A 57,316-nucleotide genomic window follows, 5' to 3' on the forward strand; every position below is an offset into this window, starting at 1 on the left:
AGGGCAGTGCCTGGCGCTTCGGACTGGTCGCGGCGGGCGGCTTCGCGCTCAACAATGGCCTGTTGGCACTGCTGATGCAGGGGCTGGACCTTTCGGGCTTCGTCGCCATTGCGATCGCCACGCTCTCGGTGCCTATCGTGACCTATCTGGCCTCACGGCTGTGGGCCTTCAAGGAAGACCATGCATGAATGACAGCGTCACCGCAGGGCCGCGCTCGATGCTGGGGGAGCGCCTCAAGACATTGGCGGCCGAGACGCCGCCCCCTGCCGAGGCACTTGCGCGGGCGCAGGCCGTGCACATTCCCTGGGGGCATATCCTGCTGGCATTGCTGGTGACACGCGCCGTCTGGATCGCCATCGCGCTGTGGGGCGATCACGGCTATCTGCACGCCATGGCGCAGTTCGACGGCAGCTGGTTCAAGGGCATCATGACGCGCGGCTACGATGTCGAGGCGCGCGGCATGAGTGATGGCGACGCCGCCAACTGGGCCTTCTTCCCGCTCTATCCGGCACTGCTGTGGCTGGTGACGCTGGGCGGTCAGCTCGACCCCGAACTGATGGGCGTACTGCTGAGCAATGCCTTGCTGGCCGTGGCGCTGGGGCTGGGCTGTCGTTATCTGGCCATCACGCGTCCCGGCGCGCCGTTGCTGCTGTTCGTGTGGCTGGCGGCCAGCATGCCGTACAGCTTCTATTTCAGCGCGCTCTATTCCGAGTCACTGTTCTGGCTGCTGTGTCTGGCGTCATTGATCGACTGGCGCTGCCAGCGCACCGGCCGCGTGATGCTCTGGACGCTGCTGTTGTCGATGACCCGTGCCACCGGGGTGTTCTGGGTCATCGCGATGGGAATCGAGCTTGTGGCGCGCCTGCGCCTGCGGGCCTTCGCCGAGCTGTGGCGGCGGCCCGATTGGCTGCTGATCGGCATGGTGGGGCCCCTGGGGTTGTTTCTGTTCATGGCGCTGCTCTATCTCCGGATGGGTGACGCGCTGGCCTTCAGCCATGTGCAGATTTCCTGGGGCCGTGAGATGGGCAACCCTCTGACCAACCTCATTGAAGGGCTGAGCTACTGGCAGAGCGCGCCGGAGACGCTGCGCCCGGCGTGGCAGGCGAGCATGGCACTGGTCGGTGTCGGCCTGATCGGCTGGCTGGGCCTGCAGCGGCGCTGGCTGGAGATGGGGCTGGCGGGCTTCACGCTGTTCATACCGCTGGCGACCGGGCTGGACGCCATTCCGCGCTACATGATCGGCATGCCGGTGTTCGTGCTGGCCCTCCATGACCTGCTCGTGCGGCTGCCACGCACGCTGGCCTGGGGTCTTGTCATGCTGGGTGCGCTCGCTAATCTCTGGCTGGTGGAGAACTGGTATGACGCCGTCTTCTGGCTCGTCTGATGCGCTGTATGGCGCGCCACGGCCGCGTCGCAGCCAGCGGGTCTGGTGGCTGCTGGCCACCGTGGTGGTGCTGGCCTTCGAACTCGCCATTCTGTGGCTGGCGCGCACGCCCAGGGTCGATGATCACTATCGGCGCTACTTCATCGAGCATGCCACCACCTGTTACCGGCCGATGGGCGAGGTGCCGGTACTGACGCTTGGTGAGCGCTACTCCGTCCGCAAGGGCGAGCCGCTGGGCAATTGCGGTGTGCTGTGGGCCGGTTTCTACTCGCCTCAGCCAGACGTGCCGGTCAGTGCGCGGCTGGCGGAGGTCACCTTGCGTCTGCGGGTGGCGCCCGAGGTCTCGCCGGCAGGTTCACAGGCGGTGGTCGTGGCGCTTGAGCTGTCACGCTTCCCGGATTCGGCCACCGCGCTGCCGGTGGAAGTCATGATCAAAGAGCAGACCGTCACGCGCTGGCCGGTGGGCGGTGATTATGAGCGCTTCGAGGTCGAGGTGCCCGCCGCGCTGATCGCGAGCGATGGCAGCTTCAGCCTGACCCTCAAGGGGCCGCCGCCCATTGCGCCGCGCGATGTGGGGTTGGATGCCAACAAGTTTCCCGTGGGCCTGCGTCTGGACGCGCTGACGCTGCGCTCACCGCTGGGACTGACACCCGCTCGGGCACAGCCCTGAATGGATGAATGGCCTGTCAGGGCACGCTGCTTCAGCTGCAAGAGCACTGACGTGACGCCGATAGTCAGGTAAATTGTGCGCGCGTGAATACCCAATGATCCGTTCGGCCGAGTGTCGGTGCGTCCCCGGCGCGCGCCTCGTGCCCTATAACGATAAAGCACCCGGTGGTCTGCTGACTGCCACGCAAGGGATGCTCAAGGAGTTGTCGTGGAATTTTTGAATGCCATTCCCATGGATACCAGTCAGCTGTTCGAGATGGGGCTGCAATGGGGCGGAACCCTGCTGTCGGCGCTGGCCGTGCTGGTCTTCGGCATGTGGGTCGCCAAGCGTCTGACCCGGTGGGCGACCTCGCTGCTGCACCGCAAGAGCATGGACGAGGCGGCGGCCGGTTTCGTCGGGCAGATCGCCTACGCCATCCTGGTGGTCATGGTGCTGCTGACCGCTCTGGATCAGCTCGGTGTCGATACCACCTCCATGATCGCCGCGCTGGGTGCGGCGGGTCTGGCGATCGGTCTGGCGCTGCAGAGCTCGCTGTCCAATCTGGCCTCCGGCTTCCTGCTGGTCACGCTGCGGCCGTTCAAGAAGGGCGATTACGTCGAAGCCGCCGGCACCTCCGGTAGCGTCGATCAGATCACCATGCTGCAGACCCGCCTCGTGACGCCGGACAACCGCAAGGTCACCGTGCCGAATTCCAGCGTCATGTCCAACACCATCACCAACTATTCGGCGCTGCCGACGCGTCGTCTGGACCTGGTGGTCGGTGTCAGCTATGACGATGACATCCGTCAGGTCAAGGCGGTGCTCGAGGAGCTGGTCGCCGGTGACGAGCGCATCATGAAGGAGCCGTCCCACCTGATCGCCGTGTCAGAGCTGGCCGACAGCTCGGTCAACTTCAACTTCCGCATGTGGTGCAGTGCGGCCGACTACTGGGCGCTGAAGTGGGACATGACCGAACGCATCAAGCTGACTTTCGATGAGCGCGGCATCAGCATTCCCTATCCGCAGCGCGATGTGCACTTCCATCAGGCCAGTACGCCGGCCGAGTAACTTGCGCATCACCCATGCAGGTCGACAACGCCACCCTCGGGTGGCGTTTTTCATGGGCTTTCGTCGGGGCATTCCATCGCGCCCCGAGTCAGGTACTCTCGAGGTCATCCGTCCTGGGTGTCGTTCTGATCGGGAGTCCAGTGCATGACAAGGTCGCAGTCGTTGTCCCAAGCGTATGATGCCGCTGATGCCCGGCGGCGTCAGGCGTGGCGCATTCTGCTTGCCAGCCTCGTGGTGATCGGCCTCGGGCTTGTGCCATTGATTGCCACGCGCGAGCTGTATCTGGATGACATGAGCCGCGCGCTGGATGGCTATTACGGCTGGATGCTCAATGCGCGCCCGGCCGCCGAGGGCATCATGCGTCTGCTGGGCTTCGGCGATGTGCTGGTCAATGTCGCGCCCTTGCCACAACTGGCGGCCTGGGGGCTGGCGTCGGGCATGGCGCTGGCCTGGTGGCGATGGCTGCCGGGGCTCTCGCTGACGGGCTGCGTCGTGGGCAATGCGCTGATCTGGTTGACGCCCTTCATCCTGCAGAATTTCAGTTACGCCTTCGATAGCCTGCCGATGAGCGTGGCGCTGGCCAGTGCAGTACTGGCCAGTCTGTTGCTGCGCCCTGGAGGGAAAAGCGGGGGAGAGGGAGAGCAAGCCGGAGGGGGAGGCGAAGGGCGGGGCCTGTGGCAGGCCTGGCAGCCACCGCTGAGTGCCTTGCTGCTGTTGTTGCTGGCGCTGTGCTGCTATCAACCGGCTTTGAATGCCTTTCTGGTGCTGAGCCTGCTCGAAGCCCTGTTCGCGGGCGCTGCCAGCACGTCACTGTGGTCGCGCTGGCGGATGCTGTTGCAGCGTGGGGCGTTGGCCGCCGTGGCCTTGCTGCTCTATCTGCCCATCACGCGGCTGCTGGTGGCGGGCGAGTACAGTCAGCAGCATGGCCAGATGCTGCCCTTCGCCGACCCGCAGGCCTTGCTGGCGGGGCTCGAGCACAACCTGAGCGTGGCGCTGGGTGAACTGCGTGAGGGGCTGGGGCAGGTCACGTTGTTGCTCAGTCTGGCGCTGCTGGCCGGGGCGGCGCTGTTGCGACTCCTGCCTCGCGGCGCGCCTGTGCGACATGAAACCGCTGGCGCGCCCGAGCTCAGGTCTCGCTCGGCGCGCCAGCTATCGCTGCAGCGCATGAGCTGGGCCCTGTGGGCGCTGCTGCTGGTTCCTGCTCTATGGGGGCCGATGCTGTTGCTGGCCGAGCCGGTATTGCATTCGCGCACTCTGATCGCCTGGGGGCCGCTGCTGGGTGGCGCCCTGATGCTGGCTCAGAGTACGAGTGAGAGTGTGAGAGCGAGCACGGAAGCAAGCGCAACGCCGAGCATGACGGAAGCGGCCACCACGCAGCGCAAGTCACCTGGCTGGCGGCGGCTGATGCAGTGCCCTTTGAAGCAGTGCCTGTTGATCGTCGCCTGCCTGTTGCTGGTGCGCCATGTGGTGATCTTCGCCGCCTGGAGCAATGCGCTGGCCGCCCAGCAGGCTCATGAAACGCAGCTGGCTCGCACGCTGGTGGCTCAGGCGCGGGAGCAGGGCCTGCCGCTGGACTCGCCCCGCGACGCCGAGCGCTACCAACCGCGCGATGCCTTGCCGGTACTGGTGCTGGGCGAGGCGCCAGTGGCGCCGCTGGCGCGGGTCGCTCGCCAGCAGGTGGCGGCCGTGGGCCAGAATCTGGTTGCCGCCTTCACGCCCGACAACTACTGGGCCGTGGTGCGGCTGCGCCTGGCGGGCGCCAGCGCGGTGACCTTGCTGCGCGATGAGGCGCTCAAGGCACGCCTGCAAGCGCATTCGTCCTGTGCGCCTGGCGATGCTGCCAGTCAGTCCTCTGATCAGCCCACCAGTCAGACCTCAGCCCCTTCATCCGCTCAATCTCAACTTCTGTCGCACGTGCAGTCTCGAGTGCAATCGCCAGCGCTGTCACTGCAGGAGGGCGTCTGGGTGATCGATTTTCGCAAGCCTCGTCAATGTGATTAGGCCATGCGAGTCAGTCATGTAACCAGGACATGCAAGGGGCTCACAAGAGGGATCCATGAAAGCGAGAGTCAGTCATGACAAGTGGCCATGAACGACAACGCCGCCCCGAGGGGCGGCGTTGTCGTGTTGCCGATGTGAACGGCAATACAGGCTTCGACAGTGTCCTGTCACACCTCGATCAGGCGTGGTTCTCGACCTTGTCGAATTCCGTGGTGATCTCATCAGCCGGTGCTGCGCTCATGATGCTGACCACGTAGATGGCGATGTAGGCGAAGATGACGCCCGGCACGATCTCGTAGAGATCGAAGATGCCACCGGAAAGCTGCTTCCAGACCACCACGGTCACGCCACCGACGATGATGCCGGCCAGCGCGCCGAAGCGGTTCATGCGACGCCAGTACAGCGACATGATCAGAGCCGGACCGAAGGCGGCACCGAAGCCGGCCCAGGCGTAGGACACCAGACCCAGCACGCTGGAGTTCGGATCCAGCGCCAGGATCCAGGCGATGATGGCGATACCGACCACCGCGAAGCGACCGACCCACACCAGCTCGGACTGGGTCGCATCCTTCTTGAACAGCGCCTTGTAGAAGTCATCGGCCAGGGCAGAGGACGACACCAGCAGCTGGGAGTCAGCGGTGGACATCACGGCAGCCAGGATGGCGGCCAGCAGCACGCCGGCAACCGCCGGGTGGAAGATGAAGTTCACCATGACCATGAAGATCTTCTCGCTGTCGGCCAGGTCCTTCGGCACGTAGACGAGACCCAGCAGGCCGATGCAGATGGCCGCGAACAGACCCAGCGCAGACCAGACCACGGCGATGGTACGTGCCGCGCCGATGTCCTTCTCGCTGCGGATGGCCGCGAAACGCGCCAGGATATGCGGCTGACCGAAGTAGCCCAGGCCCCACGCCAGTGAGGAGACGATGCCGACCAGCGTCAGCGCTTCGCCGGTGGAGGCGTCACGGAACCATTCCAGCAGCAGCGGGTTCTCGGCGGTGATGCGCGAGGTCGCTTCTGCCACGCCACCCATGTCGGTGAGTGCCACGATGGGCACCACGATCAGGGCGGCGGCCATCATCAGACCCTGGATCAGGTCAGTCCACGACACGGCGAGGAAGCCGCCGAAGAAGGTGTAGGACACGATGGCGATGGTACCGACGGTCACGGCGATGGTGTAGTCGAGGCCGAAGACGGTCTCGAACAGCTTGCCACCTGCCACCAGACCGGAGCTGGTGTAGAAGAGGAAGAACAGCAGGATGAAGACGGCCGAGATGACGCGCAACATCTTGGAGTTGTCACGGAAGCGCTTCTCGAAGTAATCCGGCAGGGTCAGCGAGTCGCTGGCGATGAAGCTGTAGATACGCAGGCGCTTGGCGACGATCAGCCAGTTGAGCCAGGTACCGGCCAGCAGACCGATGCCGATCCAGGCAGCGGACAGGCCGCTGAGGTAGGCAGCACCGGGCAGGCCCAGCAGCAGCCAGCCGGACATGTCAGACGCACCGGCGGAAATGGCGGACGTCCAGGGGCCCAATGAGCGGCCACCCAGGATGTAATCCGACATGTTGGAGGTGCGCTTGTAGGCCAGCAGGCCAATGCCGAGCATCACCGCCAGATAGATAGCGAACGTGATGAGTATGGTGGGGCTGTTATCGACCATCGTGGAGTAAATCCTTTGCATTTATTGTTGTCGGACGGCGAGCGTCGTGATGATTCACTGCCAGTGACGGTTCCTGTCAGACCGTCGCCGGGAGTCCTGCGTCATGCATCGAACGTCCTTCGAGGGCCATGTCGCGGCGGCTCTCGCAAGTTCCTGCCAATCTTGTACGTTCAGACTAGCGCATAAACGAATCTTCTGACGATCGTCCGTCCCCGCATATTGCCGTCGAGTCAAAAGGGAAAACGGCAACGGACACCGCAGGGCACGAACATGAGGGGCCAGTCGCTGGCGATTCATGTCCGTGGGCGTCCCTGTCGGTGTCCGGGGCAGATGACGGCCTGGCGTGCTCGCCGTCATCCACTGGGCATCGTCCTGATGCCCTGTCACCTGGCTACCTCATGCACGTCCAGCATGCAGTCTTCCGCCAGGCGTGACCTCTGCTGCTGCCGCGAGAGCAGGCAGCGTCGGTCATTCGTCGCCCATGGCGAGAAGAGACGCGTTGCCGCCGAGAGCCGTGGTGTTGACGGTACGGGTCTTCTCGGTAGCGAAGCGGTGCAGGTAGTGCGGGCCGCCGGCTTTCGGGCCAGTACCAGAGAAGCCCTGACCACCAAACGGCTGTACACCTACCACGGCACCGATGATATTCCTGTTGACGTAGACATTACCAACACGAATTTTCTGTGCAACGGCATTAGCAAAACTTTCGTTTCGCGAATGCACACCGAAGGTCAGGCCGTAACCGAGACCATTGATGGTGTCGATGACCTTGTCCACTTCGCCGCCTTTCCAGGTCGCGATGTGCAGAACCGGGCCGAACTGCTCGCTTTCCAGGCTATCGATGCCGTCGATGCGCAGGGCGACCGGCGCGACGAAGGTGCCGTGCTCGGTGGTGGCCTTGTCGACGGCGGCTTCGGCGATCACACGGCCCTGGCTGCGATATTCCTCGATGTGCTTGAGCAGACCGGCACGCGCTTCCTCGTCGATGACCGGGCCGACGTCGGTGCCCAGGTCACGCGGATCGCCGATCTTCAGCTCGTCCATCGCGCCCTTGAGCAGGCTGATGACGCGCTCGGCGACGTCTTCCTGCACGTAGAGCACACGCAGGGCGGAACAGCGCTGACCGGCACTCTGGAAGGCGGACTGCACCACGTCATTGACGACCTGCTCCGGCAGGGCGGTGGAGTCGACGATCATGGCGTTGAGGCCACCGGTCTCGGCGATCAGTGACGGCAGCGGAGCGTTTTCCCGCGCGGCCAGCGAGCGGTTGATGATCTGCGCGGTCTGGGTGGAGCCGGTGAAGCACACGCCAGTGATGCGCGGGTCGCTGGACAGCACGCTGCCCACGGTCGGGCCATCACCCGGCAGCAGCTGGACGACATCGCGCGGCATGCCGGCTTCGCGCAGCAGCTCGACCACGCGGTGAGCGACCAGCGAGGTCTGCTCGGCGGGCTTGGCGACCACGGTGTTGCCGGTGACGGCGGCGGCGACCATCTGGCCGCAGAAGATCGCGACCGGGAAGTTCCACGGGCTGATGCAGGCGAAGACGCCCTTGCCGCCGAGCATGATCTGGTTGTGCTCGCCGGTCGGCCCCTGCAGCTCGGTCGGTTCGGCGAAGTCGGCACGCGCACGGTTGGCGTAGTAGCGGCAGAAGTCGACCGCTTCACGGATCTCGGCGATGCCGTCGGTCAACAGCTTGCCACCCTCGCGGGAGCACAGGGTCATCAGCTCGGCGGTGTGGGTTTCCATCAGGTCACCGAAGCGCTCGAGAATCGCGGCGCGTTCCTCGACCGGCGTCTGCTCCCAGCGCGGGAAGGCAGCCCAGGCGGCGTCGATGGCCCTGGAAGCTTCCTCGGCGCTGGTCCACTGCACGTGGCCCAGGGTGTCACGACGGTCGAACGGGCAGGTGACGGCCTGGCGGCGCTCGGCATTGACCTGGACATCGAAGGCCAGCTGCGGACGCACGTCGTAGGTGGTGTCCATGTGCGTGGCCATCTCGTCGATCAGCGGCTGGTACTGGCTATTGATGTTCAGATTGATGCCCCGTGAATTCAGGCGGTCTGCGCCATAGATGTTCGGCGGCAGCGCGATGCGTGGGTTGTGATAGGTCCTGTACTGATTGAGCGTGACCACCGGGTGGGTGCACAGGCTCTCGACCGGCACGCGCGGGTCGACCAACTGGTGAACGAACGAGGAGTTGGCTCCGTTCTCCAGCAGACGACGCACCAGGTACGGGAGCAGGTCCTTGTGTGCGCCGACCGGCGCATAGATACGGCACCAGGTCCCCTTGGGCGCGCGCTTGAGCGCGGCTTCATACAGGGCTTCGCCCATGCCGTGCAGGCGCTGGAATTCGAACTGACGTGTCTCGCCGGCGTTGGCCACATCCAGAATGGTGCTGATGGTGTGGGCATTGTGGGTGGCGAACTGCGGGTAGATGCGCCCACGGGTGTTCTCGGACAGCAGGAAGCGCACGCAGACCAGGTAGCTGACGTCGGTGGAGGCCTTGCGGGTGAACACCGGATAGCCTTCGACACCCAGTTCCTGGGATTCCTTGATCTCGCTGTCCCAGTAAGCGCCCTTGACCAGACGCAGCGGGATCTCGTCGCCTTGCAGGTCGGCGATGCGGTTGAGGTACTGCAGGGTCGGCAGGGCCCGCGTCGAGTAGGCCTGCACGACGAGGCCGAACTTGCCCCAGCCGCGGCAGGTGTCGCTCTCGTAGACGGCGCGGAACACTTCCAGCGAGATCTCGAGGCGATCGACTTCCTCGGCATCGATGGTGATGGCGACGTTCAGCTCGCGGGCGATACCGGCCAGTTCACGCACGCTTGCCACCAGCTCTTCCAGCACCTGCTCACGACGGCCGAATTCATAGCGCGGATGCAGGGCGGACAGCTTGATGGAGACGGACGGTGACGGCGTGGCTTCCTTCAGCTTGCGTGAGGTTTCGCCGACGGTGCGGATGGCACGTGCGTAGTCGTCGAAGTAGCCCTTGGCGTCGTCGCGGGTGCAGGCCGCTTCACCCAGCATGTCGTAGGAATAGGTGTAGCCCTTGTCGAACAGCGGCTGGGAGCGCTTGAGCGCTTCCTTGATGTCGCGGCCCAGCACGAACTGCTTGCCCATCACCTTCATCGCCTGGTACATGGCGCGGCGGATGACCGGCTCGCCGAGACGATTGACCATGCGGTTGATGAAGGTGGCCGGCTTGCCGTCACCCTTGGGCAGATCCATCTTGATGACGTTGCCGGTCATCAGAAGGCCCCAGGTGGAGGCGTTGACGAACCAGGACTCGCTCTGGCCCAGGTGGGACTTCCAGTCGGCCACGCCGAGCTTGTCCTCGATCAGCGCATCGGCGGTTTCCTTGTCCGGAATGCGCAGCAGCGCCTCGGCCAGGCACATCAGCAGCACACCTTCCTGGGTGTCGAGGCTGTACTGCTGCAGCAGCTCGTCGATGGAATCGACAGCGGTGTCCATGGTGCGAATCTCGCGCACCAGCTCTGCCGTCTTGTCGCCGATGCGCTTGACATCCTGCTCTTCGGCATTCAGCAGGCCGACCAGCTCGCTGACGTAGGCACTTTCATCGACCAGATAGTGGTCACTGACGCGCGCGAACAGCGCCTCCGGAGACTGCTGCCAGGTGCTGGCGGCCAGCATCTGGTCACTGCGCAGGATGTTGTCCTTGAGCACATTGCCCTTGAGAACCCCTTGCTTGGCAGTATTCGTGGACGAGTTGTTCGAGGACTGGGCGGCTGTGGACGTGGCCGAGGCGATCGCGGCATTCACTGCACTGGACTGATCGGAGGAAGTGGAGGTGGTCATGGTGCGAACCCCTTGCTGCTGGGCGTCGAAGCGCCGAATGGGATTGCCGAGTCACAGCGCCGGGAGTGATGCAGAACGCATCAGAAAGCGCGACAGCGGCACGTCTGGATGTATGACTGAGAATGTAGGGTGGCGCAGGGGGGCGGGTCTTTCCAATTTCTCGGCTGCGCATGTCAAATTCACGGGCATGTCAGAAAAGTGACACTCTTCTCCGACCTTTGTCGAAGGATGTGCCGCGAAATGACGCGATCTTGTTATACCAAGGTGGTAGAGGTCTGGAGGTGAACTGGTTTGCGGCTGACGGTGGGAGTGGCGTTGAACGACGTGCGTGCCCCAGGCGACGTACTTCCAGCGAGGGGGAGGAATGAAGAGCGGCGTGTCAGAAACACGGCCGTGAATGAGGGAAGCAAGGGCGTGTCAGATACCCGGGGATGCGCATGCCTCATCGACTTCTGCCAACTCGATCAGGCTTTGCGCAGAGCCGAAGGCGGGAAGCCGAGATGCTTGCGGAAGGCATGGGAAAGGGCGCTCTGGTTGGCAAAGCCGCAGCGATCCGCGATCTGGGACAGGGAAAGCTCGCTGGTGCCCAGTAGCTGGCGTGCCTCCTCCAGCCGACGGCGCAGCAGGTACTGATAGGGCGAGAGGCCGGTCAGTACACGGAAACGCTCGCTGAAATGCTGCTCGGAGAGATGCGACTGGCGGGCAAGATCCGCCACGCTCAGGCGCTGGCCGAGATTGGCGTCGATGAAGCGGTTGAGCGCGACCAGATCCAGCTGGCGGCCACTGGTGCTCAGGGCGCTCATCGGCTCTTCGATGCGCGTGTTGAGGCAGGCGAGGAAGGTGGCGGCGAGCAGGTCACCCGGCGCCTGCTGGTAGTCGTTGACTTCCGCGAGCATGAATTCGAGATAGCCGCGCAGGCGGGTGTCCAGCGTGAAGAAGCGTGGACGCTCGAACAGACGCTTGAGTTCACGGTGATGGCCGGTCAGGTAGGGCGCATCATCGGGCAGGTCGAGAATCAGCTGGCGATTCTCGCCGATGCCCGCGTAGTAGTGGACATGATCGGCCGGCACGATGCAGCCGGTCAGCGGGCGAATCTCGCCGCCCTGGCCCTCGATCTCGAACTCGGCCAGGCCATCGAGGCCGATCACCAGCTGGTGGTAGCTGTGATCGTGGTGCTCGCGCAGGTTGGAGAGCGGAATCAGGCGCATCTCGCTGGCGGCCATCAGGCGCGAGTCTCCGCGACACCGGTGCGGGCACGCAGGTGGCCCAGCAGCACGTTGAGCTCTTCACGGCCGGCGCGCGAGAACAGCGCACCGCCCTGGGCCAGTTGCCACGGCCTGGCATGGTTGTCGAAGATGCCCTGGCAGCGGCGACGCAGACTCTCCAGATACTCATCATGGCGAATCGGATAGCCGATCACGCTGTGCCATTCGTTCTCGTTGATCTCGCCGCTGATCGCCTGGTCCAGCACGCGGGCGATGTCGCTGTAGTCGGTGCGAAAACGCGGCGTACGCGACATCATCAGCATGGCCACGGTGCCGACGGTGACGATCAGGCAGACCACGAAGGTGATGATGAAGATGGACATGAGCGAACCTTGTGCGGACGTAACCGGAAATAGTGTCGTAGCTCACCATTCTACCACGCTGCACGGCCAGTATCGTCAATGCGACAGGCGCGTCATGTTCTGTCTGTCAGAACGTTATGGCATGATTCAAGTCCTGTGAGGCGGCATGGCGCAAGCCGCCTGTCAGCCTCGTTCTTCATCTGCCGTGGGAGTCCCGCCGCATGGCCAATCAACGTGTGGAAGCGGTCGAGCGTGCCTTGACGCTGCTGGAAGCCTTTACCCCCGCGACCCCTCGACTGACGCTCAACGAGCTGGCGCAGGCCAGTGGTTTCTACAAGAGCACGATTCTGCGGCTGATGGGCTCGCTTGAGCACTTCGGCTATGTGGCGCGTGACAGCCACGGTATCTACTCCATCGGCGCGGCGCTTGGGCGTTTTGCCCAGCTGGCACCGGCGCTGCCGGCCCGCGAGGCTCAGTTGCGGGGTTGGTTGGCGGCGCTGAATGCCATCAGTGGCGAGACGGCCAGCCTGATGCTGGTTGAGCATGGCCCGCTGGCCGAGGCGCGACCGGTGAAGGGCGTGACACGCCCGCGTCAGGCGATGTGCCAGTACGCGCATGTCAGCCAGTGGCCGCTGCGTCATCAGCTGGAGGAAGGCGAGCTGGTCGATGAGGCGCTGTCCGCCCTGCTGCAGCAGTGTGTCGACAGTGGCGAGATCGAGACCGGCGAAGCGGCCGGCCTGTCGGTGGCGGCGCTGGCGGTCAGCGTCGCCCAGCATCACGACGAGGGGGGGGCACCGGCTGAGGTCATCGTGCTCAGTGGCCCGACGGCGCGCCTGACGCCTGCCCAGGCCCACCGCCTGCTCGCGCAGTGGCAGCAGGGCGACTGATACGCGACTCGCCAGTGACAGCTTTCTTGAGGTGCTGAAATGACAACGCCCCCGCCGGTCTTGCCGGCGGGGGCGTTGTCATTTCAGAGCGCTGTCATTCAGGGCGTTGTCGTTCAGGGCGTGTCACCTCATGAGAGGCGCGGGCCCTGGCCTGGATCAGGCGTCGGTGGCGGCCTTGGCGGCGCTCATGCGGCGACGCAGGATGGGGCCGACGATCACTGGCAGCAGCAGACCGGCGATGGCGATGCACCACAGGGCCACGGCCAGGGGGCTGCCGATCAGGATGGTCCAGTCGCCGTCAGACAGCTGCATGGCGTGACGCAGGTTCTTCTCCATCTCTGGCCCCAGCAGCATGCCGAGGATGACCGGTACCAGCGGGATATCCAGCTTGCGCAGGAAGTAGCCGGCGACTCCGAAGGCGACCATGAAGTACAGGTCGAAGGTCGAGTGGCTGATGGAGTAGATACCCACGAAGGCGACCATGGTCACCACCGGCAGCAGGTACTTGGGCGGCACGGACAGCAGCTTGACGAAGATGCCGACCATCGGGATGTTCATCAGCAGCAGGATGACGTTACCGATCAGCAGCGCCGCGATCACGCCCCACACGATGTCGCCGTGCTGGGTGAACATCAGCGGGCCCGGGGTGATGTTGAGCGAGATCAGCATCGCCAGCAGTACCGCGGTGGTACCGGAACCCGGCACGCCCAGCGTCAGCATCGGCACCAGTGCGCCTGAGGCGGCACCGTTGTTGCCGGCTTCCGGGGCGGCCACGCCGCGCGAGTCACCTTCGCCGAAGTTGCCTTTCTTGCCGAGGATCTTCTTCTCCAGCGTGTAGCTGATGAAGCTGCCCAGCGACGCACCGGCGCCCGGCAATACCCCGGAGATGAAGCCCAGCACGCCCCCGCGGAAGGATGTCGGCAGGATGGCGATGACGTCCTTCAGCTTCAGGGTCATCTTGTTCATGGCGATCATCGGCTTGCCTTCACCGGCGTGCTGTTCGATGAAGAACAGCAGCTCCGAGATGGCGAACAGACCGACGATGGCGATGATGAAGTCGATGCCCTCGAACAGCTCCAGCACATCGAAGGTGTAGCGCTGGGTGCCGGTGGAGCCATCGATGCCGACGGTGGCGATCATCAGGCCGATGGCCGCGGCCATCAGCGTCTTGACCGGATTCTTGCCGGTGATGCCGCCCAGGGTGGCGAAGGCCAGCACGAACAGGGCGAAGTACTCCGCCGGACCGAAGGTCAGCGCGAAGCTGGCCAGCCACGGCGCCATCACGATCAGGCCGATGGTGGCGATCAGGCTGCCGATGAAGGAGGCGATCGCCGAGATGGCCATCGCTTCGGCGGCCTTGCCTTTCTGGGCCATCGGATAGCCATCGAGACAGGTCATCATCGCCGGCTCATCGCCCGGGATGTTGAGCAGGATCGAGGAGATGCGCCCGCCGTACATGGCACCGGCGTAGACCGAGGTCAGCAGGATCAGTGAGGTTTCCGGGCTCAGGCCCAGGGTGAAGGCCAGCGGAATCAGGATGGCCACACCGTTGGCCGGGCCCAGGCCCGGCAATGCGCCGATCAGGGTGCCCAGGAAGGCCCCCAGCACGGCGAACATAAGATTCTCTGGCTGCAGGGCGATGCCGAAGCCCTGCATCAAGAAGCCAAGACTTTCCATTACGCCACCTCCAGGATGCCCAGCGGCAGTGGTAGCTCAAGCACGAAGTTGAACAGGGCGAAGACGACGATGCCGCCGAGCAGACCTGTCACGTAAGCGCGAACCGGCCTGGAGCCCATGCGCCAGCACAGGGTGCCGACCGCAGCGGTGGTCGTGACGATGAAGCCCAGCGGCTCAAGCAGCGCGGTGTAGAGGCACAGGATGACGATGGCCAGCACCATCTCGGCGCCGGTGCGGCTCCACGGCCATTGCTGGTCCGGATCGGGGCGCACGATCAGATACAGGCTGCTCAGCGCCAGCACGATCGAGAGCACCGTGGGGAAGGTTTCGGGCCCGATGGACTCGGCCCCGCCGAAGGGTTCCGGGAACTGCTGGGCACCCCAGCCGTACGCGACGGCCAGGGTGAGCATCAGCAGACCAAAGATGCGGTCATTCATCAGCGAATCAGCCCAATGTCCTTGGAAAGGGTCTGGATGTCCTGGATCTGTGCCTTCACGAAGGCATCAAACTCGGCACCCGATTTATGGAACGGCATCAGGCCGCTCTTGGTCATCACGTCTTTCCATTCTTCGCTTTCATAGACGCTGTCCAGCGTGGTGGTCCAGTACTGCTCGGCATCGTCGCTGACACCGGCCGGGATGTAGAAGCCGCGCCAGTTGGGGGCGACGGCATCGATGCCCTGTTCGCGAGCGGTCGGCACGTCAGCCAGCTTGCCCGGCAGGCGCTCTTCGGAGAGCACGGCCAGCACTTTCAGGTCGCCGGATTCCATGAAGCCCTGAATCTCGGAGATATCACCGGTGAAGGCCTGCACGTGGCCGCCGACGACCTGGGTGATGGCTTCGCCGCCGTTGTTGTAGGACAGGTAGGAGACCTTGGGCAGGTTCTCGACATCGGCTGCCTGGGCGGCGATCAGCACCTTGAGGTGATCCCAGCCACCTGCGGCACTGCCGCCGGCGAACTTGACGGATTTCGGGTCTTTCTTCAGCGCGTCCATCACCTCGCTCAGGGTGTCGTACGGTGAGTCCTTGGAGACGGCGATGGCGCCGTAGTCCGCGCCCAGTGCGCCGATCCACTCGACCTGATCCTGATTCATGCCCGGGAACTGGCCCTGAGCCAGACGGGTGGTGGTCGCGGTGGAGGCGGCCACCAGCAGCTGCTCGTCACCGGCACGCTTGGAGACGGTGTGCGCGAAGGCGACCCCGCCACCGGCACCCGCCATGTTGATGGTCTGCACGTTGCCCGGCACGAAATCGAGCTCAGACAGGATCTTGCCGACGCTGCGGCAGGTGAAGTCCCAGCCGCCGCCCGGATCAGCCGGCGCGATGCAGTCAACCTTGCCTTTCGGTTCGAAGGCGAAGGCCTGGGCGGACATGGCGGTGACCACCGCAGCTGTCAGGAGTTTGAGTGTCATATGACGTGTCATGGCGACCTCTGGTGTTATTGGATTGTGGTAGCGGCACATGTCGTGGGTCAGGTGCTGGCAGCGGTCGAGCGAGAAACTCGCCCTGCAGCCGCGAACCTGACAGCAACCTTACAATTCTGTAAGGCGAAACTTTATTCTGTGTGGTGAAATTAGACTGCTGCCCGCTGGCTCGCAAGATACCCATTCGTCGCACCGACCTTGGTCGAAAGGCGTATTCGCGCACCTTTGCGGTGCATTTTCGTGGATGATCCGCCCGGATGGCATGTCGGAATCTGGTGGTTTACGACGCTCTGTTGCTCCTCTCTCGCCCCTCTCTTTTTTCTCTACTCACTTCTCTCTCGTTGCGCTTCTCTTGCTGCTCTTGCATGCCTCCTTCGCACCTCTCCCGGCAGGCCCGAGCGGGGCGCTCGCGCTGGGTGCGTGAGCTATCCGCCCACGGGCGCCATGGCTTGCCTGTCGTGTTTGAAACGTTATGCGGCGTTGCAGCAGAAGCGTGGCCCTTGGGCTCTGGTCTAGCGTGTAGCCGGTGGCCAGACTGCGTGCTGTCCGGGTGCCAGCGGCAATCGTGCAAGGGGACAGGGGAGGGGGAAGGCTCATGGCCAAGGTGTTGGGCAGTGTGTGGGCATTGTTGCTGGGTATCGTGCTGATCATGCTTGGCAATGGCATGCACTTCACGCTGATCGGTCTGCGTGGCGGCATCGAGGGCTTCTCCTCGGCGGAGCTGGCGATCGTCACCTCGGGCTATTTCGTGGGTTTCCTTTCCGGCGCGCGCTACACCCCGGTGCTGATCCAGCGGGTCGGGCATGTGCGGGTGTTCGCAGCACTCGGCAGCTTCATCTCGGCGGCCTTGATCGCCTTGCCACTGCTGACCGAACCCTGGGCCTGGACCCTGCTGCGCCTGCTGATCGGCTTCTGCATGTCGGGCATCTATGTCACGGCGGAAAGCTGGCTGAATGCGGCCGCCAGCAACGAGACACGCGGCAAGGTGCTGTCGGCCTACATGATGGCGCAGACGCTGGGCATCATCGGTGCGCAGGGTCTGTTGACGCTGGGCGACGCCGCGACCTCGGTGCTGTTCATCTGTGCCTCCATCCTGGTGTCGATCTCCTTCGGGCCGATTCTGCTGTCGGCGGCCGTGGCACCGGCGGTCGAGGTGTCGCGGGCGATGTCATTCGCGACACTGTTCAAGGCGTCACCGCTGGGCGCCATCGGCATCTTCCTGCTCGGCAGTGTCTATGCGACCCAGTCGGGGATGGGCGCGGTATTCGGCACCCAGGTGGGCTTGTCGGGCTCACATATCGCCCTGTTCATCGCCATGCTGTTCGCCGGCGCGCTGGTGTTGCAGACCCCGATCGGCTGGCTGTCGGACCGCATGGACCGCCGCGTGCTCATCTGCGGCCTGTCCGCTGCCGGGGCAGGCTCGTGTCTGTTCGGCTGGATGGCGGGCGATGCGTTGTGGCCGCTGATCGCCTCGGCCTTCCTTGCCGGCGGCGTGACGACACCGCTTTACGCGCTGCTGCTGGCCTTCACCAATGATTCGCTGTCGGCCGAGGAGATGCCGGGTGCCTCCGGCGGGCTGGTGTTCGCCTTCGGGCTGGGCGCCATCGTCGGGCCGCTGGCGGCAGGTGGCGCGATGGAGGTGATGGACCCCCACGCCTTCTGGCTGGTGCTGGCGACCACCTTCGTGGCCATCTCGCTGTATGCGCTCTATCAGATCACCCAGCGCGAGATGGTGCCGGTCGAGGAGACCGACAGTTACCTCAACATCCTGCCGACGGCGTCACCGATGGCGGTCGAGGTGGCGGTGGAGTGGGCACATGAACACGCCGAGGATGAGCAGCTGGCCTCTGAGGCCGCCGAGGCGGCGGCGCAGGAAGAGGCCTTTGAGGTCGCGTTGCAGGAAGCCTTCGAGGAGGCATTGGAAGAGGCGCTGGATGAGGCCTTCGAGGCCAACGTCGCGCCGCTGGAGGAGGCGGAACTGGTGGAGCCGGGTCACGAGTACGTGGCAGAGCCGCTGCTCGAGGCTGGCGCAGACACGGAAATCGCGTTCGAGGCGGAGCGGTTGTCCGAGCTGTTGCCGAGAGCGGAACTGACAACTGAGACAGGAGCAGCGCCGGAAACAGTGCCTCGGTCACAGACAGATTCAGAGGGAGATTTTGCGCCGCATGAAGAGCGCGACCCGCAATTGCCCTCTCAGTTTGACTCCGAACATCAGCCGCCCAAGGGGCCGTGGCCGTCCATGCCCTGAGATTGCTGGAGCAAACCAGTCAGTCGCCAAAAGCCGCCACCCCGGCAAACGGTGTGGCGGCTTTTTTGGGGCTGCCATGAGCTTTTGCCAGGCGAGCGCAGCGCTCAGGGCTCAAGGACCTCAGGGAGCCACTACCTCAGTGCTTCAGTGGATCACTGCAGGCCCAGCTCCTGCGACATCTGCTCGACATCGCTGACCTGCTGGGTGATGAAGCGATCCAACGCCTTGCCGGACTTGTGGAACGGCATCAGGCCGTTGTCCTGCATCACCTGCTGCCACTCGGGCGTCTCGGCCATGCGGTTGAGAGTCTGCTCCCACCAGGCGAAGGCGGCATCCGATGCGCCGCCCGGCAGGTAGAAGCCGCGCCAGTTGGGTGCGACCACATCGATCCCCTGCTCACGCGCGGTGGGAATGTCGCTGTACTGACCGGGCAGACGCTCTTCACTGAACACTGCCAGCAGGCGCAGGTGGCCGGATTCGACGAAACCGCGGGCCTCGGTCATGTCGCCGGTGAAGGCCTCCAGGTGGCCGCCCATCACCTGGGTGATGGCGACGGAGCCTGAGTCGTAGGCGAGGTACGGCAGGGCGCGCAGGTTGTCGATGCCCGCTTCACGCGCCGCCATCAGCACCTTGAGGTGATCGAAGCCACCCGCGACATCGCCACCGGCGAAGCGCACCGCCTTGGGGTCTGCCTGCATGGCGGCCAGCAGCTCGGTCAGCGAGTGATAGGGCGAGTCCTCGGCCACGGCAATCACGCCGTAGTCGGCGCCGAGGGTCATCAACCAGCGCACGTCGTCGACCTTGCCGTCCTGATAGGCATGCTGGCCCAGACGGGTGGTGGTCGCGCTCGAGGCGGCGACGATGACCTGCTCATCATCATGGCGCTTGGATTTCACATGCGCGAAGGCGACGCCTCCGCTGGCGCCGGGCACGTTCAGCGTCTGCATACCGGCGGGGATCAGGTTCTGCTCATCCAGCAGGCGGGCCACGCTGCGACAGGTGAAATCCCAGCCGCCGCCGGGCTTGGCCGGCGCGATGCACTCCGTCTTGCCCTGCGGGGCGAAGCCAGTCTGTTCGTTATGTTCCTCTTGGGTGGCGTTGGCGCTCAAGGGCACCAGCAGGCCAAGGCTGAGCAGGAGCGCAGCGGGCAGAGCGCCAGCACGCTGTCGAGCATGCTTTCTGCGTGAGAAGGGATGGCGGGCAGGGGATGTGGCGTGCATGGCAATCGTGTCCTTGGTGTTCAGCGTCGATCGTTATGGTTATGTCAGTCAGCGCGGCATGGGGCTGGGCGTTGCTGGCTGTCGCACGCTCATGACTGTTGTGGTGAGCTTGCGAGAGTGCGAATGAACGAAAATAGCCTATTTCGGCGAGTCGCGAAAAGTCACGGCAGGCGGGCATCGCGAAGAGAAATCGCATTTCCCGCGCCGTCTCTCCTCAAGGTGGTCTCGGGATTGCTAGAATTGCGCCATCAGGCTGTGGTGAGCGCTCCGCGATCTTCCAGCCGCCGCCTTTCATTGAGGAGACGGGCCATGACCCTTACCCCGCGCATGCACGACTTTCTCGCCCGCCTGCCCAAGGTGGAGCTGCACCTGCACATCGAAGGCTCGCTGACGCCGGCATTGATGTTCGAGCTGGCGGCGGAGCAGGGCATCACATTGCCCTACGCCACCCTGGAGGAGGTCGAGGCGGCCTATGACTTCGCGGACCTGCCCGCCTTCCTCGCGCTCTATTACCAGGGCATGGGCGTCTTGAATGACGAGTCGCACTTCTACCGCCTGGCGCAGGACTACTTCCGCCGTGCGAGCGCCGATGGCGTCAAGCATCTGGAGCTGTTCTTCGATCCGCAGGCGCATCTGGCGCGTGGCGTGAGTCTGGAAACCCAGTTCGCGGGGCTGGAGCGCGCCTGTCGTGAGGCGGTGAAGGAATTCGACATCACCTCGGCCCTGGTGCCGAGCTTCCTGCGCTGTCATTCCGCGGACTCTGCTCGCGAACTGTTCGAGGCGCTGATTCCCTTCGAGTCGCGCTTCGTGGGTGTCGGCCTGGACAGCGCCGAGATCGGCAATCCGCCGGAGAAGTTCACCGAGGTCTTCACGCTTGCGGGGGCGCGCGGCTGGCATCGTGTAGCGCACGCAGGTGAGGAAGGGCCGGCAGAGTACATCCGCACGGCGCTTGAGGTGCTGGGGGTGGAGCGTATCGACCACGGTGTGCGCTGTCTGGAAGATGCCGCCTTGGTCGCGGAACTGGCCGAGCGGCGTATCCCGCTGACGGTGTGTCCGCTGTCCAATGTCGCGCTCAAGGTGGTGGAGCGCATGGAAGACCACCCGCTGCCGAAGCTGATCGATGCGGGCCTCAATATCACCCTCAACTCGGATGACCCGGCCTATTTCGGCGGTGGCATGCTCGACAACTTCCTAGCCGTGCAGCAAGCGCTGGATCTCAGCGAGGCGCAGTGGCTCACCCTGTGCCGCAACGCCATCGACGCCGCCTTCCCGCAGCGTGCCGAAGGCCTCGGCATGAGTGACGCCCGCCGTGGCGTGCTGCTGGCGCAACTCGATAGCTGCGTGGCGTGATGCAATTATCACTGAGGCTTGAATACTGAATGTAATCAACGGCTTGGCCACCAACATCGCCAGCATGACGCCGCCTGCGGCAAGCGCTCCATCAGATGTTGCTTGACCGTGCTAAGTCGTTGAGTACAATGCAGTTCTGGTGTGCGCAATGCACCGCCCTGCGGGTGTAGCTCAATGGTAGAGCAGAAGCTTCCCAAGCTTAAGACGAGGGTTCGATTCCCTTCACCCGCTCCAGATTCTTCAAAAAAGCCTCCCGAAAGGGAGGCTTTTTTTGTTTTTGGGGTATGAGTTGTTTGTTATTGAATGATTTCTATATTGTGCGCACATTCGAAATGTTCTTGTTAGGTCTTCTTAGGTTGAGCAGCTAATTGAGCGTCATATAGTTTGTTGTTGATTATAGGAATGCTCTTTATCCCTTTTGCAGGGAATTTATTTCTAGTAGATCGTCTTAATCGAAATTTTGGTTTTGTTCTATTTTGAATGAGCGAAGAATGCCCAGTATAATAGTATGCAAATACAAAACCATCATACATCATGTAGTAATATCGAGTTTGCGAATTGTCCTCATCAAGTCTAGGTGTTATAATAATTTTTCTAATGGACTCATCAGTTAAATGGGGGTATTCATTTTTTATTTTTATTATTGATATGGAGATAAGATCTTCTAGATGAATTTTTTGCCACGTCAATTTATTTTCAAGTAAGCAATTTCTCATTAGCTCTAGAAAAGGTAACCCCAGCCGCACTGTAGAAAACTCCCTGTGATTGGTTAGTCCTGCGCGCCACAGTATGCTAATGAGATATAGATAGTATTTTTTAAAGTCTACTTTAAATACTACCAGGTCATCACCTTTTCTCTTTATAAGATTCTTATTTATAGTTACATTTGTGCCATATTTTTCATATTTGCATAAAGTTTGTTCACAGTCCCAGCAAAACATAGGTTCAACGTAATTAAAGTTGCTGTTTTCAGCTTTCGGATGCCGATTATTTGTAATTACTATTGTTTGCCCATTGTTTTTTATACGCTTTGCTATTGAGTTCGGTAGTATATGTGACTCTTGAAGGACACTTTCTTTGAGGCATAGCTTACATTTATCCACGTGATTACCTCTAGATGTCGGGTTCCGTCTGATTGACTATAGCTTGCGTAAACAGCTCAGGTCGTTCGACCTGCCACTCCTTCATTGCTGCTATAGGCGCTTTGTGGTGTAGTGCCTTCTGAGGAATGTGGTGGTTATAGAGCCAGCAATAACGCTCGAGTGTCTGTTCTAAATCCTCACTTGAGTCATAACGCCGAGTCGCCAGAACATCGCTGATACGCCCATTGAAGCGCTCCACCATCCCGTTCGTTTGGGGTCTGCCTGGCCTGATCAATCGATGCTCAATACCATGGTTCTGACATTCCTGATCGAAAAGATGATTTCCACTGGGCTTACGTTCGCCACCCACGGTGAAGCGATCGGTAAAGGATTTACCATTGTCCGTGAGCACGGTTCGAATCGTGAAGGGAGCCTCCTCTTCTGCACGCTTCATGAACGCCTGGGCGTCCTTTGCAGATTGACTTGATCTGACCTCCAGATACACCCACCGAGTGGCACGATCAATCGCGACGTAGAGATAACCCCGGCTTATTCATAAGGCCGACCTGAAAACGAAGATGGCGAGTGGTTTTCTCTTGTAGAATCAGGATGTTCCTGCCAGAACACGATTCAAGAGGACCACTCGCCATGGGTGAAACCCTAACGACCTGGACGCTCTCATGCAACGGCTCTGTCCGTGTCGAGCTGAGCGGCCACCGCACCACCAGCGACAGCGGCGCATTGTTGCTGCGCGAAGCCCTCGACAGCAGTGGCGTGATCGAGGCGCTCGAAGATAACCTGGTCGATCCACGCCATCCGCTGCGTATTCGCCACTCGCTGGCCAGCCAGATACGCACCTTGGTGCTGCAGCGGGCGATGGGGTGGATCGATCTCAGCGATACCGACACGCTGCGCCGTGATCCGCTCTGGCAGCTGGCCTGCAGTGATGCGCGCGGCATGACGCCACTGGTCCAGGATAGGCCGTCCCAAGCCACGCTGTCGCGGCTGCTGACCTGCCTTGGACACAACGACAACATCGATGCCGTGCATGAAGGTCTGCTGCGGCTGGTGGCCTGGCGCCTGACCTCGCTGAAGAACGGCGAGCGTCCCAAGCAGCTGACGCTAGACATCGACGGCCTGCCGATTGAGGTCCATGGACACCAGGGCGGTTCCGCTTATCATGGCCTTTACGGTACGCGGATCTATTCGCCGCTGGTCGCCTCGTTGGCCGAAACTGGCGACATGGTCGGCGGCCTGCTGCGCGAGGGCGACGCCGGCCCCGCCGAGAACGCTGATACGTGGATCCCGCACCTGGTGAAGCGGCTTAACGAGAGCACCGGCGCCCAGGTTCGGGTGCGTATCGACGCCGGCTTCACCGACAACGACACGCTGGAGGCGCTGGAGAAGCGCAGCATCGAGTACCTGGGCCGGCTGCGCAGCCACAAGGGCTTGCAGGCGCTGGCAGCGCCCTACCTGAAGCGGCCACGCGGCCGGCCACCTGAGCAGCCTCGGGAGTGGTGCCACGACCTTGAATACCAGGCCGGTACCTGGCCAACGCCACGACGCGTGGTGCTGGTAGTTCAGGAACGCCCCGATGACCTGCTGCTGCATGCCTTCTTCCTGGTCACCAACCTCGGCAAGTTCGACTGGCCGCCCGAGAAGATCCTGGCACTCTATCGCAAGCGCGGCAGCGCCGAAGCGCACATGGGCGAGGTGAAGTCGGCGCTCGACGTGCATCTCTCGTCGACCGATCGCGGTGCCTCCACCGTCCAGGACGTGATGGCCCGCAATGAGGTGAGCCTGTTGCTGAGTCTCTACGCCTATCAGGTTCTGCATGGCCTTCGCTGCTTGCTGGGGCGCCAGACCCGGCAGGGTTGGAGCCTGAGCCGGATGCGTGAACAGGTGCTCAAGGTGGCGGCGACGCTCTCGCTGCACGCTCGGCGCATCACCGTTCACCTCGGCGATACGGCTGATAAATGGTGGCCTGCCTTGCTGAAGGGGCTGCCGAAACTGACCGCGCTTAGCTGACGTTCGGCGCAACCACCATAGCTTCAAGAATCGAGCGACCGCAGCGACGGTCGACGATGACGGCTGCTTTAACGGCGTGATTAATTCCTGAACGTTATATAGATACGACAGAAGAGCAGCATTTGGGCATGATTCAGCGGGCCGTTACGGCGTAGATAGCACCCCCGGTGCGAGAACCCAACGGCCAGCCACTTCAAGCCGCCCGATCAGGGCACTCGTGAATAAGGCGGGGTTACGGCAGCTGCCTGCTCGATGAAGTGCCACGTGACTGTCTTGCCGAGCCGATCGAAGCGAAAATTGTTGCTGACGCGGCGGAGAGCCGCGATATTGGCAGGTCACCTTTCAGAAGTTCGTCATTCGTTGAACGACAAGGAACCCCAGTGGAACTCACCGTCTGGTTGGCATATGTCAGCGTCATCACCGCCTTGATCACCTTTCCCGGACCGTTTGCGTTGCTGTGCATGGATCATGGCCTGCGCCACGGCCGACGCCGATCGTTCGCGACGGTTGCGGGTGGGGCGGCGGCGTCACTGGTGTTGATGGCCTTGTCGTCGCTGGGCCTCGGCGCGGCATTGGCAGCCTCCGAGACGGGGTTTCTGGTGCTGAAGATCGTCGGGGCGCTCTATCTCATCTATCTGGGCATTCAGGCCTGGCGGGCGCCATCCCAGCCGGTGGTGTTCGACGCCGTGGGGGAAGACGGGCAGATGCGCGCCCGAGCCACGCGTTGGCAACTGTGCCGCAAGGGCTTCGGTATCGGGATCAGCAACCCCAAGGACCTGCTGTTCTTCGGCGCGCTGTTTCCCAATTTCATCGACATGGCCCAGCCGCAGCTGCCCCAGTTCGTGGTGCTGGCGCTGACCTGGCTGGTGGTGGACCTGCTGACGATGAGCACCTACGCCCATGCGGGTTCCAGCATCAGTCGCTGGTTTGATAGCCACCGGCGCGTGCGGCTGTTCAATCGCACCACGGGCAGTCTGTTCGTCGTGGCCGGCGCGGGGCTGGCGGCGTCGCATCGTTGAGCCGAGCCCCGCTCTATTGCACAAGACGTAAAGCGCACGCAGACGACAACGGCACCCGAGGGTGCCGTTGTCGTGTCTGGAGCCTGTCGATCACCAGTGCTTTCGGGCTCAGCGCTCAGGGCGAGATTCGAGATACTTGCTCAGCAGTTCGCGATCTTCACTGGTGACCTTCTGCTTCCAGCTTTCCACCACATGCTGACTGGCCTCCTCGAGGGCATCCTGCAGCTCAGGCGGGGCCGGGGTGATCAGCTTCGCGCCGTTCTCCTGCAGAGTGGCGTAGGCCTCGTCCAGCACGCTGTGGGTGGCCGTCCAGCCGGCAGACTCGGCGGCATGCGCGGCATCGATCAACGCCTGCTGCTGCGCCTCTGTCAGGTCGTCGAAGCTATCGCGATTCATGTGGATGATATTGAGCGGCATCGCGTAGTTGAGCGTGGTGAAGTGGGGCATGTAGCGGTAGAGCTCTGCACTGACACCGCCCATCGCGGAGGTCAGCGCGCCGTGGATGCTGCCACCGGGCAGCAGGGGTTTGAGCTCTCCCCAGCTCATGACCTGGGGCGCCGCGCCCAGGTTGAGCAGCACACGCTGCGTGTTGCGGTCGTAGGTGCGGATCGGCATGTCCTTCAGGTCATCACCGTCAGCGATGGGCGCTTTCGACCACAGGCCGCTGGGCGTCCACGGCAGGGCATACAGCAGGATCTGGTTGTACTCGGCGAGCAGTTCCTCGTAGCGCGGCTTCGCGACCACGTACAGGCGGTGAGCTTCATCGAGGTCGTAGGCGATCGCCGGCAGTGAGGAGATGCCGAAGAAGGGGGCTTCCTCGGCGAGCGCACCACTGAGTGTCGCGGCGATGTCGATGACACCGCCGGTGGTGGCCTGCAGGTGACTGGCGGAGCGAATGTCCGAGCGCAGCGTCAGCGTCAGGTCACCTTCGGACTGGCTGGCGACCTGCTGACTGAATTCGGCAGCGCGTTGGCCCATCATCGTGTCGGGCTCGTAATCGCTGCTCATGCTGAGGGTCGTCTGAGCGTGCGCGCTGAGTGCGCCGATCAGGCCTGCCGCTGCCAGGCCAGCGGACAACAGGGTGGAGATACGTGAAGAAGGCGTCATGGGGAGTCCTTTCTTTTTGTCTTTGACCTATGCCCGCTAGGGTAGAGCATGCCTGCGTTTATGCTCAGCTGAATCGTGTCTACGCGGTTTTTTCAACGTTGCCGGGGAAGGTGGCCGTGGCGGCGGCGGCCGTCATGGCCAAGGTCGGTGGCACGGGCGCGCGCCTGACTCAGAGGGTATCGCGTTGTGCGAGATAGCGATCCAGCAGTTCGCTTTGCTCGAGGTCAACCTTGCTGCGCCAGCTCTCGATCACGCTGACACTGGCGCGTGCCAGTGAGCGCTTGAGTTCGGGCGAGAGCGGATTGCTGACCGTCACGCCGGCCTCTTCCAGCTGGGCATGGGTCTGTTCCAGGACGCTGGCGATGGCATTCCAGCTGGTGTCTTCGATCTCGGTCGCGGCGCTGAGAAGGGCCTCGCGCTGGGTGTCGTCGAGCGCCTCGAAACGTGACCGGCTCATGTGAACGATATTGAGCGGCATGGCGTATTGCAGCGCGGTGTAGTGATCCAGCGTGCGGTTGAGCTCCGCCGTCAGGCCGCCCAGGGCCGAGGTCATCACCGCCTCGATACGGCCTTCGGCCAGTTGCTGTTGCATCGGCTCCCAGCCGAGCACGGTGGCGATGGCGCCAAGGTTGAGCAGCACGCGTTGGGTATTGCGGTCGTAGGCCCGCACGGGCACGCCCCTGAGGTCATCGCGTGTGGTGATCGGCTTACGCGACCACAGCCCGCTGGGCGGCCAGGGCAGGGCGTAGAGCAGAATCTGGTCATGCTCTTCCAGCTGCGCTTCATAGCTGGGGCGCGCCAGACGGTAGAGTTCGCGCGCCTGATGCGGGTCATCGACCAGGGTCGGCAGTGAGCTGAGGCCGAACAGCGGCATCTCGGCGGCCAGCGCGCCGCTGTGGGAGTCGGCCAGTTGGATGATGTCGGCGTTGATGGCCTCGAGGTGATTCACCGAGCGCAGCCGACTCAGCGGGCCCTCTCCGAAGGTGATCGCGAGCTCGCCCCCGCTGAGAGATGCCACCTGATCGACGAACTGCTGGGCGCGCTGGCCCATCATGGTCTGGGGGCCGTATTCGCGGCTCATGGTCAGCTCGACAGGCTCCGCCTGGGCGGGCGTGCCCAGGGCGGAAAGCCCCAGCGCCAGGCCCACGCCGAGCGCTCTCTTGATGCCGAACATTCTCTTCATGTCGTGCACTCCCTGCATGACAAGCACTGCCTTCATGCCGCTACGCTGTCCGATTGGCATTCGTCGTCATCCATCCATAGGGGGTAAATCAAGTATCTCTCAAAAGTGCAGGGCGTGCTGCCGCTGTCCCGGTCAACGCTTCCCTGGTTAGCCTGTTTCACGCCTGCACCGGCACGATTCGGAAGGGGCAACGGGCGTTGAACTGCCACTTGGCGCAATGTGGTCTACGCTCAAATCATGGCTGTGCAACTGCCCTGACACGGACTCCGCGCCGGGACCGCATGGCCGGATTGTCGACGACTGTCAACGGGAGGTAGACCACATGCTGACCCACGTATGGGGCTTGATGGCGCATCCGCAACGGGAATGGCAGACCATCCGCAAGGAACACGAATCCATCACCCACCTCTACGCACATCATGTGCTGCTCATGGCGCTGGTGCCTGTCATCTGCGCCTATATCGGGACCACGCAGTTCGGCTGGAGCCTGACGGAAGGCCACGCCATTCTTCTGGAGCCACTGGATGCCTTCTTCGCCGGTATCGCGTTCTATATCGCCATACTGACAGCGATCGGCTTCATGGGCACTGTCATTCACATGCTCTCGAAGCGTTTCTCGGGGCACCCCAGTCGCCGGCGTTGCATCATCTTCGCGGGCTATGTCGCCACGCCGATGTTCCTCGCGGGGCTGGTTGCGCTCTATCCTGTCATCTGGGTGTGCATCCTCGCGGGGACCATTGGCCTGTGTTATAGCGCATACCTGCTGTATCTGGGCATCCCGCCACTGCTCGACATCTCCAACAAGGAAGGCTTCCTCGTCACCGGGTCGACTCTGGGAATCGGGGTACTGGTTCTCGAGGGCCTGCTGGCGGTCACCGTGCTGCTGTGGGGGTATGGCGCACGCTGGTTCATGTAGTCCTCCGCGGTACACCGGCCTCAGTCAGCTGATGCCTCGGCGCGAGAAAAGCGCCTCTGCAACGCCTCGCCTTCATCGGCGGGGCGTTGTCGTTTCGTGCGCGGGTTGGCGCGTGGCACTTGTGCTCGGTGGCGGTGGCGTGGAAAGTGTTGGACTCAATCGACAGTGTGGAAGAAAGCGCATGGACAAGTTTGAACAGCGACTGGAGCAGGCTGCGCGGGCTGCATGGTTGTCATATGTCGGTGGACGGACCCAGGACGACATCGCGGTTCAGCTGGGGGTTTCGCGCCCCGGCGTGCAGCGCCTGCTGTCATTGGCGCGCCAGGAGCGGCTGGTCAAGATCTCCATCGATCATCCCGTGGCCAGCAGCATGGCGCTGTCGGATACGCTGGTGGAGCACTTCGGGCTGAGCTTCTGCGATGTAGTGCCCTCTGACACCCAGTCACCGGAGAGCATCGCGGAGTATCTGGCGGTGGCGGGTGCCGAGCGCCTGGCGTTCTATCTCGGTCGCCAGCAGCCGCAGACCATCTCGCTGAGCACCGGGCGTGCGGTGCGCGCGGCGGTGGAAGCGCTGAGTCGCAGCGAGCGCCCCCAGCATCGCATCGTGTCACTGGTCGGCAATGTGGCGCTGGATGGCTCATCCAACCGCTATGACGGCGTGATGCTGCTGGCGGACAAGATCGGCGCTGATCGCTTCCTGCTGCCCGCGCCCGTGGTGGCGGCCAGCATCGAGGAGAAGGAGTCGCTGCAGGGGCAGAATCTGGTCAAGGCGGTATTCAAGGTCGCTTGTGAGGCTGATGTGGGCATGATCGGCATCGGGCGTCTCGATGCCCAGGCGACGCTGTTCCAGGATCAGTTCATCAGCGCCGCGGAACGCGATGAGCTGATGGAAGTCGGTGCCGTGGGCGAGTTGATGGGCTGGCCGCTGGACACCCATGGCCGGCTGATCGATTGCCCGCTGGCGCAGCGCATCACCAGTGTGCCGCTGACCTCGCTCAAGGCGCAGCCGCTGATCGGGCTGGCGGGCGGCCACGACAAGGTGCCGGCCATCCTGAGTGCGTTGCGCGGTGGTTGGCTGCAAGGGTTGATCATCGACGAGGTGGCTGCCCAGCGGGTCTGTGCGGCCCTCAAGGAGTGAGCAGGGGGCTCTCTCTCGAGTAGCGTCATTGTGATGGCCGCAGTGTGATGGTTTTCTGCTGATGGCTTGCGCTTGACGACTGGTTCCCGATGACAGGCTCCCGTGGATACAGTCCGCACAAGGCGCCGTACAAGGCGCCGAGCGAGTCATCGGGAGCAGGGCGGGGCGTATGGCCCCAGGCCTTGCTCCTGGTGTCGTTCGCGGTGTCGTTATCGTGGTCAGGGTTCAGCATTGTCTTTGCCCGTGGGATGCCTGGGCGTTTCCGTCATTTTTCCGTCGCTATTGCTCCGTCATTCCTTCTTCATTTCTTCGCCATTTCCCCGCGATACCTGCGTTTTTTCTTGCCCTTTGCTCTCTCTTTGCTCTCTCTTTTCTCTCCCTTGGTTCGCTCTTTATTTCCCCTTCGTTCTCCTATCCTTGCGTCGGAGGCACGATTTTCAGGGCGAACGCTGCCTTCTCTTGTCTGACAATCGAGCGCGTTTGTTCGCCTCAATGATAAAGAATCGGGGTGATAATCGTGGCGTGCGTTGTTTCGTTTAACGCTAATATCTGTCTATGCTGAATTGCACGCAAGCTCAGTGGCCATGCCGCCTTGTGGCCTACACCCAAAGGATCAGATCCCAAGGTTGTATAGCCCAAGGTATAGCGCTTCAGGGTTTGCTTTTTCACAGGTCTGATTCGATCATTTGTTCACTGAATGACGTTTTGATCGAACGTGTTTGCGTCGCGATGTCTCGCCAGGACATCCGTTCACCAAGCCGGTTGATGGGAAGGCAACGGTGCCCAAGGCGCCGTTGCCCTCGAAAAGAACAATGCCAATAACGCCCCGCTGGAGTGCCCTCATGCGCCTACCTCACATCACCAAGCCCCGCCGCCATCTGCTCTCGCTCGCCAGTGTCGCTGCCCTGGCGCCGCTCAGCGCCCAGGTCAGCGCCGAGACCATCACCGTCGCGACCGTCAACAACGCCGACATGGTGGTCATGCAGAGCCTGACCAGCGAATTCGAGAAGGCGCATCCGGACATCACCCTCGACTGGGTGGTACTGGAAGAGAACGTGCTGCGTCAGCGTCTGACCACCGATGTGGCGACCCAGGGAGGCCAGTTCGATGTCATGACCATCGGCACCTATGAAGTGCCCATCTGGGCCAAGCATGGCTGGCTGACCAAGCTCGACAACCTGCCGGAAGACTATCAGGTCGATGACCTGATCAAGCCGGTGCGTGATGGTCTGAGCGTGACCGAAGGCGAGAAGAAAGGCCTCTACGCGCTGCCGTTCTATGGCGAAAGCTCCATGCTCTACTACCGCAAGGACCTCTTCGAGCAGGCCGGTATCGAGATGCCCGAGCAGCCGACCTGGAGCCAGGTCAATGACTGGGCTGCCAAGCTCAACTCCGCGGATGAAGGCGTCTACGGCATCTGCCTGCGCGGCAAGCCGGGCTGGGGCGAGAACATGGCGGTGCTGGGCACCATGGTCAACAGCTTCGGCGGTCGCTGGTTCAATGAGGAGTGGGAGCCGCAGCTGGATTCCCCGGCCTGGAGCGAGGCCATCAACTTCTACGTCGACATGATGGGCAAGTACGGCCCGCCGGGCGCGACCTCCAACGGCTTCAACGAGAATCTGGCGCTGTTCTCCAGCGGCAAGTGCGGCATGTGGGTCGACGCTACCTCGGCGGCCGGCAAGCTCTACAACCCGAAGGAATCTTCCGTGGCCGACAAGCTGGGCTTCGCGCCGGCACCGATCGCCAAGACGGAGAAGGGCTCGCATTGGCTGTGGTCCTGGGCGCTGGCGATTCCGGAATCCTCCAAGTCCAAGGATGCCGCCCAGACCTTCATCACCTGGGCCACTTCCCAGGAATACGTGAACCTGGTCGGCGAGCGTGAAGGCTGGGCCAGCATTCCGCCGGGCACACGTGTCTCCACCTACGAGAACCAGTCCTACAAGGACGCCGCACCCTTCGCCGGCTTCGTGATGGATGCCATCACCAGTGCCGACCCGACCGATCCGACCCTTGAGCCGGTGCCCTATGTCGGCGTGCAGATGGTGACCATTCCGGAATTCCAGTCCATCGGCACCCAGGTGGGTCAGATGATCGCCGCGGCGCTGGCCGGCCAGATGTCGGTCGAGCAGGCACTGTCCTCCGCCCAGCGTTCCACCGAGCGCACCATGCGTCAGTCAGGTTATTGATCTGAGCCCGGCGGATCTGATCCCGACGGATCTGATCTGACATGGACGGGTTTGATCTGAATGATGTTGCAACGGCCTCCCGCCTTGCCTTGAGCCTCAACAGAGATTGACTCGAAGCACGGCGGGAGCCCCGTCCGGCGCCCGCGGTACCCCTTCCTCTCGAGACTCCTGCAACGCCCTCGCGGCGTGGCACGGACAGCCTCGGCCTGAAGCCCACCGCATTGCCTGACTTCCTCACCGTATCGAAGGACTCACCATGCGCACGAGAGCATCCGGACGCACCGTCGGGGGATTGCGAACCCTGTCGCTGCAAGCCCCAGCCGTAAGCCTGTTGTTGATGTGGATGCTGGTACCACTGGTCATGACCCTGTGGTTCTCCTTCCAGCGTTACAACCTGATGATGCCGTCGGTGTCCGGTTTCGCCGGCGTCGACAACTATTACTACCTGCTGACCGATCCGTCCCTGTGGACCGCCATGGGCAATACCCTGCTGCTGGTGGGCTGGGTGCTGGTCGCCACCGTGGTCGGCGGCACGCTGCTGGCGGTATTGCTCCAGCAGGAATTCTTCGGCCGCGGCGTCGCGCGCCTGTTCGTGATCGCGCCGTTCTTCATCATGCCCACCGTGAGTGCCCTGGTGTGGAAGAACATGATGATGCACCCGGTCAACGGCATTCTGGCCTGGGTCGCCGGGCTGTTCGGTCTGCCGGCCATCGACTGGTTCGCCAGCCTGCCGCTGACCTCCATCGTGATCATCGTCACCTGGCAGTGGCTGCCGTTCGCGGTGTTGATCCTGCTGACCGCCATCCAGTCACTCGATGATGACCAGGTCGAGGCGGCGCGCATGGACGGGGCAGGGCCGGTAGCGATCTTCTTCTACATCACCCTGCCGCACCTCAAGCGCGCCATCAGCGTGGTGGTGATGATCGAGATGATCTTCCTGCTGACCATCTTCGCCGAGATCTTCGTCACCACCTCAGGTGGCCCGGGTCTTGCCTCGACCAACCTGGCGTACCTGATCTACATCCGCGCTCTGCTGGACTTCGATGTGGGTGGTGCCTCCGCCGGTGGCGTGATCGCCATCATCCTGGCCAATATCGTGGCCTTCTTCCTGGTGCGTACCGTCGCCAAGAATCTCGAGAACTGATGACAAGCGCTCAGCACAGGGAGACTCAATGATGTCGACTTCAACTTCCAATTCCGTGGCCGCCGCCAGCGCTGCCGTCAGCGCCAGTCGCGCGCGCCGCAGCGTGATCAACAAGAAGCTTGTCCTGACCCTGGTGGCCTGGACCATCGCGCTGGTGATGTTCTTCCCGATCTTCTGGATGATCCTCACCAGCTTCAAGACCGAGGCCGAGGCGATCGCCACGCCGCCGAGCCTGTTCTTCACGCCCAGCGTCGAGGGCTATATCGAGATCCAGGCACGCGCGGACTACTTCAAGTACGCCATGAACAGTGTGGTGATCTCGCTCGGGGCAACGCTGCTGGCGCTGCTGATCGCGATTCCGTCCGCCTACTCGATGGCGTTTCTGCCCACCAAGCGTACCCAAGGGACACTGCTGTGGATGCTGTCGACCAAGATGCTGCCGTCCGTGGGCGTGCTGCTGCCGGTCTACCTGATCTTCCGCGATCTGGGGCTGCTGGATAGCCGCACCGGCCTGATCATCATCTACATGCTGATGAACCTGCCGATCGTGGTCTGGATGCTCTACACCTTCTTCAAGGACATCCCCAAGGACATCCTCGAAGCCGGGCGCATGGATGGCGCCAGCACCCTGCAGGAGATCTTCCACCTGCTGCTGCCGCTGACCCTGCCGGGCATCGCTTCCACCGGTCTGCTGTGCGTGATCCTGAGTTGGAACGAGGCGTTCTGGAGCCTGAACCTGACCACCTCCAACGCCGCACCGCTGACCGCTTACATCGCGTCCTTCTCCAGTCCGGAAGGACTGTTCTGGGCCAAGCTGTCCGCGGCTTCCACGCTTGCCATCGCGCCGATCCTGATCTTCGGCTGGATGACCCAGAAGCAGATGGTACGCGGCCTGACCTTCGGCGCCGTCAAGTAACCCGCGCCAGTCAGAGACACGCAAGACGCGTCACTCACGGAGAGGTACGCCGCCTGCGCAACATTGGTTGATGAACATTATTGGTTGATGAACATTGCTGACAGCAGATCAGCGCAGGCGGCCGAGAGCCATACGCATGTTGCACCCTTGCCATGCCACCCAAATTTGCTATCACCTGCCCTCGGGCAGGTGCGGATAAGGAAACTTCCCATGTCCACACTCACGCTCAAGAACATCGTCAAGGAATTCACCTCCGGCAGCGGCGCCAGCGCCTCCACCACCCAGGTCATCAAGGGAGTCGATCTGGAAGTGAAGGACCAGGAATTCGTGGTCTTCGTCGGCCCGTCCGGTTGCGGCAAGTCCACGCTGATGCGCATGATCGCCGGTCTCGAGAACGCGACCTCCGGTGACATCCTGATCGATGGCAAGCGCATGAACGATATCGGCCCGGCCGAGCGCGGCCTGGCGATGGTGTTCCAGAGCTACGCGCTCTATCCGCACATGACGGTGGGCGAGAACATGGGCTTCAGCCTCAAGCTCGCCGGTGTCTCCAAGGAAGAGCGCGCCGAGAAGGTCAATGCTGCCGCCGAGGTGCTGCAGCTCGGACCACTGCTGGACCGCAAGCCCAAGGCACTCTCCGGGGGGCAGCGTCAGCGTGTCGCCATCGGTCGTGCCATCGTGCGCAACCCGAGCATCTTCCTGTTCGATGAGCCGCTCTCCAACCTGGACGCCGCGCTGCGTGTACAGATGCGCATCGAGCTGGCGCGCCTGCATGCCGAGCTCAAGGCGACCATGATCTACGTGACCCACGACCAGGTCGAAGCCATGACCATGGCCGACAAGATCGTCGTGCTGCAGGGCGGCGTGGTCGAGCAGGTCGGCTCGCCGATGGAGCTCTACCATCACCCGCGCAACCGCTTCGTGGCCGGATTCATCGGCTCGCCGAAGATGAACTTCCTCGACATCACCGTCACTGGCGTGGCCGGCGAGGGCGTCACGGTGCGCCTGCCCGACGGCAGCGAGCGCCTGATTCCGGTGGCGAGCCAGACTGAAGATGGCGCCTCGGTCAACGTCGGCGACACCCTGACGCTGGGCGTGCGCCCCGAGCATCTGATGCTCGATGAGCAAGGCCCGTTCACGGGTCAGGTTCAGGTCATCGAGCGTCTGGGCGGGGTGACGTCACTCTATCTGGCGACTCCGGATGGCTCCGGCGATGTGCCGATCGGCGGCCTCAAGTCCGACGAGCAGTCCGACAGCGGCTGGATCCTGATGGCGGATGGCGACGTCAACAGCCGGGTGGGTGACAGCATCCGCTACGGCTTCGATGTCGAGCGCGCACACCTCTTCACCCGTGAAGGGCTGGCGCTGCAGAATCTCAACCGTCACCCGCTGACCAGCCTGACGCGTCAGGACAATTCCCTGTCCAGTGCCAGCGCCGCACAGGAAGCCCGCGCATGAACCGGGCAGCCGCGAACCTGGAAGCCAGAGAGGATGATGAGATGAGTACCCCCTTGCAGCAGGTGATCTTCGATTGTGACGGCGTGCTGGTGGACAGCGAAGTGCTGGCTGAGGAGGAGCTGTCGCGCCAGCTGGGGGAATGGCTGCCGGACCTCGACACCGAGGCCGAGCTGCGTGCGGCGCTGGGCATGACCACCGAGGCCATCCTGAGCCATCTGGAGGCCATGAGTACTCACACCCTGCCACCGCAGGCAATGGAGCGCATCGATCACGCCATCGAATCACGTCTGGCGAAGGAACTTGCGCCCATCACCGGCATGGCGGAACTGCTTGGAAGGCTGTTGGCGAATGGCGTGGCCGTGGCGATCGTTTCCAACAGTGCCGAGCGCCGCGTGCGCGCCTCGCTGGCCGCCACCGGCCTGGATCACTGGCTGGGCTCGGTGCCGCTCTTCACGGCCGAGCAGGTCGCGCGACCCAAGCCCGCACCGGATGTCTATCAGCTGGCGCTGCGTCAGCTGGGACGTGATGTCGAGGAATGCGTGGTGGTCGAGGATAGCCTCGCCGGCGTCAGCGCGGCGGTCGCGGCCGGTCTGCGTGTGATCGGCTTCACCGGCGCCGGGCATATTCCGCCGGGCCACGCCCAGCGTCAGCAGGAGGCGGGTGCCTGGCAGAGCCGTGCGAGCATGGATGAGGTCAGCGCTTTGATCAGTCAGCTGCGTATCGGTCAGGCCAGCGACCTGAGCGCCACATGAGCACCGTCAGGGGGTGACACCATGCAGACGCTATCTGAGTCGGCCAGCGGTGAACCGCTGACCTCGCCACGCAGCGCCCGGCTCGCCGGCAAGGTGGCGGTGGTCACCGGCGGTGCGGGCGGTATCGGCCTGGCCATCGCCACCCGCTATGTCGCCGAAGGCGCTTATGTGGCACTGGCGGACATCAACGGTGAGGCGGCGGAGCGTGCCGCCCAGCAGCTGCGCGAGCAGGCCGGGCCGCAGGCACGAGTGCTGGCAGTGACGCTGGACGTGACGTCGAGCGTCTCACGCCAGAGCATGCTGGAATGCGTGCAGGCACAGCTGGGGCCGATCGATATCCTGGTCAACAATGCCGCCGTCTTCGCCATGGCGCCGGTGCTGGAGGTCAGCGAGGGCATGCTGCGCCACCAGCTGGCGGTCAATGTCGAAGGCCTGTTCTTCACTCTGCAGGCGGTGGCCAGGACGATGGTCGAGCGTGGTCAGGGCGGCAAGATCATCAACATGGCCTCGCAGGCCGGACGACGCGGCGAGGCGCTGGTCAGCGCCTATTGTGCCTCCAAGGCCGCCGTGATCAGCCTCACCCAGTCCTGCGGGCTTGATCTCATCCGCCATGGCATCAATGTCAATGGCATCGCGCCGGGCGTGGTGGATACGCCGATGTGGGATCAGGTCGATGCGCTGTTCGCCCACCATGAACAGCGTCCACTGGGCGAGAAGAAGCGCCTGGTCGGTGAGGCGGTGCCCTATGGGCGCATGGGGCTGCCGGACGACCACGCCGGTGCCGCGGTATTTCTGGCCTGTGAAGACAGCGATTTCGTCGTCGCCCAGACACTCAATGTCGACGGTAGCAACTGGATGAGCTAAGGATGAGAGACGCCTTCCGTCCTGCTGCAAGGGTGCGCATCCATGAATGAGGTAGTCACGTGACATCTTTATCCGATTCCCGCCTGGCCCACATGTCGCCCTCGTTGGACGACATGGCCAGCCGTGTGCTGGCGGAACACGCCTCCAGTCAGCGCACACGTACCATCGTGGCCCTCGCCGGTCCGCCTGCGGCGGGCAAGTCGACCCTGTCGGAATCCCTGTGCGAGACCCTCAATGCGCTGGAACCCGGCATCGCCGTGGTGGTGCCGATGGATGGCTACCACTACGACAACGCCGTGCTGGCGCCCCAGGGCCTGCTCTACGTCAAGGGCGCACCGGAAACCTTCGATGCGCGCGGGCTCTATCATGATCTCGTCAGGGTGCGCGCCAATGATGGCCCGGTCGCCGTGCCGGTCTTCGATCGCCCGCTGGACCTGGCACGTGCCGGTGGCCGCGTGGTCGAGAATCACCACCGCATCGTGCTGGTCGAGGGCAACTATCTGCTGCTGCGCCACGCGCCCTGGGATACGTTGCTCGGCCTGTTCGACATCAGCATCTTCCTGGATATCGAGGATGAGGTGCTGGTGCCGCGCCTGCTGCACCGCTGGCGCGAGATGGGCCAGGATGCCCGTGGTGCCCATGAGCGTACCCATCACAAGGACATGCTCAACGCGCACCTGATCAAGCAGGACTCGCTCAACGCCGACTGGCGTTGGCGTCTCGCGAATACCCCCATCGGCCCCGATGGGGAGGGCAGCTGAATGATGGATGGCAGGGAGAGCCGCATGTGGGTAGGTGTTGATTGCGGGACCCAGAGTACCAAGGTGGTGATCGTCGATCCGGCCTGCGGGAGCATCGTGGCCCAGGGCCAGCGCAGTCATGCGCTGCAGGAAGGCGCCAACGGGCGCCGCGAGCAGGACCCGCAGGACTGGGTGGCGGCGCTTGAGGGCGCCTTCGATGATGCACTGGCCATCTCGCGGCTGGACCCGCAGCGCATCGCGGCGATCGGGGTGTCCGGCCAGCAGCATGGCATGGTGGTGCTGGATGAGGCCGGCGTGCCGCTCCATCCGGCCAAGCTGTGGTGTGACACCGAGACCAGCGAGCACAATGCCGCGCTGGTCGAGGCGCTGGGAGGTGAGGCGGGCTGCCTGGAGACGCTCGGCCTGGTGCTGCAGACCGGCTACACCGCCTCCAAGCTCGCCTGGCTGCGTGAGCAGCATCCCGAGCGCTACCAGCGCATCGCCAGCATCCTGCTGCCGCATGACTATCTCAACTTCTGGCTGACCGGTGAGCGCGTCGCCGAATACGGCGATGCCTCGGGCACCGGCTATTTCGATACCCGTCGGCGCTGCTGGCATCAGGATGTCTTCGCGCAGATCGCCCCGGAGCTTGACGCCCGGCGCGTGCTGCCCCGATTGATCGAGTCCCACGAGCCGGCCGGGCGCATTCGCTCCGAGGTCGCCGCGCGCTTCGGGCTGCGTGACGACGTCATCGTCTCCAGCGGCGGCGGTGACAACATGATGAGCGCCATCGGCACCGGCAATATCGCTCCGGGGCGGGTGACGCTCAGCATGGGCACCTCCGGCACGGTATGCGCCTGGTCGGCGGACTATCCGGTGGGCTGTGATCCTCAGGTGGCCAGCTTCAGCGCCAGCGATGGTGGCTGGCTGCCATTGGTGTGCACCATGAATGTGACGTCGGCCACCACCCGAGTGCGCGAGATTTTCGGTTTCGACATCGCCACCTTCTCCGCTCAGGTGGCAAGCGCCCCGCGCGGAGCCGAGGGTGTGCAGGTGCTGCCGTTCTTCAATGGCGAACGCGTGCCGATGCTGCCGCGTGCCCAGGCCAGTTTCCATGGTCTGGACAGTCGCAATGCCACCCCGGCCAACCTTTGTCGCGCGACCATGGAAGGCGCAAGCTACGGCCTGCGTTACGCACTGGAGTGCATGGGGCCGCTGGCCAATGAAGCGCGCCAGATCCGTCTGGTGGGCGGTGGCGCCAAAAGCCCGCTGTGGCGTCAGATGCTGGCCGACATTCTCGGCCTCGAGGTGGTCTGCCCGCAGGTGACCGAGGCCGCAGCATTAGGCGCCGCCATTCAGGCGGGCTGGTGTCTGGGCCAGTCAGGCGATGCAGGGAAGGGTCGCCCCAGCGAGACGCTTGAGCAACTGTGTGAGCGGCTGGTCGCGCTGGATCATGCGACTCTCGCCCAGCCCCAGGCCGAAGGCGTGGCCGCCTACCGCAAGGGCTACGCCGACTATCGTACGCTGCTGGCCAGCGAGCACGGCATTCCCGCCGGCGGCTGAACTCATATCATGAGCACGTCACGCCAAAGCACATCGCCCCCGTCGAGACTCACTCGGTGGGGGCGATGTGTTTCAGGTCCTTCACTGCTTCAGTCGTGGCTCAGGCGCTAGCTCAGGCATTGGACGAACGCGCCCATAGATTGACGCCGCCATCGACGGCGTAGCGGTCGATCTCGTCGAGCTCGGCCTGGGTGAAGTCGAGATGATCCAGCGCCTTGACGCAATCGCTGACCTGTTCCGGGCGGCTGGCGCCGATCAGTGCGGTGGTGACACGGTTGCCGCGCAGCGCCCAGGCGAGGGCCATCTGGGCCAGTGATTGGCCACGACGCTCGGCGATGGCGTTGAGGGCGCGCACCCGCTCCAGATTGTCCTCGGTGAGGTGATCTTCCTTGATCGCTCCACCGCGCGCCAGGCGGCTATCCTGTGGCACGCCGCCCAGATACTTGTTGGTCAGCACGCCCTGGGCCAGCGGTGAGAACACGATGGAGCCGATGCCTTCGTCATCGAGGGTGTCGAGCAGGCCGTCTTCCTCGATCCAGCGATTGATCATCGAATAGCTGGGCTGATGGATGATGCACGGCGTGCCCAGCTCGCGCAGGATGGCGGCGGCTTCGCGGGTGCGCTGGGCATTGTAGGAGGAAATGCCCGCATAGAGTGCCTTGCCGGAACGCACGGCGCTGTCAAGCGCCCCCATCGTCTCTTCCAGCGGCGTGTCCGGATCGAAGCGGTGCGAATAGAAGATGTCGACGTAATCGAGATCCATGCGCTTGAGGCTCTGGTCCAGGCTCGAGAGCAGGTACTTGCGGCTGCCCCATTCGCCGTAGGGGCCAGGCCACATGTGATAGCCCGCCTTGGTGGAGATCACCATCTCATCGCGATAGCCGGCGAAGTCGCGCTTGAGCATGCGTCCGAACATTTCCTCGGCGCTGCCCGGCGGCGGCCCGTAGTTGTTGGCCAGATCGAAGTGGGTGATGCCCAGATCGAAGGCGGTCTGGCAGATGGCGCGCGCATTGCCTTCGTGGGCGTTGTTGCCGAAGTTGTGCCAGAGCCCCAGTGACAGGCGGGGCAGCTTGAGGCCGCTCTTGCCGCAGCGCTGGTAGTGCATGCGTTCATAGCGATCTTCAGCCGGGGTATAGCGCATGGCGGAGTCCTTTCGCGAGTGGAGGCGTCGATGTCGCAGAGGTGAAGTGACATCGAATGACGCCTTCAGTCTAGGTCGCGTCTGCAGGTCTGATAAGCACATGCGAACGAATAGATTGTTCGCCAGAGCGTACAATTATGTGGCAGGCTCGATCGCTCAAATTCCGGATGGCTGGCATGAGGAGCAGGCAGGATGCGACATCACAAGCAGGTGGAGCGACTGATGTTGTTCGCTCAGGTGGCGGAAACCCTCAGCTTCACCCGGGCGGCAAAGGCGCTGGGCGTGTCGCGTGCTCATCTTTCCGAGCAGGTGCGGCGACTGGAGCAGGACATCGGGGCGCCCTTGCTGATCCGCACCACGCGGGCGGTCCGTCTCACCGAGGAGGGCGAGCGCATTCGAAAGCGCATGCAGTCGGTACACGGCGAGCTGCTGGCACTGGAGCGGGAGCTTGAACATGACTTGGAGCAGACGAGCGAGTCGGAGCGTCAGGGCTACAGCGGCGTGTTGCGTATCACGGCACCGGTGCTGTTCGCCGAGCGTTATCTGGTCGAGGTCTGCAATGCCTTTCAGGCCCGTCATCCGGCGGTCGAGCTGCGTCTGGACGTCAGTTACGAGAGCCATGACCTGACCCGTGAGCCATTTGATGTGGCATTTCGTGCCACGCGCACACCACCGGACAACATGATCGCGCGTCGCCTGCTCGATTACGTCCATTGCTGCTGCGCCTCGCCCGAGTATCTTGCCGCGCATGGCACGCCGCGCACGGCCGCGGCGCTTGGCGATCATCGCTGCCATGTCTGGTCGGGGCAGTCCGGCTGGCCGCTGGCCAGTGGTGAGGTCAGTCTCGCGGGGGGATTGGCCATCAATGATCATCGCCTGCTCAAGCAGCAGGCGCTGGGTCATGCCGGCATCATCCGGGTCGCCCATTATCTGGTTGATCGTGAACTGGCCGAAGGCCGTCTGGTGCGTCTGCTGGCGCATGAGGAGGGCGAACCCAACAGCATCTACATGCTCTATCCCCAGCGCCTGCCGCAGTCGGGCAAACTGCGTGCCTTCATGGCGGCGGTGGAAGCCGCCATGCCACCTCGTAGTGCGTGATCGAAAGACACGGATGCAAAAGAGGCATATGCAAAAAGACCGCCGTGCCCCGAGGGGCGCGGCGGTCTTTTTATTCGCCTTTTATTTAGACCGGTGAGGGCATTTTATCCAAACCGGTGAGGTCTCTTTATCCAGGCTGGCGGCGCCTCAGAGGTCCAGCGCGGCGACCCCGGCCTTGGCGATCTGGGCATCCTGCTCCGGCTTGACGCCGGACACGCCGATGCTGCCGGCGATCTGGCCTTCGACCATCACCGGCACGCCGCCGCCCAGCATGCCTTCAAGCTGCGGCGCTGACAGGAAGGCGGTGCGCCCGCCGTTGATGGAGTCCTCGAACAGCTGGGTCTCGCGGCGCCCCAGAGCAGCACTCTTGGCCTTCTCCTGGGCGAAGTAGCCGGTCATCGCCGGGGTGTCGTCGAGGCGACGCAGACCCAGCGGGTGGCCGCCGTCGTCGGCAACGGCGATGGACACGGCCCAGCCATTGGCCTCGGCTTCCTTCTGGGCTGCGTCCAGCATCTGATTGACGTCAGCGAGGGTCAGTACGTGGCGAGTGATCATCGGGCTTCCTTGGCAGTGGTGAGGGAAAAGGACAGTGAAAGAGATGGTGAAACAGATAGTGAAACAGATAGTGACGCTTCATTCCTGCGGGAGCGTCTCGGGCAGGGCATCATCCACCAGCTCGATCCAGTGACTTATCGGCGTGCGTCCGGCGCTCGAGAGATGCGTCTGACAGCCGATGTTCGCGGTGGCGATGCGCGCCGGCCCGTTGGCCTCCAGCGCCTCAAGCTTGCGGTCTCGCAGCTGGCGTGACAACTCCGGTTGCGTGATCGAGTAGGTGCCGGCGGAACCGCAGCACAGATGGCCCTCCATGACAGGGGTCAGCGTGAAGCCCAGTTGCGACAGGATCTTCTCCACCTCGCCGCCCAGTCCCTGGGCATGTTGCAGGGTGCAGGGGCAATGGAAGGCCAGCGGCTGTTGGTCGGGCGCGGCCGCGAGATTCTGTCGATCATCGCGAGCGATCTCCTCGCCGAGCACTTCGACGATATCGTGGGCCAGGGCGCTTACGCGTGCGGCGCGCTCAGCATAGTCCGGGTCGTCGGCCAGCATCTCGCCATATTCCTTGACGAAGGCCCCGCAGCCACTGGCGGTCTGCACGATCGCTTCCGCGCCGGCCTCGATGGCCGGCCACCAGGCATCGATGTTGGCACGCATGCGCGCGCGACCGGCCTGCTGGGCGTTGAGGTGATAGTCGATGGCACCGCAGCAGCCGGCCTCCTGAATGGGGGTGACACCGATGCCGAAGCGCGCCAGCACGCGGGCGGTGGCGGCATTGATGTTGGGGGCCAGGCCCGGTTGCACACAGCCCTCCAGCATCAGCACTTGACGCGAAAGCACTTGCCGAGAAAGCTCTTGGCGTGAAAGCGCCTGATCAGAAGGCGTTGCGGCGACGGGGGCGGTCGGGGGCTCAGCTTGACGGTCGCGCTCGCGGGCCAGCGGGATCTTGTCGGCCAGCGCGCCAGGTGCGAGGGGACGGAAGCGCACACCAAGTGCCAGCAAGGCCTTGAAGCGCGCGGGTTCGACCAGCGCATGGCGCAGGCCACTGCGCAGCAGGCGCTCTCGCCACGGGCGGCCGACGCGACGCTCAAGCTCCTGACGCCCGATATCGAGCAGGGTGTGATACTGCACGCCCGATGGGCAGGTGGTCTCGCAGCTGCGACAGCTCAGGCAGCGATCCAGATGCCGCTGGGTCTCGCGAGTGATCTCGCTGGCCTGCTCGCGAACTGCCTCGTCGGGACTTTCGGGATCGCTTTCCAGCAGCTGCTTGATCAGATAGATGCGCCCGCGTGGGCCGTCGCGCTCATCGCCCAGCAGTTGGTAGGTGGGGCAGGTGGCATTGCAGAAGCCGCAATGCACGCAGCTGCGCAGCACCTTGTCGGCTCGCTGGATATGCGGTCTGGCAAGTGCGGCGTCACTGAAGTGGGTCTGCATTCAGGTGCGTCTCCTGTCGTGGCGTGAGTCACATCTCGGCATACAGGCGACCGGGATTGAGGATGCCGTGGGGGTCCAGCTGCTGCTTGAGCTGAAGGTGGTAGCGGGCATTGGGGGCGGCCAGCGGCATCAGCGGACTGTCCTCGGCGGCGACGGTACCCGGGGTATAGCAGATGGCATGGCCGCCCAGCCGACTGGCCAGCGCGCGGATGCGCTGGGCGGGGGCATCGCTTGCAAGCCAGCGCTGGGCACCCGCCCAGTCACACAGCAAATCGGCATCCCCCAGAGGGCCCAGCAGTTCACTGACGGCGGCTTGCCACTCGAGGTGATCCAGCGCCAGCGGCAGCGACAGTCGCCACAGTGCCTGATGCGGTGCGCGCGCGCTGAAGAAGGGCAGGCGGTGCTCACGCAGCTCAGTCCAGTACGCCGTTGCCTGATCCGTCGTCAGGGCTTCGCCACCCAGCTGCTCGCACCCGGCCTGGACCGAACGCTCGCCTCCTTCCAGGCGCAGGGTGAGGCGGCCGTCATGCCAGCTGGTCGCGGTGATCGGCAGCGGCGTGCGCCCCCACGCATTCAGGCGAGTCAACGCCTCGGCGAGGCTGAGCTCCAGACACAGCGATTCGCTTGCCACCGGGCGCGGCATCACCTTGAGCGAGACTTCACTGATCACGCCCAGCGTGCCCTGGGCACCGCACATCAGGCGCGACAGGTCGTAACCCGCCACGTTCTTCATCACTTCACCGCCGAAGCGCAGCGACTTGCCGTCGGCGCTGATGATGCGGGTGCCCAGCACCAGGTCGCGCAGGCTACCGCTCCAGGGGCGGCGCGGGCCGCTGAGTCCCGAAGCTAGGGTGCCGCCGACGGTCGCCGCAGGGCCGAAGTGGGGCGGCTCGCAGCTCAGGTGCTGACCCTGCTCGGCGAGCACGGCCTCGAGCGTCGCAAGCGGTGTGCCGGCGCGCACCGAGACCATCAGCTCCACCGGGTCGTAGTGGGTGATGCCATGATGCGCGCGCATGTCGAGTACCTCCTCGGCGGCCACTTCACGGCCGAGGAAGGTCTTGCTGCCACTGCCTGCGATGCGCAGCGGGCGCCTCGCCTCATGGGCGGCGCGGACCTGCGCGCAAAGTGCCTCGCTGGCATCCTGCTGCTGCGGGGGCTGGCTGGTGGCAGGTGTCATGCACTCGGCGTGGCTCGGCACCTGATCCTGTAGCGAATCATCTGACTCTGGCATGGCATGCCTCTATTAAAGTGGCGATGAAGTGGCGAACGTCAGGTAGCGAAAGGTCCCGCCGCAGCTGTCTAGAAGCGTGGCAGTTCGGGGTGCGGCAACTGGTTGTCATGCACATGCATGGCACCGAATTCGGCGCAGCGCGCCAGCGTCGGGATGTTCTTGCCGGGGTTGAGCAGGCCTGCGGGGTCGAAGGTGGCCTTCACGGCATGGAAGACGCTGATCTCCTCGTGATTGAACTGGGCGCACATCTGATTGATCTTCTCGCGGCCCACGCCATGTTCGCCGGTGATGCTGCCGCCCGCTGCCACGCAAAGTTCGAGAATCTTGCCGCCGACCTCCTCGGCCAGCTCCAGCTCGCCGGGCTGGTTGGCATCGAACAGGATCAGCGGGTGCATGTTGCCGTCACCGGCATGGAAGACATTGGCCACCGCGAGCCCCGATTGGCGCGAGAGCTCCGCGATGCCGTTCAGGACGGCGGGCAGCTCGCGACGCGGAATGGTGCCATCCATGCAGTAGTAGTCCGGCGACATGCGGCCCACGGCGGGGAAGGCATTCTTGCGTCCGGCCCAGAAGCGCGCGCGCTCGGCCTCATCCTGTGCCTGGCGGATCTCGGTGGCGCCGGCGCGCTCCAGCACCTCACGGACCCGTGCGCAGTCATCGACGACATCGGCCTCGGCGCCATCCAGTTCGCAGAGCAGAATGGCGGCGGCCTCGACCGGATAGCCTGCGTGGATGAAGTCCTCGGCGGCGCGGATCGCCAGGTTGTCCATCATCTCGAGCCCGCCGGGGATGATGCCGCAGGCGATGATGTCGCCCACCGCGCGGCCGGCCTTGTCGATATCGGCGAAGCTCGCCATCAGCACCTTGGCGGTCTCGGGCCTGGGCAGCAGGCGCACCGTGACTTCCGTGACCACCCCCAGCATGCCTTCGGAGCCGGTCATCAGCGCCAGCATGTCCAGGCCGGGCGAGTCGAGGCTGTCGGCGCCGATCGTCATCGCCTCGCCTTCGATGGTCAGCATCTCGAGCTTGAGCAGGTTGTGAACGGTGAGGCCGTACTTGAGGCAGTGCACGCCACCGGCATTCTCGGCCACGTTGCCGCCGATGGAGCAGGCGATCTGCGAGGAGGGGTCCGGCGCGTAGTAGAGTCCGAAGGGCGCGGCGGCCTCGGAAATGGCGAGATTGCGCACCCCGGGCTGCAGGCGTGCGGTGCGGGCGTCGGGGTTGATCTCGAGAATCCGCGCCATGCGCGACATCACCAGCAGCACGCCCTGCGCCAGCGGCAAGGCGCCGCCGGACAGCCCGGTGCCGGCGCCACGTGTCACCACCGGCACGCCCAGCGCATGACATTTACGCAGCAGGGCGGCGACCTGCTCGACCCGCTCCGGCAGGGCGACCAGCATCGGCATGACGCGATAGGCGGACAGGCCATCACATTCGAAGGGGTGCAGGTCCTCCTCGCGGTGCAGCAGCGTCAGGTCCGGCAGCAGAGTGGTGAGATGCGCCAGCACCTGGCCCTTGTCGTGCTGGACCAGCGGTCCATCCAGCGTCGGGTCATAGAGGATATTCATGCACTGCCTCCCGGGAGGTTGGGGTCTGCGCGGCTGCTGTCTGTCATTACTGTCGGCTGATGCGGGGGCGAGCGAGTCGCCTGTCGATTCGACCGGCGAGAGGGGCCCGTCTTGCCTGACCTGCCGCACCCGATCTGCACACAATCTGGCCTGCCTCCCCGGCCTTGTCCATGCTTCATATCAGTGGTCTGACCAGACATTCGTCTAGTGTTTGCGCAAGGAAAACCACGCTTTACTGGCCAGACGATTGCTGCCGTCAGGTGCCTTTGCGTCCGCTGATCGACAGGTCTGACCAGTCGAGAATCGCCAGGCGCTGCCAGCGAGTCGATCAAGCGCCACGAGGGTGTTGATCAAGGTCCTGCACACGAAGGTTGGGCACACGAAGATCGAGCACATGAAGGGGAGGGGCGGGATGCTGCAAACCATCGCAGAGTCAGGAGCGGATCCCCGCGCCGCGGATCAGGTAGCGGCGCGTCTGGAGCAATTGATTCTGGACGGCGTGCTCAAGCCCGGGCAGATGATCCCCTCGGAACGCCGGCTATGTGAGCGACTGGGGATCTCGCGGGCTTCGCTGCGCGAGGGGCTAAGGCTGTTGCGTGGCAAGGGCATCATCGAGACACGACACGGCAAGGGCTCAAGCGTCGCGGCGCTGTTGCCGAGCGGTGATATCAGCCCGCTGATGCATCTGTTTCGGGATCAGCCGCGCACCCTGTATGACCTGCTGGAAGTGCGGGCCCTGCTGGAAGGGCAGTCGGCGCGGCTGGCTGCCCTGCGCGGCACGCCGGCGGACAGGGTATTGATCCGGCGTCATTACGAGGCAATGGCGGCCTGTGTGCGCGAGTATCCGCCCGACTTTGAATCCTCAGCGCCGGGTGATGTGGCGCTGCCGGATGCCCAGCAGCTGGCACGTCACGATCATGCCTTCCACCACGCCATCTGTGAGGCGTCCCACAACCCGGTGCTGGTGCATACGCTCAAGGGCATCAATGACCTGCTGCTCAGCTCGGTGTTCGCCTCGCTGCGCAATCTCTACCATCGCCCGATTCCCCGCGGTCAGATCAATGCCCAGCACACGGCCATCTACCGGGCGGTGATGGACCAGCAGCCGGAGGCGGCGGAGAAGGCGGCGCTGGAGCACCTGCACAGCATTCGCGACAACCTGCGCGAGCTGGAGGAGGAGGACGAGCGTCTGGTGCGTTCGGCCATGCGTCTGGAAGGTTTCGAGTAGCGCGTCAGGGTTCTGGCTCAGGTGTGCGCTGGTGGTCGAGCAGGCTGGCAAGCGGGACGGACTCAAGGCAAAGTGGTCAGCTCATCGTCCAGGACAACGTGCTGCCTTCATGTGGAAACTCTCTTCCGCGAGTGACTGGCTCGACCGCCTCAATCACTCCCGCCACGCCATGCTGTGGCTGTTCATCGCCTCGATGCTGGAAACCCTGTTGATTCCGATTCCCATCGAGGTCGTTCTGATTCCGTGGATGCTGCGCCACCCCGAGCGCCGTTGGCGCGTGGCCGCGGTGGCGCTCGCCGGCAACCTGACCGCGGCATTGCTGGGCTTCTATCTCGGGGCCTACGCGCTGGCGGCGTGGGGTGATGGGTTGATCGGCTTCTTCGGCGGGCAGCAGGCCTTCGAATCCTTCCAGCAGCGCTTCAGCGAGCAGGGGTTCCTTGCCATCATGCTGATCGGCATCGTGCCGATTCCCTTCCAGAGTGCCATGCTGGTCGCCGGTGCCAGCGGTTATCCGGTCGCGTTGTTCCTGCTGGCGGCACTGGTCGGGCGCGGGGTGCGCTATTTCGGGCTGGCAGCCCTGGTGGCACTGGTCGAGGATCAGGCGCTGGCGCTCTGGCAGCGCTATTCGCGCCCGCTGGGAGTGATCGGGCTTGCGCTGACCGGCGTGTGGCTGTGGCAGGCCTTCATCGCCTGATGGCTCACTCTCACCGGCTTGTGCTGACCTGGGAGAGCAACGCCTTGCCGCGCTGATAGTCGGCCTGCCAGATCGCCTCGGGCACCATGCTGCCGCCGGTAGCCCAGACGACATGGGTGGTATTGGCCTGTACCTCGCCGTCATCCAGTCCGTTGGCCGCCCGCCACGCTTGCCAGGCGGGGGCGTCATTGCACAGCACGTGATGAATACCGGGCACGCCAGCCAGCGCGGAGGGCTCAAGCATGAGGCCTTCGCTGTCATGCGCCAGCGCGAGCAGTTCGAGCAGATGCTCATCACGCACGGTATGGATGCCGCTGAGCAAGGGCGCCATCACGCGCCCGACGAAGGCCGAGGCGCGACCCACCGCCAGGCCATCGGCGCAGGTGCGATTGTCCAGCCCGATATCCTCCACCGCGATGCCATCATGTTCGCCGGTCAACATGCCCAGCAGCATGCAGGGGGAGTTGACCGGTTCAGCGAAGAAGCAGTGCACGGCGTCACCGAAGACCTGCTTGAGGCCGTAGGCCACGCCGCCCGGACCGCCGCCGACGCCGCAGGGCAGATAGACGCAGAGCGGATGGCGGGCATCCACCGGGATGCCCTGCGCGGAGAGCTGTTCCGCGAGGCGGCTGGCCGCCGTGGCATAACCCACGAACAGGTCCCGCGAGCTTTCGTCATCGATGAAGTGGGCGTTGGGCTGCTGCGCTTCCTGGCGCCCAGCGGCGACAGCCTTGCCATAATCCCCGCTGTGCTCCACGACCTCCGCGCCCCGCGCGCGCAGCAGGTCCTTCTTCCATTGCTTGGCATCTGCCGACATGTGCACGGTGACGCGAAAGCCGAGCCGCGCGCTCATGATGCCGATGCTGAGCCCCAGATTGCCGGTAGAGCCCACCACGACCTGTTGGCCGGCCAGCAGGGCACGTATCTCATCACGCTGGAAAGCGCGGTAGTCGTCGTCCTGACGCAGCAGCCTTGCGTCCATGGCCAGACGCTCGGCATGCTTGAGCACCTCGTGGATGCCGCCGCGCGCCTTGATCGAACCCGAGATGGGCAGGGCGTTGTCGCACTTGATCATCAGACGTCCGGGCAGCGAGGATTCGGTTGAGTTGAGGGGAGATGCGGTCGAGGCTATGCCGCTCAGCGCCTGCTGCAAGCCGGGCGCTGCCACCAGCGGCGATTCGATGCGCCCTGACGCCGCGGCGGTCTCGGGGAAGGCTTCGGCAATCCAGGGAGCGAAACGCATCAGGCGTGCGTCGGCATCCTCGATGTCCTGGGCTTCCACGCCACTCGTCTGCAGCGCTGGTGAGGCGAGCGCCTTGGCGGTCGCGACGCGTTCAGGGTTGAGCCAGCCGATTTCGCGGCCGGCCATCAGGCTGGTGATTTCCGGGTGACGCAGCGCCAGGGTGTGGAGGTCATGGGGTGTGGCAGACATGCGGTGTCCTTGTGGCGGTTCGATCCTGCGATCAGGTCAGGTCACAGGTTAGCGCGTCTTCCACTGGCAACGCACGTAGCCCAGCTTTCACATTCCGTAAAGGTCAGTGACAAAAAAGACCGGATTTTTTGGCAACCGTCGGGATAGAAATGCAAAAGGCGCAGTCATAGTAAGCAAGGACATGATGTTATCGCGATGTTATGTCTGGCTTTAACTGTTCTTTGGTCCGCCACGGTTTTCCTGGCGGATTTTTTTATGCCTGAAATACGTGGGCTTTTGCCGGTTTTCGCTGGGGCTTTCGGATTCTCCCAGACTTTCAGCGACTTTCACCATGACCAGAGGCCTTGGTGGCAGAGCACGGCACAGCGCCCTCCAGCGAATGTCATCGCCTCGGGTTGCTGCTCGACTATTGATGAGCGTCAGGCTGGCGGCGGAGATGGATTAGCCATTGGGTAATCTTCGAGGATTTGGTCTGCTGGTTGAAGCGTGCTGAAGACGCTCTTGGTTTTCTCTTCATCACGCACAGAGCCCCCAGCGGCGATGACCGCTGGGGGCTCTGTGCACAAGGCCTGGCGCCAGGCAGTTTCTTGATTGGCGAACTGTCTCAACAGCCGTTCTGCATCACCAGCAGAGCACTCAGGACATCGCGGCGGGTGACCATGCCGATCAGGCGGCCCTGTTCGACCACCGGATAGACCTTGGGGCGCTGACCATTCATGTGCTGCGCCAGATCCGTGATGCTGTCGTTCGGGCCGACGCTCAGGACTTCGTGACGCATCAGATCACCGACCTGGGCATGCTGGCCGCAGTGATAGGCACTGTCGAGCAGCTTGCCGAGGATGTCCTGCTCGGAGATGAAGCCGATCAGACGGTCCAGATCATCCACGACCGGCACACCGGGCAGACGGTGGTGGGTCAGGCCCTGGGCGAGTTCGAGAATGCTGGTGCGTGCCTTCACGCGATAACAGTCGCGGGACATGATGTCGCGAATGGTCGAGGGCACCTTGAGCTGGGTGGCTTTCATGGGCAGATCTCCTGCGTCACTGCTCTTCGACTCTCCGGTGAGGGAGCCGTGCGATGAATGCCGGCAGCCACTTCGTGACTGCCGGCGACATTCAACCTCTGTTCAGAGCATAGGGCATCACTGCGTGAGCTGCGCGTCCCGTTGCCTTGAGGGTGTATCAGTCACCCGGACCGCACTCCATGCAGCGCTCGACGATGGCCGGGCCCAGCTGCAGATTGGCGTTGAGGTCACGCAGCGCAGTGCGCAGACCTTCCTCGATCACCGGATGATAGAAGGGCATTTCCAGCATCTGCTCGATGGTCATGCGTTGCTGATGGGACCAGGCCAGCAGGTGGGCGAGGTGCTCGGCACGCGGGCCGAAGATCTCGGCGCCCAGCAGCAGGCCGGTGCCTTGCTCGCCATAGACGCGCAGCATGCCCTTGTTCATGCGCATCACGCGGGAGCGACCCTGGCCGGTGAAGTCGACTTCGCCCACCGCGTAGCAGTCGCAGGCACCGTAGCGCTGTTCGATCTCGGCGGTCGAGAGGCCGATGGTGGCCATCTGCGGATCACTGAACACGACAGCGATGGTGCTCTTGCGCTGCCCGGCACGCACGTCGGGGAAGCGACCGGCGTTGTCACCGGCGATACGGCCCTCATCGGAGGCTTCGTGCAGCAGCGGCAGGTCGTTGTTGGCGTCGCCGGCGATGAAGACATGGCTCGGCGTGTCGTCGCTCAGACGAGTCTGCAGGGTGTGACGATTGAAGATCGGCACGCTGCGCTCGTCCAGCTTCAGGCCCAGCGCCTCGATATTGAGGCGGTCGACGTTCGGGCGACGGCCGGTGGCCGCGAGCAGGTAGTCGAAGCGCTCGGTGAGGCGCGCTTCGCTGCCACGCTCGATGAAGGTGATCTCGACACCGGCGCCGTTCTCGTCCTCGACGCGTTCGATCTTCTCGACCTTGGCGTCCGGGTCGAGATAGAACTCCTCGTTGAAGACGCGATCGGCATTGGCACGCAGCTTCTCGTCACGCAGCGGGCCGATGGCGCCGCCGACACCGAACATGCGAATGCGCACGCCGAGACGCGTGAGCGCCTGGCCCAGTTCCAACCCGATGACGCCCGGGCCGAAGACGGCGACGGATTCCGGCAGGTCGTCCCAGTCGAAGACGCTGTCGTTGATGATCAGGCGGTCACCGGCATTCTCAAAGAAGCCCGGATAGCTGGGGCGTGAGCCGGTGGCGATCACGACACGCTCGAAGGTGACGCGGGTCTCGTGGTCGCCGATGATCAGGCTGTTGGCGGTCTCGAAACGCGCATTGCCGCGCAGCTTGTCGTGGGAGGGAATGCCTTCCACGGACTCGACCACGAAGCCGACGAAGCGGTCGCGCTCACGCTTGACGCGGTCCATCACGGCGCGGCCATCCACCTTGACCTCGCCTTCGACATTGATGCCGAACGGTGCGGTGTCACGGGCGTGATGCGCGGCTTCTGCCGCACTGATCAAAAGCTTGGACGGCATGCAGCCGACACGGGCACAGGTGGTGCCGTAGGGGCCACCTTCGATCATGACCACGGAATCGGTGTGTGCCTTGGCGGCGCGGTAGGCACCCAGACCGGCACTGCCTGCACCGATGATGGCGACTTCAACCTGGCGTTCGTTCACGTCGTACTCCTCAAGGCGCGCCAGCAGCGCACCTGACAATGGGGTCTCAGGCGCGGGCGTGGCCCGCGCGTGATGAAAAGAGAAAGTTATCGGGGCCTGTCAGCGTGTAGCGTTCAAGCGCTGGTCAGGCTGCCGAAGTAGCGGGCGACTTCATCGCTGCCGCCGACATGCTCGCCGTCGATCCAGACCTGCGGCACGGTGGCCTGGCCGGTCATGGCGCGCAGGGTGCGTGAGGTCACGCCGCGGGTGCCGACTTCGATGACTTCGTAGCTGATGCGCGCTTCGTCGAGCATCTGCTTCGCACGTGCGCAGTACGGGCAGCCCGGCTTGCTGAACAGGGTAGCGAAGCTGGGACGACCGGCGTCGGGGTCCAGATAATCGAGCATGGTATCGGCGTCGGAGACTTCAAAGGGGTCGCCCGGCTTCTGCGGCTCGATGAACTGTTTCTCGACCACGCCGTTGCGTACCAGCATGGAATAGCGCCAGCTGCGCTTGCCGAAACCGATGTCGCTCTTGTCGACCAGCATACCCATGCCGGCGGCGAAGTCGCCGTTGCCGTCGGCGATCAGACTCAGGTTCTCGGCTTCCTGATGCTCGCCCCAGGATTCCATGACGAAGGCGTCATTGACGGACAGGCAGACGATCTCGTCGACGCCGACAGCATAGAAGCGATCGGCCAGCTCGTTGTAGCGCGGCAGGTGAGTGGAGGAACAGGTCGGGGTGAAGGCCCCCGGCAGGGCGAAGACCACCACGTTGCGGCCCGAGAAGATCTCCTCGCTGGTGCGCTCGACCAGACGGCCGTCGCGACGGATCTTGAAGCTGACGTTCGGGACCTGCTGGCCTTCGTGTGATTCGAGTTGCATGGAATTGGCTCCGGTCTCGATGAGACGTATCTAAAAGGAATGGCAGGCGACTTAGGCTCGATGATGCTGTCGAGTGCATGAGAAATCAGTGCCTTGCGAAACTGGAGCCAGTCTAGGGGCAAGCCTCTCGCGGGTGAATTTGATTGCATCAAGCGAGGCGATAGCTTTTCTTGATGATCATGCTGCCAGTCAGGCGTGGGCTGGCGCATGGCCTTGTTTTCGGCAGGAACGTGCTGGCCGGCAAGCGGCTTTTTTGCCGGAAATAGTTATACAGACTTGATATTTGACCCTGTCAGCCATAGGTAGTGGGTACGTCACAGCATCGTCAGGCGTCGAGTCTGGCAAGCGAGGCAATAGATGAACGCACGAGAGTACATGGCGAAGCACGGCCTGGACGGCGACAAGGACAAGGAGGAGGATAAGCCTCAGAGTCTGGAAGAACATGCCTGGGCACGTGCACGTGAGTCCGGCAGCCATCGGCCACGCACCGGGACGCCGCATGACTGGGAAGACTGGGAGCGCTACCACGAGCAGCTGGCGGCGGACTCCGAGAAGCTGTCCCAGAAGATCGATCGTCAGGCCCGCGCCGGTGGATCGGCCTCTGCGCACGACGATGACGTCGACAAGGCCGACGCTGATAAAGAAAAACAGTGATCAAGACCGTCTGTCTTCAAGACGGGAGCTGTTATAGAAGACACTGATCAAGAAGGACAGTGATCAAGAAGGACGCTGATCAACACGAGCATCGAACATTCATGACCTCCGTGGAGTCACGGTTGTCACAATCGCAAGGAGCAACTCATGGATATCATTCGCATCATTCTGGCCATCATCCTGCCGCCGCTGGGCGTTCTCATGCAGGTGGGTGTCGCCAACAAGCATTTCTGGATCAACATCATCCTGACCTGCTTCGGTTTCCTGCCGGGGATCATCCACGCGGTATGGGTCATTACCAAGTTCTGACCGCCGCTGAGCTCCCGATGCTCTGATATGGCTGTCCACCTCGGGCAGCCCAGAGTTGAAAGACCCAAAGCCTCCGCTGCCTTGTGTGCAGCGGGGGCTTTTCAGTGGGCGCTCACCGGGGAGGCGCCATGTGGCCTCGGTGATTCAGCGGCGGGGCTTGTCGAGGGCCCTCGGCGAATGGCTGGCGGCGGTAGTTCAATATTTAGACTTTCGCATAGCCTGATTTCAACGCTTTTCAGCGAGCGCGGCGCTTGTCGCCTCTCGACTGTCACCGTAGGGTCAAATGGGACTGAGGGCAGCGATCAGGGCCAGTGAAGCCTGTTCGATCACTTGCTCCACGATAACAACAACACGTATGGATACCCCGCATGGTCACGACTGCTGAGCCCGACGCGCCGCAGGAGACCAGCTCCTGCTTCGCGATCTTCAATGATGTGCAAAAGAGCTATGACGGCGAAACGCTGGTGGTCAAGGGCTTCAATCTTGAAGTCCAGCGCGGCGAATTCGTCACCCTGCTGGGGCCGTCCGGTTCCGGCAAGACCACCTGCCTGATGATGATGGCAGGCTTCGAAACGCCGACCCACGGCGACATCCTCCTCGACGGAACTCCCATCAATGACTTGCCACCGCACAAGCGCGGTATCGGCATGGTCTTCCAGAACTATGCGCTGTTTCCGCACATGAGCGTGGCCGAGAACCTGGCCTTCCCGCTGGAAGTGCGCGGCATGAGCAAGGAGGAAATCTCGACCAAGGTAGCCAACGCGCTGGACATGGTGCGACTCGGCGAATTCGGCGATCGCCGCCCGGGGCAGCTCTCCGGTGGGCAGCAGCAGCGGGTCGCCTTGGCACGTGCGCTGGTCTTCGAGCCGGAGCTGGTGCTGATGGATGAGCCGCTGGGGGCGCTGGACAAGAATCTGCGCGAAGAGATGCAGTTCGAGATCAAGCGCATCCACCAGCGACTCGGCGTCACCATGCTCTACGTGACCCACGATCAGACGGAAGCGCTGACCATGTCGGACCGCATCGCGGTCTTCAATGACGGCGTCGTCCAGCAGCTGGCAACCCCCGAGGCGCTGTATGAAGCGCCGGAGAATGCCTTCGTCGCCTATTTCATCGGCGAGAACAATCGCCTCAACGGCCAGGTATCGCAGCTCGACGCTCAGGGGGAGCATTGCACTGTGACCCTCGACAGCGGCGAACAGGTACGGGCACTCAAGGTGGCCGTCAATGAGGTCGGCGAGCGCACCCAGCTGTCACTGCGCCCGGAGCGGGTGCGCCTGCTGTCGGCGGAAGAGCCAGGCGCCGCGGGCACGCCAAGCCCTCCCGACAATGTCTTCTCCGCCGAGGTGCTCGAGGTGATCTATCTTGGAGATCATCTGCGCACGCGCGTGGCGGTGTGTGGCAGTGACGAATTCATCATCAAGACACCCAACGCCGAGGGCTATCCGCCCTTGCGGCCCGGGCAGACATTGCAGGTGGGATGGGACGCCTGCGACTGCCGGGCGCTGGATGCCTGAGGCCAGGAAAGGTCAGAACAGGCCAGTTAAGGACAGACTAGAAAAGCACAGGCGAGTAAAGACAAGACAGCAAGGAAGGTGAAGTACGCTTCCTCAGCAGAGCAAGAGCAGGTTTCGCGACAAGAGTGCAGCACAACAACAAGAAATCAGGGAGATTCATCCATGTCAGTCATCAATCAGTTCACCGCGTCATTCACTACCTCGCGCCCGGGCATGCCGCTGCGCAGTCTGCTGGCGGTTGCCGTGGCAGCGGCCGGCATGAGCGCCGGTGCGGCCCAGGCCGAGACGCTCAATATCGTCTCATGGGGCGGCGCCTATACCGACAGCCAGAACAAGGCCTATCACGAGCCCTGGGAAGAGAAGAGCGGTGACACCGTCGTCAATATCGACAAGTCATCCAATGCGCTTTCCGGTCTGCGTGCGCAGGTCCAGGCCGGCAACGTCACCTGGGACCTGGTCGACATGCTGCCCAGTGATGCCTTGATCGCCTGTTCGGAAGGCCTGATCGAGCCGCTGGACCCGGACACCCTGTTCGCGGCAGCGCCGGATGGCACGCCGGCCAGCGAGGACTTCATCGAGAATTCGCTCAGCGAGTGCTTCGTGCCGCAGATCGTCTACTCCAACATCGTGGCCTTCAATACCGAGATGTTCCCCGAGGACAAGCAGCCGGATTCCATCGATGACGTCTTCAATCTCGAGGAATTCCCCGGCAAGCGTGCCCTGCAGAAGAAGCCGATCAACAACATGGAGTGGGCGCTGGTGGCCGATGGCGTGGCCCCGGAAGATGTCTACGAGATGCTGGATTCCGAGGAAGGCATCGAACGTGCCTTCGCCAAGCTCGATACCATCAAGGACAGCGTGATCTGGTGGGAAGAGGGCGCACAGCCGCCGCAGCTGCTGGCGGACAAGGAAGTGGCCTTCGCCTCGGCCTACAACGGACGCATCTTCGATGCCGAGGTCAACGAGAAGCAGCCATTCTCCATCGTCTGGGATGCCCAGGTCTTCGAGCTGGATGGTTGGGTGGTGCCGACCGGCAAGCTCGACAAGGTCAAGGATTACCTGATGTTTGCCACCGATACCCAGCGTCTGGCGGATCAGGCCAAGTACATCTCCTACGGCCCGGCGCGTACCTCCTCCGCGGCACTGGTCTCGACCCATGCGGACACCGGCATCGACATGAAACCGCACATGCCCACCTATGGCCCCAACTTCGAGACCGCCATCCCCAAGGATGACGAATTCTGGGCCGACAACCTCGATGAGCTGAGCCAGCGCTTCAACGCCTGGCTGGCGCGCTGACCCCTGCACTGACCCGCTGGCCCCGGTGGCGCACACCCGCGCGCCGGGGCCTTTTTGATCATGCCTGATGGCCCCTCGGCCATGCTCGATTCCGCCAGGTTGGCTTCCGTCACTGTCACGCGGAAGCCAGCTGGCGGTCCAGGCATCCTCGGATAGCCGATCAAGGAGTGCAGGATGAGCGATTCCTCCGTCCCGGCCACGTCCGGAAGCGCAGCACATGACCCCAATGGCGCCCCCGGCGCGGCGCTGACCACTGCCGATGGCGTGCCGCTGAAACAGAGCCTCAATCGCGCCATCCGCCGCAGCCGCATCAAGGCGTTGCTGCTGGTGGCACCGTTGCTGGTCTTCATCGGGCTGGCATTCGTCATGCCCATCTTCGACATGCTGTCACGCAGTGTCGACAACCCGGAAGTCTCCACCTATCTGCCACGCACCAGCGAGGTGCTGGTCGACTGGAACGGCGAAGGGTTGCCGGAAGAGGCCGCCTACGCCGCCCTGGCGCAGGATCTGGCCGCGGGACTCAAGGCGCGCAATCTCGGGCGCGTCGCCTCGCGTCTCAACTACGAAAAGTCCGGCATGCGGTCGCT

Annotated in this window: 48 protein-coding genes, 1 tRNA gene and 1 pseudogene (2 of these 50 running past the window's edge); 29 read left to right on the top strand and 21 right to left on the bottom strand. The window is 63.4% G+C overall.

Annotation, left to right across the window (positions count from 1 at the left end):
- From AC5WNI_RS05650 to AC5WNI_RS05670, 5 genes are all read left to right on the top strand, one after another.
- Positions 1 to 188, top strand: partial view of a GtrA family protein gene (locus AC5WNI_RS05650; RefSeq protein WP_368448585.1) — the end only. 247 nt of this gene lie to the left of the window's left edge; only the last 188 of its 435 coding nucleotides appear in the window; the start codon falls outside the window, past its left edge; the stop codon is at positions 186 to 188.
- Positions 185 to 1,384: a putative hexosyltransferase gene (locus tag AC5WNI_RS05655; RefSeq protein ID WP_368448587.1), complete on the top strand. Its 1,200-nt coding sequence runs from the start codon at positions 185 to 187 to the stop codon at positions 1,382 to 1,384. Before AC5WNI_RS05650 ends, AC5WNI_RS05655 begins: the two co-directional genes overlap by 4 nt.
- On the top strand, positions 1,359 to 2,054 hold the full coding sequence (locus AC5WNI_RS05660; protein WP_175089788.1) for a hypothetical protein: 696 nt from the start codon (positions 1,359 to 1,361) through the stop codon (positions 2,052 to 2,054). The genes AC5WNI_RS05655 and AC5WNI_RS05660 overlap by 26 nt, the downstream gene beginning before the upstream one ends.
- 207 nt (positions 2,055 to 2,261) lie before the next feature.
- Positions 2,262 to 3,101, top strand: coding sequence for a mechanosensitive ion channel family protein (locus tag AC5WNI_RS05665; protein ID WP_282627817.1), 840 nt, complete (start codon positions 2,262 to 2,264; stop codon positions 3,099 to 3,101).
- A 162-nt stretch (positions 3,102 to 3,263) separates the two neighbouring features.
- Positions 3,264 to 5,102: a glucosyltransferase domain-containing protein gene (locus AC5WNI_RS05670; RefSeq protein ID WP_368448591.1), complete on the top strand. Its 1,839-nt coding sequence runs from the start codon at positions 3,264 to 3,266 to the stop codon at positions 5,100 to 5,102.
- 178 nt (positions 5,103 to 5,280) lie between these two features.
- Here the strand turns inward: AC5WNI_RS05670 and putP are convergent, their stop codons facing one another.
- From putP to AC5WNI_RS05690, 4 genes are all read right to left on the bottom strand, one after another.
- Entirely contained in the window at positions 5,281 to 6,762 is a 1,482-nt protein-coding gene (gene putP / locus AC5WNI_RS05675; RefSeq protein WP_279838110.1) for a sodium/proline symporter PutP, read from the bottom strand.
- Between the two features lie 468 nt (positions 6,763 to 7,230).
- Positions 7,231 to 10,410 carry a bifunctional proline dehydrogenase/L-glutamate gamma-semialdehyde dehydrogenase PutA gene (putA, locus tag AC5WNI_RS05680; protein ID WP_175089893.1) on the bottom strand — a complete coding sequence of 1,060 codons (3,180 nt, stop codon included), beginning with the start codon at positions 10,408 to 10,410 and terminating at the stop codon, positions 7,231 to 7,233.
- A 629-nt stretch (positions 10,411 to 11,039) separates the two neighbouring features.
- The gene (locus tag AC5WNI_RS05685) at positions 11,040 to 11,798 is read right to left on the bottom strand and encodes an AraC family transcriptional regulator (RefSeq protein ID WP_285460260.1); all 759 of its coding nucleotides are present in this window, start codon (positions 11,796 to 11,798) and stop codon (positions 11,040 to 11,042) included.
- On the bottom strand, positions 11,798 to 12,163 hold the full coding sequence (locus AC5WNI_RS05690) for a hypothetical protein (protein WP_043335450.1): 366 nt from the start codon (positions 12,161 to 12,163) through the stop codon (positions 11,798 to 11,800). The genes AC5WNI_RS05685 and AC5WNI_RS05690 overlap by 1 nt, the downstream gene beginning before the upstream one ends.
- Before the next feature lie 200 nt (positions 12,164 to 12,363).
- Between AC5WNI_RS05690 and AC5WNI_RS05695 the strand changes: the two genes are divergently transcribed.
- A complete protein-coding gene (locus AC5WNI_RS05695) occupies positions 12,364 to 13,029 on the top strand; it encodes a helix-turn-helix domain-containing protein (RefSeq protein WP_285460261.1) in 666 nt (221 codons plus the stop codon).
- Positions 13,030 to 13,185: 156 nt separating this feature from the next.
- On the opposite strand, the gene AC5WNI_RS05700 is transcribed toward AC5WNI_RS05695, so the two are convergent.
- From AC5WNI_RS05700 to AC5WNI_RS05710, 3 genes are read right to left on the bottom strand one after another with little or no spacing between them, the layout of a single operon-like run.
- Positions 13,186 to 14,706 carry a tripartite tricarboxylate transporter permease gene (locus AC5WNI_RS05700; protein WP_368448594.1) on the bottom strand — a complete coding sequence of 507 codons (1,521 nt, stop codon included), beginning with the start codon at positions 14,704 to 14,706 and terminating at the stop codon, positions 13,186 to 13,188.
- Positions 14,706 to 15,143 (bottom strand): tripartite tricarboxylate transporter TctB family protein, encoded by a 438-nt coding sequence (locus AC5WNI_RS05705; protein WP_175089794.1) that lies wholly within the window; start codon positions 15,141 to 15,143, stop codon positions 14,706 to 14,708. Before AC5WNI_RS05705 ends, AC5WNI_RS05700 begins: the two co-directional genes overlap by 1 nt.
- Entirely contained in the window at positions 15,143 to 16,117 is a 975-nt protein-coding gene (locus tag AC5WNI_RS05710) for a Bug family tripartite tricarboxylate transporter substrate binding protein (RefSeq protein WP_254627097.1), read from the bottom strand. Before AC5WNI_RS05710 ends, AC5WNI_RS05705 begins: the two co-directional genes overlap by 1 nt.
- 607 nt (positions 16,118 to 16,724) lie before the next feature.
- On the opposite strand from AC5WNI_RS05710, the gene AC5WNI_RS05715 reads away from it, so the two are divergent.
- Complete coding sequence (locus tag AC5WNI_RS05715; RefSeq protein WP_368448595.1) at positions 16,725 to 18,377, top strand: MFS transporter; 1,653 nt, start codon at positions 16,725 to 16,727, stop codon at positions 18,375 to 18,377.
- Positions 18,378 to 18,529: 152 nt separating this feature from the next.
- Here AC5WNI_RS05715 and AC5WNI_RS05720 read toward each other — a convergent pair whose 3' ends face one another.
- Positions 18,530 to 19,597 carry a Bug family tripartite tricarboxylate transporter substrate binding protein gene (locus AC5WNI_RS05720; RefSeq protein WP_368448597.1) on the bottom strand — a complete coding sequence of 356 codons (1,068 nt, stop codon included), beginning with the start codon at positions 19,595 to 19,597 and terminating at the stop codon, positions 18,530 to 18,532.
- Positions 19,598 to 19,924: 327 nt separating this feature from the next.
- Here AC5WNI_RS05720 and AC5WNI_RS05725 point away from each other — a divergent pair, with 327 nt between their 5' ends.
- Together AC5WNI_RS05725 and AC5WNI_RS05730 are read left to right on the top strand one after the other, a co-directional pair.
- On the top strand, positions 19,925 to 20,947 hold the full coding sequence (locus tag AC5WNI_RS05725; RefSeq protein WP_368449833.1) for an adenosine deaminase: 1,023 nt from the start codon (positions 19,925 to 19,927) through the stop codon (positions 20,945 to 20,947).
- Positions 20,948 to 21,107: 160 nt separating this feature from the next.
- Positions 21,108 to 21,181, top strand: a tRNA-Gly gene (locus AC5WNI_RS05730).
- Between the two features lie 107 nt (positions 21,182 to 21,288).
- Here the strand turns inward: AC5WNI_RS05730 and AC5WNI_RS05735 are convergent.
- Together AC5WNI_RS05735 and AC5WNI_RS05740 are read right to left on the bottom strand one after the other, a co-directional pair.
- Positions 21,289 to 22,050: a hypothetical protein gene (locus AC5WNI_RS05735; RefSeq protein WP_368448599.1), complete on the bottom strand. Its 762-nt coding sequence runs from the start codon at positions 22,048 to 22,050 to the stop codon at positions 21,289 to 21,291.
- Between the two features lie 10 nt (positions 22,051 to 22,060).
- Positions 22,061 to 22,579 (bottom strand): annotated as a pseudogene (locus AC5WNI_RS05740) (DDE-type integrase/transposase/recombinase); the annotation flags it as partial.
- A 59-nt stretch (positions 22,580 to 22,638) separates the two neighbouring features.
- Here AC5WNI_RS05740 and AC5WNI_RS05745 point away from each other — a divergent pair.
- Together AC5WNI_RS05745 and AC5WNI_RS05750 are read left to right on the top strand one after the other, a co-directional pair.
- On the top strand, positions 22,639 to 24,057 hold the full coding sequence (locus AC5WNI_RS05745) for an IS1380 family transposase (RefSeq protein WP_368448727.1): 1,419 nt from the start codon (positions 22,639 to 22,641) through the stop codon (positions 24,055 to 24,057).
- A gap of 380 nt (positions 24,058 to 24,437) precedes the next feature.
- Positions 24,438 to 25,076: a LysE family translocator gene (locus AC5WNI_RS05750; protein WP_054556779.1), complete on the top strand. Its 639-nt coding sequence runs from the start codon at positions 24,438 to 24,440 to the stop codon at positions 25,074 to 25,076.
- Between the two features lie 108 nt (positions 25,077 to 25,184).
- Here the strand turns inward: AC5WNI_RS05750 and AC5WNI_RS05755 are convergent, their stop codons facing one another.
- Together AC5WNI_RS05755 and dctP are read right to left on the bottom strand one after the other, a co-directional pair.
- Positions 25,185 to 26,183, bottom strand: a complete 999-nt coding sequence (locus tag AC5WNI_RS05755) for a TRAP transporter substrate-binding protein (RefSeq protein ID WP_054556778.1) — start codon at positions 26,181 to 26,183, stop codon at positions 25,185 to 25,187.
- 169 nt (positions 26,184 to 26,352) lie between these two features.
- Positions 26,353 to 27,366: a TRAP transporter substrate-binding protein DctP gene (gene dctP / locus AC5WNI_RS05760; RefSeq protein ID WP_368448600.1), complete on the bottom strand. Its 1,014-nt coding sequence runs from the start codon at positions 27,364 to 27,366 to the stop codon at positions 26,353 to 26,355.
- Positions 27,367 to 27,688: 322 nt separating this feature from the next.
- On the opposite strand from dctP, the gene AC5WNI_RS05765 reads away from it, so the two are divergent.
- The 10 genes from AC5WNI_RS05765 (at position 27,689) to xylB (ending at position 39,043) form a co-directional block, all read left to right on the top strand.
- Positions 27,689 to 28,282 (top strand): Yip1 family protein, encoded by a 594-nt coding sequence (locus AC5WNI_RS05765; RefSeq protein WP_175089801.1) that lies wholly within the window; start codon positions 27,689 to 27,691, stop codon positions 28,280 to 28,282.
- Between the two features lie 181 nt (positions 28,283 to 28,463).
- On the top strand, positions 28,464 to 29,420 hold the full coding sequence (locus AC5WNI_RS05770) for a sugar-binding transcriptional regulator (protein ID WP_043334551.1): 957 nt from the start codon (positions 28,464 to 28,466) through the stop codon (positions 29,418 to 29,420).
- A gap of 842 nt (positions 29,421 to 30,262) precedes the next feature.
- Complete coding sequence (locus AC5WNI_RS05775) at positions 30,263 to 31,606, top strand: ABC transporter substrate-binding protein (RefSeq protein WP_279837136.1); 1,344 nt, start codon at positions 30,263 to 30,265, stop codon at positions 31,604 to 31,606.
- A 256-nt stretch (positions 31,607 to 31,862) separates the two neighbouring features.
- Entirely contained in the window at positions 31,863 to 32,750 is an 888-nt protein-coding gene (locus AC5WNI_RS05780) for a carbohydrate ABC transporter permease (protein ID WP_043334545.1), read from the top strand.
- A gap of 31 nt (positions 32,751 to 32,781) precedes the next feature.
- Entirely contained in the window at positions 32,782 to 33,666 is an 885-nt protein-coding gene (locus AC5WNI_RS05785) for a carbohydrate ABC transporter permease (RefSeq protein WP_176676670.1), read from the top strand.
- Between the two features lie 210 nt (positions 33,667 to 33,876).
- The gene (locus AC5WNI_RS05790) at positions 33,877 to 35,124 is read left to right on the top strand and encodes an ABC transporter ATP-binding protein (RefSeq protein WP_175089806.1); all 1,248 of its coding nucleotides are present in this window, start codon (positions 33,877 to 33,879) and stop codon (positions 35,122 to 35,124) included.
- A 41-nt stretch (positions 35,125 to 35,165) separates the two neighbouring features.
- Entirely contained in the window at positions 35,166 to 35,876 is a 711-nt protein-coding gene (locus AC5WNI_RS05795; RefSeq protein ID WP_368448604.1) for an HAD family hydrolase, read from the top strand.
- A gap of 21 nt (positions 35,877 to 35,897) precedes the next feature.
- Positions 35,898 to 36,740: an L-iditol 2-dehydrogenase gene (locus AC5WNI_RS05800; protein WP_368448605.1), complete on the top strand. Its 843-nt coding sequence runs from the start codon at positions 35,898 to 35,900 to the stop codon at positions 36,738 to 36,740.
- A gap of 59 nt (positions 36,741 to 36,799) precedes the next feature.
- A complete protein-coding gene (locus AC5WNI_RS05805) occupies positions 36,800 to 37,501 on the top strand; it encodes a nucleoside/nucleotide kinase family protein (RefSeq protein ID WP_348994691.1) in 702 nt (233 codons plus the stop codon).
- Positions 37,502 to 37,525: 24 nt separating this feature from the next.
- Entirely contained in the window at positions 37,526 to 39,043 is a 1,518-nt protein-coding gene (gene xylB / locus AC5WNI_RS05810; protein ID WP_368448607.1) for a xylulokinase, read from the top strand.
- Positions 39,044 to 39,155: 112 nt separating this feature from the next.
- Here the strand turns inward: xylB and mgrA are convergent, their stop codons facing one another.
- Positions 39,156 to 40,184, bottom strand: a complete 1,029-nt coding sequence (gene mgrA / locus AC5WNI_RS05815) for an L-glyceraldehyde 3-phosphate reductase (protein ID WP_175089809.1) — start codon at positions 40,182 to 40,184, stop codon at positions 39,156 to 39,158.
- A gap of 192 nt (positions 40,185 to 40,376) precedes the next feature.
- Between mgrA and AC5WNI_RS05820 the strand changes: the two genes are divergently transcribed.
- Positions 40,377 to 41,282, top strand: coding sequence for a LysR family transcriptional regulator (locus AC5WNI_RS05820; protein ID WP_175089810.1), 906 nt, complete (start codon positions 40,377 to 40,379; stop codon positions 41,280 to 41,282).
- Between the two features lie 147 nt (positions 41,283 to 41,429).
- Here the strand turns inward: AC5WNI_RS05820 and AC5WNI_RS05825 are convergent, their stop codons facing one another.
- The 4 genes from AC5WNI_RS05825 to glcD form a co-directional block, all read right to left on the bottom strand.
- Positions 41,430 to 41,837, bottom strand: coding sequence for a GlcG/HbpS family heme-binding protein (locus AC5WNI_RS05825; RefSeq protein WP_368448609.1), 408 nt, complete (start codon positions 41,835 to 41,837; stop codon positions 41,430 to 41,432).
- A 78-nt stretch (positions 41,838 to 41,915) separates the two neighbouring features.
- Positions 41,916 to 43,268, bottom strand: coding sequence for a glycolate oxidase subunit GlcF (glcF, locus tag AC5WNI_RS05830; protein WP_368448610.1), 1,353 nt, complete (start codon positions 43,266 to 43,268; stop codon positions 41,916 to 41,918).
- Between the two features lie 28 nt (positions 43,269 to 43,296).
- Entirely contained in the window at positions 43,297 to 44,499 is a 1,203-nt protein-coding gene (gene glcE / locus AC5WNI_RS05835; RefSeq protein WP_439329796.1) for a glycolate oxidase subunit GlcE, read from the bottom strand.
- A gap of 68 nt (positions 44,500 to 44,567) precedes the next feature.
- Positions 44,568 to 46,067 (bottom strand): glycolate oxidase subunit GlcD, encoded by a 1,500-nt coding sequence (gene glcD / locus AC5WNI_RS05840; protein WP_368448612.1) that lies wholly within the window; start codon positions 46,065 to 46,067, stop codon positions 44,568 to 44,570.
- A gap of 412 nt (positions 46,068 to 46,479) precedes the next feature.
- On the opposite strand from glcD, the gene glcC reads away from it, so the two are divergent.
- Positions 46,480 to 47,295, top strand: coding sequence for a transcriptional regulator GlcC (glcC, locus tag AC5WNI_RS05845; protein WP_175089814.1), 816 nt, complete (start codon positions 46,480 to 46,482; stop codon positions 47,293 to 47,295).
- 109 nt (positions 47,296 to 47,404) lie between these two features.
- Positions 47,405 to 47,989 carry a YqaA family protein gene (locus tag AC5WNI_RS05850; RefSeq protein ID WP_175089815.1) on the top strand — a complete coding sequence of 195 codons (585 nt, stop codon included), beginning with the start codon at positions 47,405 to 47,407 and terminating at the stop codon, positions 47,987 to 47,989.
- A gap of 10 nt (positions 47,990 to 47,999) precedes the next feature.
- On the opposite strand, the gene dsdA is transcribed toward AC5WNI_RS05850, so the two are convergent.
- From dsdA to AC5WNI_RS05870, 4 genes are all read right to left on the bottom strand, one after another.
- Complete coding sequence (gene dsdA / locus AC5WNI_RS05855) at positions 48,000 to 49,421, bottom strand: D-serine ammonia-lyase (protein WP_368448615.1); 1,422 nt, start codon at positions 49,419 to 49,421, stop codon at positions 48,000 to 48,002.
- A gap of 604 nt (positions 49,422 to 50,025) precedes the next feature.
- A complete protein-coding gene (locus AC5WNI_RS05860; protein WP_175089817.1) occupies positions 50,026 to 50,445 on the bottom strand; it encodes a CBS domain-containing protein in 420 nt (139 codons plus the stop codon).
- A gap of 157 nt (positions 50,446 to 50,602) precedes the next feature.
- Positions 50,603 to 52,087, bottom strand: a complete 1,485-nt coding sequence (locus tag AC5WNI_RS05865) for a dihydrolipoyl dehydrogenase (protein ID WP_368448617.1) — start codon at positions 52,085 to 52,087, stop codon at positions 50,603 to 50,605.
- 113 nt (positions 52,088 to 52,200) lie between these two features.
- Positions 52,201 to 52,950: a glutathione peroxidase gene (locus tag AC5WNI_RS05870; RefSeq protein WP_107335176.1), complete on the bottom strand. Its 750-nt coding sequence runs from the start codon at positions 52,948 to 52,950 to the stop codon at positions 52,201 to 52,203.
- 375 nt (positions 52,951 to 53,325) lie between these two features.
- Between AC5WNI_RS05870 and AC5WNI_RS05875 the strand changes: the two genes are divergently transcribed.
- The 5 genes from AC5WNI_RS05875 to AC5WNI_RS05895 all read left to right on the top strand — a co-directional run.
- Positions 53,326 to 53,604: a hypothetical protein gene (locus AC5WNI_RS05875; protein WP_285460277.1), complete on the top strand. Its 279-nt coding sequence runs from the start codon at positions 53,326 to 53,328 to the stop codon at positions 53,602 to 53,604.
- Between the two features lie 147 nt (positions 53,605 to 53,751).
- Entirely contained in the window at positions 53,752 to 53,913 is a 162-nt protein-coding gene (locus tag AC5WNI_RS05880) for a YqaE/Pmp3 family membrane protein (RefSeq protein WP_043334518.1), read from the top strand.
- 368 nt (positions 53,914 to 54,281) lie between these two features.
- On the top strand, positions 54,282 to 55,430 hold the full coding sequence (locus tag AC5WNI_RS05885) for an ABC transporter ATP-binding protein (protein WP_368448618.1): 1,149 nt from the start codon (positions 54,282 to 54,284) through the stop codon (positions 55,428 to 55,430).
- Between the two features lie 162 nt (positions 55,431 to 55,592).
- Positions 55,593 to 56,729 (top strand): extracellular solute-binding protein, encoded by a 1,137-nt coding sequence (locus AC5WNI_RS05890; RefSeq protein WP_225347830.1) that lies wholly within the window; start codon positions 55,593 to 55,595, stop codon positions 56,727 to 56,729.
- Positions 56,730 to 56,903: 174 nt separating this feature from the next.
- Positions 56,904 to 57,316, top strand: partial view of an ABC transporter permease gene (locus AC5WNI_RS05895; protein WP_368448619.1) — the 5' portion only. Its footprint extends 889 nt past the window's final position; only the first 413 of its 1,302 coding nucleotides appear in the window; it begins with the start codon at positions 56,904 to 56,906; its stop codon lies off the right edge, out of view.

Source organism: Cobetia sp. PDI-12MA (assembly GCF_059507695.1).

Excerpts from the sequence above, each read along its gene's own strand:
- AC5WNI_RS05770 (WP_043334551.1), top strand. The coding sequence starts at position 28,464 with ATGGACAAGTTTGAACAGCGACTGGAGCAGGCTGCGCGGGCTGCATGG.
- glcC (WP_175089814.1), top strand. The coding sequence starts at position 46,480 with ATGCTGCAAACCATCGCAGAGTCAGGAGCGGATCCCCGCGCCGCGGAT.
- AC5WNI_RS05820 (WP_175089810.1), top strand. The coding sequence starts at position 40,377 with ATGCGACATCACAAGCAGGTGGAGCGACTGATGTTGTTCGCTCAGGTG.
- AC5WNI_RS05725 (WP_368449833.1), top strand. The coding sequence starts at position 19,925 with ATGCACGACTTTCTCGCCCGCCTGCCCAAGGTGGAGCTGCACCTGCAC.
- AC5WNI_RS05795 (WP_368448604.1), top strand. The coding sequence starts at position 35,166 with ATGAGTACCCCCTTGCAGCAGGTGATCTTCGATTGTGACGGCGTGCTG.
- AC5WNI_RS05880 (WP_043334518.1), top strand. The coding sequence starts at position 53,752 with ATGGATATCATTCGCATCATTCTGGCCATCATCCTGCCGCCGCTGGGC.
- AC5WNI_RS05775 (WP_279837136.1), top strand. The coding sequence starts at position 30,263 with ATGCGCCTACCTCACATCACCAAGCCCCGCCGCCATCTGCTCTCGCTC.
- AC5WNI_RS05890 (WP_225347830.1), top strand. The coding sequence starts at position 55,593 with ATGTCAGTCATCAATCAGTTCACCGCGTCATTCACTACCTCGCGCCCG.
- dctP (WP_368448600.1), bottom strand. The coding sequence starts at position 27,366 with ATGAAGAGAATGTTCGGCATCAAGAGAGCGCTCGGCGTGGGCCTGGCG.
- AC5WNI_RS05825 (WP_368448609.1), bottom strand. The coding sequence starts at position 41,837 with ATGATCACTCGCCACGTACTGACCCTCGCTGACGTCAATCAGATGCTG.
- AC5WNI_RS05705 (WP_175089794.1), bottom strand. The coding sequence starts at position 15,143 with ATGAATGACCGCATCTTTGGTCTGCTGATGCTCACCCTGGCCGTCGCG.
- AC5WNI_RS05785 (WP_176676670.1), top strand. The coding sequence starts at position 32,782 with ATGTCGACTTCAACTTCCAATTCCGTGGCCGCCGCCAGCGCTGCCGTC.
- putP (WP_279838110.1), bottom strand. The coding sequence starts at position 6,762 with ATGGTCGATAACAGCCCCACCATACTCATCACGTTCGCTATCTATCTG.
- AC5WNI_RS05745 (WP_368448727.1), top strand. The coding sequence starts at position 22,639 with ATGTTCCTGCCAGAACACGATTCAAGAGGACCACTCGCCATGGGTGAA.
- AC5WNI_RS05800 (WP_368448605.1), top strand. The coding sequence starts at position 35,898 with ATGCAGACGCTATCTGAGTCGGCCAGCGGTGAACCGCTGACCTCGCCA.
- AC5WNI_RS05790 (WP_175089806.1), top strand. The coding sequence starts at position 33,877 with ATGTCCACACTCACGCTCAAGAACATCGTCAAGGAATTCACCTCCGGC.
- AC5WNI_RS05850 (WP_175089815.1), top strand. The coding sequence starts at position 47,405 with ATGTGGAAACTCTCTTCCGCGAGTGACTGGCTCGACCGCCTCAATCAC.
- AC5WNI_RS05655 (WP_368448587.1), top strand. The coding sequence starts at position 185 with ATGAATGACAGCGTCACCGCAGGGCCGCGCTCGATGCTGGGGGAGCGC.
- xylB (WP_368448607.1), top strand. The coding sequence starts at position 37,526 with ATGTGGGTAGGTGTTGATTGCGGGACCCAGAGTACCAAGGTGGTGATC.
- AC5WNI_RS05885 (WP_368448618.1), top strand. The coding sequence starts at position 54,282 with ATGGTCACGACTGCTGAGCCCGACGCGCCGCAGGAGACCAGCTCCTGC.
- AC5WNI_RS05875 (WP_285460277.1), top strand. The coding sequence starts at position 53,326 with ATGGCGAAGCACGGCCTGGACGGCGACAAGGACAAGGAGGAGGATAAG.
- AC5WNI_RS05715 (WP_368448595.1), top strand. The coding sequence starts at position 16,725 with ATGGCCAAGGTGTTGGGCAGTGTGTGGGCATTGTTGCTGGGTATCGTG.
- AC5WNI_RS05870 (WP_107335176.1), bottom strand. The coding sequence starts at position 52,950 with ATGCAACTCGAATCACACGAAGGCCAGCAGGTCCCGAACGTCAGCTTC.
- AC5WNI_RS05860 (WP_175089817.1), bottom strand. The coding sequence starts at position 50,445 with ATGAAAGCCACCCAGCTCAAGGTGCCCTCGACCATTCGCGACATCATG.
- dsdA (WP_368448615.1), bottom strand. The coding sequence starts at position 49,421 with ATGTCTGCCACACCCCATGACCTCCACACCCTGGCGCTGCGTCACCCG.
- AC5WNI_RS05685 (WP_285460260.1), bottom strand. The coding sequence starts at position 11,798 with ATGGCCGCCAGCGAGATGCGCCTGATTCCGCTCTCCAACCTGCGCGAG.
- AC5WNI_RS05690 (WP_043335450.1), bottom strand. The coding sequence starts at position 12,163 with ATGTCCATCTTCATCATCACCTTCGTGGTCTGCCTGATCGTCACCGTC.
- AC5WNI_RS05695 (WP_285460261.1), top strand. The coding sequence starts at position 12,364 with ATGGCCAATCAACGTGTGGAAGCGGTCGAGCGTGCCTTGACGCTGCTG.
- putA (WP_175089893.1), bottom strand. The coding sequence starts at position 10,410 with ATGCTGGCCGCCAGCACCTGGCAGCAGTCTCCGGAGGCGCTGTTCGCG.
- AC5WNI_RS05660 (WP_175089788.1), top strand. The coding sequence starts at position 1,359 with ATGACGCCGTCTTCTGGCTCGTCTGATGCGCTGTATGGCGCGCCACGG.
- glcF (WP_368448610.1), bottom strand. The coding sequence starts at position 43,268 with ATGCAGACCCACTTCAGTGACGCCGCACTTGCCAGACCGCATATCCAG.
- glcD (WP_368448612.1), bottom strand. The coding sequence starts at position 46,067 with ATGAATATCCTCTATGACCCGACGCTGGATGGACCGCTGGTCCAGCAC.
- AC5WNI_RS05780 (WP_043334545.1), top strand. The coding sequence starts at position 31,863 with ATGCGCACGAGAGCATCCGGACGCACCGTCGGGGGATTGCGAACCCTG.
- AC5WNI_RS05700 (WP_368448594.1), bottom strand. The coding sequence starts at position 14,706 with ATGGAAAGTCTTGGCTTCTTGATGCAGGGCTTCGGCATCGCCCTGCAG.
- AC5WNI_RS05710 (WP_254627097.1), bottom strand. The coding sequence starts at position 16,117 with ATGACACTCAAACTCCTGACAGCTGCGGTGGTCACCGCCATGTCCGCC.
- mgrA (WP_175089809.1), bottom strand. The coding sequence starts at position 40,184 with ATGCGCTATACCCCGGCTGAAGATCGCTATGAACGCATGCACTACCAG.
- AC5WNI_RS05720 (WP_368448597.1), bottom strand. The coding sequence starts at position 19,597 with ATGCACGCCACATCCCCTGCCCGCCATCCCTTCTCACGCAGAAAGCAT.
- AC5WNI_RS05765 (WP_175089801.1), top strand. The coding sequence starts at position 27,689 with ATGCTGACCCACGTATGGGGCTTGATGGCGCATCCGCAACGGGAATGG.
- AC5WNI_RS05755 (WP_054556778.1), bottom strand. The coding sequence starts at position 26,183 with ATGACGCCTTCTTCACGTATCTCCACCCTGTTGTCCGCTGGCCTGGCA.
- glcE (WP_439329796.1), bottom strand. The coding sequence starts at position 44,499 with ATGCCAGAGTCAGATGATTCGCTACAGGATCAGGTGCCGAGCCACGCC.